The sequence below is a fragment of the Pseudomonas sp. RIT623 genome (assembly GCF_004519305.1).
GTDB lineage: Bacteria > Pseudomonadota > Gammaproteobacteria > Pseudomonadales > Pseudomonadaceae > Aquipseudomonas.
Genome location: NZ_SOZA01000035.1, coordinates 1 through 53,413 on the forward strand (window position 1 = coordinate 1; position 53,413 = coordinate 53,413).

Sequence of the window (53,413 nt, forward strand, 5' to 3'; positions counted from 1 at the left end):
CTGCGGTCCCTGTAGGAGCGGCCTTGTGCCGCGATCGGGCGCGCAGCGGCCGCAAAACCTGCAGCCTCGGTCCTTCAGGAAATTCGCGTCGCCTGGATTACGGCCGCTGCGCGCCCGATCGCGACACGAGGCCGCTCCTACAGGGTCCGGGCCAGGCAAACTGCGGCGCCTGGCTCGCTAGCCCGAAACCGTGTCGTTGCTCAATAGTCCTCTCCCACAATTCGACCCGGAACACTAGAATAGAGCCGACGCATCCATTCAGAACTTCCCTATGCCCAACCCTGTTGACCCCCAAGCGCTCGCGCAGTTGCCGCTGGAAGACCTCGTGGCCTGCCACGAGTGCGACCTGCTACTGCGCAAGCCGCTGCTGCAGCACGATGAGAAGGCTCAGTGCCCGCGGTGCGGCTACGAGCTCTATGCCCATCGACACAACCTGGTCAATCGCAGCCTGGCCCTGGTGCTCACGGCCCTGTTGCTCTACGTGCCGGCCAACTTCCTGCCGATCATGCAGCTGCACCTGCTCGGCCAGACTTCCGACGACACGGTCTGGAGCGGTGTGCTCGGGCTATACAACTCCGAAATGCGCGGCATCGCCGTGGTGGTGTTCCTGTGCAGCATGGCCATCCCTTTGCTCAAGCTGCTGTGCCAACTGGCGGTGCTGCTGAGCATCCGCCTGGACATCGGCCGCAGCTATGGCTTGCTGATCTATCGTATTTACCACCACCTGCGCGAGTGGGGCATGCTCGAGGTCTACTTCATGGGCGTGCTGGTGGCCATCGTCAAGCTGGTCGACCTGGCCGAGTTGAGCATCGGCCTGGGGCTGTTCTGCTTCATTAGTCTGTTGCTGGTGCAGGTATGGCTCGAGGTGGTGATGTCGCCACACCAGATCTGGGTGGCACTGTCGGGGGAGGATGTCCATGCGGGCGATTGATGCAGGCATCCTGGTTTGCAATGAATGCCATGAACTGAACCGCCAGGTGGCCGACAGCACGTCGCAGACCTGTACTCGCTGTGGCGCAACCGTGCATGCGCGGCGGCCGAACAGCATCGTGCGCACCTGGGCGTTGCTGATCACGGCAATGATCCTCTATATCCCGGCCAACGTGCTGCCGATCATGACCGTCAGCGCCCTCGGCCAGGGTAGCCCCGACACCATCATGTCCGGGGTGATCACCTTGATGAAGCACGGCATGCTGCCCATCGCCGCGGTGGTGTTCATCGCCAGTATCCTGGTACCGACTTTCAAGCTGGTGGGCATCGCCCTGCTGCTGTATTCAGTGCAGCGGCACCAGCCGCTTTCGGCCCGCCAGCGCATCCTGATGTACCGCTTCATCGAGTTCATCGGGCGCTGGTCGATGTTGGACATCTTCGTCATTGCCATTTTGGTGGCGGTAGTGAATTTCGGCCGCATCGCCAGTGTCGAAGCCAACCTGGGCGCCGTCGCCTTCGCCACCGTGGTGATCCTGACGATGCTTGCCGCTTTAACTTTCGATCCCCGACTGATCTGGGATAACACGGAGTCGGATGACGACCATGAGTGACTTGCCTACGGCTAAAACCCGCCCCGCTTCAAATTGGTCGGCCATCTGGATCCTGCCGCTGATTGCCCTGGCGATCGGTGGCTGGCTGGCCTGGCAGGCCTACCGCGACGCCGGTATCGAGATCCAGGTACGCTTCGAAAGTGGCGAGGGTATCGTCGCCAACAAGACCGAGGTCATCTACAAAGGCATGTCGGTGGGCAAGGTCGTTGCCCTGGTGCTGGATGACAAGGGGGACAACCGCGGCGTTATCGCCACCGTCGAAATGAAGAAGGAAGCAGGCCCCCATCTCACCAAAGGCACACGGTTCTGGCTGGTGAAGCCAAGCGTCAGCCTGGCGGGGATCACCGGCCTGGAGACACTGGTATCCGGTAACTATATTGCCGTGGATCCAGGGGAGGGCGAACCGACCAAGCGATTCACTGCGTTGAAGGAGGCGCCGCCGCTGTCCGACAGCGAGCCCGGCCTGCACCTGACCCTCAAGGCTGAGCGCCTGGGCTCGCTCAACCGTGACAGCCCGGTGTTCTACAAGCAGATCCAGGTCGGTCGGGTGAAGAGCTACAAGCTGTCCGAAGACCAGGGCACGGTCGAGATCAAGGTGTTCATCGCCCCGCCGTACGCGGCCCTGGTGCGCAAGCACACGCGCTTCTGGAACGCCAGCGGGGTCAGCATCGATGCCGATTTCTCGGGGGTCAAGGTGCGCACCGAATCGCTGTCGAGCATCGTCGCCGGCGGTATCGCCTTCGCCACTCCAGAAAACCGCAAGGACAGCCCGCCCACCGACCCTAGCCTGCCGTTCCGCTTGTACGAGGACTTCGACGCGGCCCAGGCCGGTATCCGGGTCAAGGTCAAGCTCAGCGACTTCGAAGGCCTGCAGAAGGGCCGCACGCCTGTGTTGTACAAGGGTATCCAGGTGGGCTCGCTCAAGGACCTCAAGGTCGAAAGCGACCTGGCCAGCGCCACGGCCGAGCTGACCCTGGATCCGCTGGCCGAGGACTACCTGGTCGAGGGCACGCAGTTCTGGGTGGTAAAGCCATCGATCTCGCTGGCTGGCATCACCGGCCTGGAGGCATTGGTCAAGGGTAACTACATTGCCGTTCGCCCGGGTGAGCCGGGGGCCAAGCCGCAGCGCGAGTTCGAGGCGCGACCCAAGGCGCCGCCGCTGGACCTGAAGGCGCCGGGGCTGCACATGGTGCTGTTCGCCGATACCCTGGGTTCGCTGGAGGTGGGCAGCCCGGTCATGTACCGCCAGGTACGCGTGGGCAGTGTGCAGAGCTACCAGTTCGCCCGTAACAGCAAGCGTATTCTCATCGGCGTGCACATCGAGAAGGAATACGCCAACCTGGTCAACGGCTCGACGCGCTTCTGGAATGCCAGCGGCATCACCCTGACGGGCGGTCTGTCGGGTATCCAGGTCAAGAGCGAGTCGCTGCAGACCTTGATGGCCGGTGGTATTTCCTTCGACACGCCCAAGCCGGATGTGCCGCTCAAGCGGCGTATTCCACGCTTCCGTCTGCACGAGAGCCAGGATGCGGCCAACCGTGCCGGTACCTTGATCACCATTCGCGTGGACCGCGCCGATGGCCTCAAGCCGGGTACACCGATTCGCTTCCGCGGTCTGGATGTGGGCAGCGTCGAAAGCGTCGACCTGACGGCCGATCTGCAAGCGGTGTTGCTGCGTGCGCGAATTACCCAAGCCTCCGAGCGTATCGCCCGTACCGGCACGCAGTTCTGGGTGGTTAAGCCGGCGTTTGGCCTGGTGCGCACCGAGAACCTCGACACCCTGGTGGGTGGCCAGTATCTGGAGGTGCTGCCGGCGCTCAAGGACAAAGGCCCGCAGCGTGACTTCATCGCCTTGAGCGATGTGCCTGAAGTCAAGGGCGAGGAGGTCGGTTTGCCGCTGACGCTGAGCGCGCCGCGGCGCGGCTCGATCAAGCCTGGGGTGCCGGTCACCTACCGGGAGGTCACGGTGGGCAAAGTCACCGGCTTCGAGCTGGGCCAGAGCGCCGACCGCGTGCTGATCCACATTCTGATCGAGCCGCGCTATGCCGGTCTGGTGCGCGGCGGTAGCCGTTTCTGGAACAGCAGCGGCTTCGGTTTCGACTGGGGCTTGTTCAAGGGCGCCACGGTGCGCACCGAGTCGTTGGAAACCCTGATCGATGGCGGCATCGCCTTCGCCACCCCGGATGGCGAGCAGATGGGCAACCCGGCGCGGCCGCAGCAGACCTTTGCGCTGTTCGACAAGCCGGAGGATGCCTGGCTGCAGTGGGCGCCGAAGATCCAGATCGGCAAGTGATGAAGGGCGGGGCCGTCATGCGGCCCTGCCCCTGTAGGAGCGGCCTTGTGTCGCGAAAGGGCCGCAAAGCGGCCCCAGCGTTACCACATGGATTGCTGGGGCTGCTGCGCAGCCCTTTCGCGACACAAGGCCGCTCCTACAAAGACAATTGTTCCCGCAGGATAAGTGATCTGCCAGTGTGGCCCGGCAAATCACAGGCATAAAAAAACCGACCCTAGGGTCGGTTTTTTCGACAAGAACGTCGCTTAGGCAGCTGCAGCTTCTTTCAGTGCCTTGATGTGGCCATTCAGACGGCCTTTGTGGCGAGCAGCTTTGTTCTTGTGGATGATACCTTTGTCGGCCATACGGTCGATTACAGGTACAGCCAGAACGTAAGCGGCTTGCGCTTTTTCGGCGTCTTTTGCGTCGATGGCTTTGACTACATTCTTGATGTAGGTGCGGACCATGGAACGCAGGCTGGCGTTGTGGCTGCGACGCTTCTCAGCCTGTTTTGCACGTTTCTTGGCGGAAGGTGTGTTGGCCACCGTCGAGCTCCTCGAAAGACTTTAGGTAAATAGCAAACAAAATAGGCCGCGAATCATGCCGACGAGTCGAACGGATGTCAAGGCCACCTGCAGGGTTCCGCCGAGCGGTGGGTCGATGAGCGGGAAATATTCCCTTCTGCCGCACGACCTGTAAACTCGGGAATTTTGGCTCCCCCTGCGAAGGCGCGGGAGTATCGCACATTCGAACGCTCTCTGCAGCGTCCTCTGCCCCTGGCGTGAAAATTTTCGATGAATCTGCTCAAATCCCTGGCCGCAGTCAGCTCCATCACCATGATTTCCCGGGTGCTCGGTTTCGTTCGCGACACCATCCTGGCGCGGGTCTTTGGCGCCGGCATCGCCACCGACGCCTTCTTCATCGCCTTCAAACTGCCCAACCTGCTGCGCCGGATTTTCGCCGAAGGGGCATTCTCCCAGGCCTTCGTGCCGATCCTGGCCGAGTACAAGAGCCAGCAGGGCGAGGAAGCCACCCGCACCTTCATCGCCTATATCAGTGGCCTGCTGACCCTGGTCCTGGCGCTGGTCACCGTGGTTGGCATCCTCGCCGCGCCTTGGGTGGTGTGGGCCACCGCGCCAGGTTTTGTCGACAGCGCCGAAAAGTACCAACTGACCACCAGCCTGCTGCGGGTGACCTTTCCTTATATATTGTTGATCTCGCTGTCGTCGTTGGTGGGGGCCATCCTCAACACCTGGAACCGCTTCAGTGTGCCGGCCTTCACCCCGACCTTGCTCAACGTGGCGATGATCGCATTCGCGGTGCTGCTGACCCCATACTTCGACCCACCGATCATGGCCCTGGGCTGGGGCGTGCTGGCCGGCGGCCTGGCGCAGCTGCTGTACCAGCTGCCGGCGCTGAAGAAGATCGGCATGCTCGTGCTGCCGCGCCTTAACCTGCGCGACACCGGGGTATGGCGCGTGCTCAAGCAGATGCTGCCGGCGATCCTCGGGGTATCGGTAAGCCAGATCTCGCTGATCATCAACACCATCTTCGCCTCGTTCCTGGTGGCCGGGTCGGTGTCGTGGATGTATTACGCCGATCGCCTGATGGAACTGCCGTCGGGCGTGCTCGGCGTGGCCCTGGGCACCATCCTGCTGCCGACCCTGGCCAAGACCTATGCCAACAAGGACCGCGAGGAATATTCGCGAATCCTCGATTGGGGCTTGCGCCTGTGCTTCCTGCTGGTGCTGCCGTGCACCCTGGCCCTGGCGATTCTCGCCGAGCCGCTGACCGTGGCGCTGTTCCAGTACGGCAAGTTCACCGCCTTCGACGCGGCCATGACCCAGCGCGCCCTGATCGCCTATTCGGTGGGCCTGCTGGCGATCATCCTGGTCAAGGTACTGGCACCTGGCTTCTATGCGCAGCAGAATATCCGCACGCCGGTGAAGATCGCGATCTTCACCCTGCTCTGCACGCAACTGCTCAACCTGGCCCTGATCGGCCCGCTGGCCCACGCCGGGCTGGCCCTTGCCATCAGCCTGGGAGCCTGCCTCAACGCCGGCCTGTTGTACTGGAAGCTGCGCAGCCAGCAACTGTTCCAGCCCCAGCCGGGGTGGACGATGTTCCTGCTGAAACTGGTACTGGCGGTGACCTTGATGTCGGCGGTGTTACTGCTGGGCATGCACTACCTGCCGGCCTGGGAGCAGGGCGACATGCTCGCGCGTTTCGTGCGCCTGGGCGGTCTGATCGCGGCGGGCGTGGTGACCTATTTCGGTTGCTTGTTCCTGTGCGGTTTCCGCCCGCGGCATTTCGCCCGCAAGGCGTTGCATTGAGGCGCCAGCAGGGTCAGGCGTCGGTTTTTCGCATTCCATGCCCACCGGTGGCGCTGCTGCCTGTCGCCAGCGCCCGGGTGTGGTTATAATCGGCCACTTTATGAGCAAGAAGCGCGTTATGCAGCTGGTTCGAGGTCTTCACAACCTGCGCCCCGAGCACCGGGGCTGTGTCGCCACCATTGGCAACTTCGACGGGGTCCACCGCGGCCACCAGGCGATTCTCGCGCGCCTGCGCGAACGTGGCCAGGCACTCGGCCTGCCGACCTGCGTGGTGATCTTCGAGCCACAGCCCCGCGAATACTTCGCCCCGGACAGCGCGCCGGCCCGCCTGGCGCGCTTGCGCGACAAGGTCGAGCTGCTGGCCGCCGAAGGCATCGACCGGGTGCTGTGCCTGTCGTTCAACCAGCGCCTGAGCCAGCTCAGCGCCGAGCAGTTCGTCAAGGCCGTGCTGGTCGAGGGCCTGGGCGTGCGCCACCTCGAAGTGGGCGATGACTTCCGCTTCGGTTGCGACCGCGCCGGCGACTTCGCTTTCCTGGTCGAGGCTGGCAAGCAGCATGGTTTCTCGCTCGAGGCGGCCAACACCGTGCTGCAGGACGGCCTGCGGGTCAGCAGCACCGAAGTGCGCAAGGCCTTGGCCGATGGCAACTTCGAGCTCGCCGAGCACCTGCTGGGCCGGCCATACCGCATCACCGGCCGCGTGCTGCATGGCCAGAAGCTGGCCCGCCAGCTCGGCACACCTACCGCCAACATCCAGCTCAAGCGCCGTCGCGTGCCGCTGTCCGGGGTCTACCTGGCCAGCATCGAGATCGACGGCAAGCACTGGCCGGGTGTTGGCAACATCGGGGTACGACCCACCGTCAGCGGTGATGGCCGTCCCCACCTGGAGATTCATCTCCTGGATTACGCCGGCGACCTCTATGGCCGGCGCCTGACGGTGGAATTCCACCACAAGCTGCGTGAAGAGCAGCGTTTCGCCTCCCTGGAGGCGCTGAAGTCGGCGATCGACGCGGACATCGCCGCCGCACGTGCCCACTGGCACGCTCAACCGCTAACGAAGAGCCTGAAATGACCGACTACAAAGCCACGCTTAACCTTCCGGACACCGCCTTCCCCATGAAGGCCGGCCTGCCTCAGCGCGAACCGCAGATCCTGCAGCGCTGGGACAGCATTGGCCTGTACCAGAAGCTGCGCGAGATTGGCAAGGATCGTCCGAAGTTCGTCCTGCACGACGGCCCGCCCTATGCCAACGGCAAGATTCATATCGGTCATGCGCTGAACAAGATTCTCAAGGACATGATTGTCCGCTCGAAAACCCTGTCGGGCTTCGACGCCCCGTACGTACCGGGCTGGGACTGCCACGGCCTGCCGATCGAGCACAAGGTCGAGGTCACCCACGGCAAGCACCTGACCGCCGACCGCACCCGCGAGCTGTGCCGCGAGTACGCCGCCGAGCAGATCGAAGGGCAGAAGACCGAGTTCATCCGCCTGGGCGTGCTGGGTGACTGGGACAACCCGTACAAGACCATGAACTTCGCCAACGAGGCCGGCGAGATCCGCGCCCTGGCCGAGATGGTCAAGCAAGGCTTCGTGTTCAAGGGCCTGAAGCCGGTGAACTGGTGCTTCGATTGCGGTTCGGCCCTGGCCGAAGCCGAGGTCGAGTACGCCGACAAGAAATCCCAGACCATCGACGTGGCCTTCCCGGTCGCCGACGAGGCCAAGCTGGCCGCTGCCTTCGGCCTGGCCGCGCTGGCCAAGCCCGCCGCCATAGTGATCTGGACCACCACCCCGTGGACCATCCCGGCCAACCAGGCGCTGAACATCCACCCGGACTTCACCTACGCCCTGGTCGACACCGGCGAGCGCCTGCTGGTGCTGGCCGAGGAGCTGGTCGAGGCGTGCCTGAAGCGCTATGCCCTGGAAGGTTCGGTCATCGCCACCGCCCCGGGTTCGGCGCTGGAACTGATCAACTTCCGTCACCCGTTCTACGATCGCCTGTCGCCGATCTACCTGGCCGAATACGTCGAGCTGGGCGCCGGTACCGGCGTGGTGCACTCCTCGCCAGCCTACGGCGAAGACGACTTCGTCACCTGCAAGCGCTACGGCATGGTCAACGACGACATCCTCACCCCGGTGCAGAGCAACGGCGTGTATGTCGAGTCGCTGCCGTTCTTCGGCGGCCAGTTCATCTGGAAGGCCAACCCGGCCATCGTCGACAAGCTCAGCGAAGTCGGCGCGCTGATGCACACCGAGACCATCAGCCACAGCTACATGCACTGCTGGCGCCACAAGACCCCGCTGATCTACCGCGCCACCGCGCAGTGGTTCGTCGGCATGGACAAGCAGCCCACCAGCGGCGACAACCTGCGCGAGCGCTCGCTCAAGGCCATCGAAGAGACCAAGTTCGTTCCGGCCTGGGGCCAGGCGCGGCTGCACTCGATGATCGCCAACCGTCCAGACTGGTGCATCTCGCGTCAGCGCAACTGGGGCGTGCCGATCCCGTTCTTCCTCGACAAGCAGACCGGTGAGCTGCACCCGCGCACCGTCGAGCTGATGGAGGAAGTGGCCAAGCGCGTCGAACAGCAAGGCATCGAGGCCTGGTTCAAGCTGGATGCCGCCGAACTGCTAGGCGATGAAGCCGGGCAGTACGACAAGATTTCCGACACCCTCGACGTCTGGTTCGACTCCGGCACCACCCACTGGCACGTGCTGCGTGGCTCCCACGATATCGGCCACGCCACCGGCCCGCGCGCCGACCTGTACCTGGAAGGCTCCGACCAGCACCGCGGCTGGTTCCACTCTTCCTTGCTGACTGGCTGCGCCATCGACGGTCACGCGCCGTACCGCGAGCTGCTGACCCACGGCTTCACCGTGGACGAGAACGGCCGCAAGATGTCCAAGTCGCTGGGCAACACCATCGAGCCGGAAAAGGTCAACAACACCCTGGGTGCCGACATCCTGCGCCTGTGGGTGTCCGCCACCGACTACTCCGGTGAGATGGCCGTTTCCGAGCAGATCCTGCAGCGTAGCGCCGACGCCTACCGCCGCATCCGCAACACCGCGCGCTTCCTGCTCTCCAACCTGTCCGGCTTCGACCCGGCCCGCGACCTGCTGCCGGCCGAGGACATGCTGGCCCTGGACCGTTGGGCGGTCGACCGTACCCTGCTGCTGCAGCGCGAGCTGGAAGAGCACTACGGCGAGTACCGGTTCTGGAACGTCTACTCGAAGATCCACAACTTCTGCGTGCAGGAGCTGGGCGGCTTCTACCTCGACATCATCAAGGACCGCCAGTACACCACCGGCGCCAACAGTGTCGCCCGCCGCTCCTGCCAGACCGCGCTGTACCACATCAGCGAGGCGCTGGTGCGCTGGATCGCGCCGATCCTGGCGTTCACCGCCGACGAGATCTGGCAGTACCTGCCGGGCGAGCGTAACGAGTCGGTGATGCTCAACACCTGGTACCAGGGCCTGACGGAACTGCCGGCCGACGCCGAGCTGGACCGTGCCTACTGGGACCGCGTGATGGCGGTCAAGGCCGCGGTCAACAAGGAGCTGGAGAACCAGCGTACCGCCAAGGTCATCGGTGGCAACCTGCAGGCCGAGGTCACCCTGTTCGCCGAAGAGGGCCTGACCGCCGACCTGAACAAGCTCGGCGACGAGCTGCGCTTCGTGCTGATCACCTCGGCGGCCAGCGTGGTGCCGTTCGTCCAGGCACCGGTCGATGCGGTGACAACCGAGGTCGAAGGCCTCAAGCTGAAGGTGGTCAAGTCTGGCCATGCCAAGTGCGGCCGTTGCTGGCACTTCCGCGCCGACGTCGGCAGCCACCCGGAGCACCCGGAGATCTGTGGCCGTTGCGTCGACAACCTGAGCGGCTCCGGTGAGGTGCGCCACTATGCCTAATGCGTCCGCAGGGCGCTTCGGGCGCCTTGCCTGGCTCTGGCTGAGCCTGGTGGTGCTGGTCCTCGACCAGGCCACCAAGGTCTACTTCGAGGGCGCGCTGAGCCTGTACCAGCAGATCGTGGTCATTCCCGACTACTTCAGCTGGACCCTGGCCTACAACACCGGCGCGGCGTTCAGCTTCCTGGCCGACAGTTCCGGCTGGCAGCGTTGGCTGTTCGCCGTGATCGCCGTGGTGGTCAGCGCCGTGCTGGTGGTCTGGCTCAAGCGCCTGGGGCGCAACGAGACCTGGCTGGCCGTGGCCCTGGCCCTGGTGCTGGGCGGTGCATTGGGTAACCTGTACGACCGCGTGGTGTTGGGCCATGTGGTCGACTTCATCCTGGTGCACTGGCAGAACCGCCACTACTTCCCGGCCTTCAACCTGGCCGACAGCGCCATCACCGTTGGCGCGGTGATGCTGGCGCTGGATATGTTCAAGAGCAAGAAGTCCGAGGAAGCCGTCCATGACTGAGACCCGTATCGGCCAGAACACCGAAGTCACCCTGCACTTCGCGCTGCACCTGGAAAACGGCGACACCGTCGACAGCACCTTCGACAAGGCCCCGGCCGTGTTCAAGGTCGGCGACGGCAACCTGCTGCCGGGCTTCGAGAACGCCCTGTTCGGCTTCAAGGCCGGTGACCAGCGCAAGCTGAGCATCGCCCCGGAGAACGCCTTCGGCCAGCACAACCCGCAGAACGTGCAGGTGATGCCACGTTCGCAGTTCGACGGCATGGAGCTGTCCGAAGGGTTGCTGGTGATCTTCAACGACGCCGCCAACACCGAACTGCCCGGTGTGGTGAAAGCGTTCGACGACCACCAGGTGACCATCGACTTCAACCATCCACTGGCAGGCAAGACGTTGAACTTCGAGGTGCAGATCCTCGACGTCAAGGCCTTGTGAGCCGGGAGCCGAGCATGCAAATCAAACTCGCCAACCCGCGCGGTTTCTGCGCGGGGGTCGACCGGGCGATCGAGATCGTCAACCGCGCCCTGGAGGTCTTCGGCCCGCCGATCTATGTGCGCCATGAAGTGGTGCACAACAAGTTCGTGGTCGAGGACCTGCGCAACCGTGGCGCGGTGTTCGTCGAAGAGCTGGACCAGGTGCCGGACGACGTCATCGTCATCTTCAGCGCCCATGGTGTGTCCCAGGCCGTGCGCCAGGAAGCCGCCGGGCGCGGCCTGAAGGTATTCGACGCGACCTGCCCGCTGGTCACCAAGGTGCATATCGAAGTGGCCAAGTACAGCCGCGACGGCCGCGAGACCATTCTCATCGGCCACGAAGGGCACCCGGAAGTCGAAGGCACCATGGGCCAATACGACGCCAGCAACGGCGGCGCCATCTACCTGGTCGAGGACGAGGACGATGTTGCCAAGTTGCAGGTGAACGACCCCGACCACCTGGCCTTCGTCACCCAGACCACGTTGTCGATGGACGATACCAGCCGGGTGATCGACGCCCTGCGCGCGCGCTTCCCGAACATCGGCGGCCCGCGCAAGGACGACATCTGCTACGCCACGCAAAACCGCCAGGACGCCGTCAAGCAACTGGCCGACGAGTGTGACGTGGTGCTGGTGGTGGGCAGCCCCAACAGCTCCAACTCCAACCGCCTGCGCGAGCTGGCCGAGCGCATGAGCACGCCGGCCTACCTGATCGACGGTGCCGAGGACCTGCAACGCAGCTGGTTCGACGGCGTGCAGCGGATCGGCATCACCGCCGGTGCCTCGGCCCCCGAGGTGCTGGTGCGTGGCGTGATCGATCAACTCAAGGCCTGGGGTGCCAGCGGCGCCGAAGAGCTCGACGGCCGCGAGGAGAACATCACCTTCTCCATGCCCAAGGAACTGCGGGTACGCTCGCTGATCTGACTCAGTCTCCTGCACAGCGGCGGCCCTCGTCGCTGCGCAGGCTGACCCGGCCACTGGGGCTCAGCACCACCTGGTGCTGGCTCCCCGGCCCGCTGCGCTGGCAGATGTCCAGCGTGATGCCGACGAAGCCGACGCCCACGGGCGCCCCCCGCCGACTGAAACGCACCTCGCGGGTAGAGCTCGCCAGCACTTTCGCCGGCTTGCCCAGGCGATGCTCGCGCACCAATTGGCCGTCGCGCTCTTGCGCTACCCGCCAGCCTTTGCCCCAGTCACCCTCCAGTGGATGCACCGTCAGCGCCTGTTGCTGCAGCGCGACCTGGTTGCGCGCGGCGCGCAGCGTTTGCGCCAGGTCCCGGGCCACGGCGGCTAGTTGCAGGGTTTCGCCGAGCCGGTTGTAGGCTGTGATACCCAGCTGTGTCAGCAGGCTGCCAATGGCCAGCGCGCACATCATTTGTAGCAGTGTTACGCCTTGTTGCTTCACCGTGCATTCCTCCCTGGAAGTGCTTCGCTATAGCTTCCGGCTTGGCCGCGCAGGGCGCCAGTCAGCCGCTTCGGGCAGGGCGCGAGGAAAGGTCCCAGGAGGGTGAGGATGCGGGCGAAGGAAGGCGGGATGACATTGCTGGAGGTGCTGCTGGCCATGACCGTGCTGGCGCTGGGTGTATTCGCCGCGGCGGCCTTGCAGGTACGCGGCATGCAGGCTGCCGACAGCGCCAGGCGCGATGGCCTGGCCTTGCAACTGGCCCAGGGCATGCTCGAGCGGGTGAGGGCACGCGGCGCGCTCGATGCAGGCGAGGAAGGCGCATGGCGGGCACGGGTCACGCAGGCCTTGGGCGCTTCGGCGCAGGGGCGGGTGCGGCGCGCGCCCGGCATGCTGGCGCTAGAGGTGCACTGGCCAAGCATGGCGGATCGGCGGCCAGCGTTGCAGCTACAGGGCCGGGTGTTGCCATGAAGCGTGGGCAAAGCGCCTTCGGCCTGATCGAGGTGTTGTTGGCCGTGGCGCTTGGCGCTTTGCTGCTGGCGGCGGCGGGCCAGGTGTTCGTCCAGGCCTACCAGGCTTGGCGCCTGCAAGGCGCGGCGGCACGTTTGCAGGACGACGCGCGCCTGGCCCTGCAACGCATGGCCGAGGATATCCGCATGGCCGGGATGTTCGGCTGCCTGCGGCTGGCGCCGGCGGACTTCGACGACCCCGCAGCCGTACAGGCGTTCGCCAGGCCCATCGAGGTCACTGGCGACAGCCTGACGCTGGTGGGCGCCGAGCTGCCTGGCCTGCTCGGCGCGCCGGACTGGACCGTGCTCAGCGACTGTCGCAGTTGGGCGCGGGTCCAGCGGGGCCAGCATGTACCGGGCGACAGCATGCTGGCCTTGCCGGTGCGCCGGGTGACCTATCGCGTGCGCAACGGCAGCCTGCTGTTCACCAGTAACGCCCAGCATGCCGCCCTGATCGACAATGTGCGGGCCATGCAGGTGCGGCGGGTCGAGGACCGTGTGGATATCGAACTGCTCATGCACGACCGTGATCATCAACTGCAACAGCGTCACGCGCTGAGCGTGGCCCTGCGCAACCCCGGTGATGGCGCGTGAACCGCCAGGGTGGCGTGGTGCTGCTGCTGGCGTTGAACCTCAGCCTGCTGCTCGGTCTGTTGGCGGCGCTGGGCATGCGCGATGCGTTGCAGCAGGCGCGGCAGGTGGGCGAGCAAGTGCGGCGTGCCCAGGCATTCGAGCTGGCCGAAGCGAGCCTGGTGGAGGGCGCGGCATTGCTCGATGCCGGGCTTGCGAGCGAGTGCGGGCCTTGCCTGCCGCCGGATCTGCCCATTGCCAGGCCTGGTGCGCCTTGGCAAGCCACCGAGAGCGGCTTCGTGCTGTTGCAGGCACTGGGGACCACCAGCCGCGCCGCCGGCCTGCCCATTGGCGAGCAGGTGAGCCTGGTGCGGGTAACGGCGCTCGGCCGCGAGGCACGCGGCCGGCAGTACCTGGAGGCGGTGTATGCGGTGGACGAGCAGGCGCGGGTGCGACGGGTCAGCTGGCGGCAACGCCTGGAGGAGGGCTGACATGCAACGAGGCCTTGGTCTGATCGAATTATTGATTGTCGTGGCGCTGATCGGCATGCTGGCAGCCATTGCCTACCCCAGTTACAGCGACCAGCTGCGGCGTGCCGCGCGCAGCGAGGTGGTCGGCCTGCTGCACGACGCCGCGTTGCGCCTGGAACAGCACCGCGCGCGCAGCGGTGGCTATGCCGACAGCGAGCAGTTGCAGACGGTGCTGCCGTCGGGCAGCCGTTACTACCGTTTGCTAGCCCAACGTGACGCAGAGGCTTTCACGCTGCTTGCCCGGCGTGTGGCGGGTGCGTTCATGGCGCACGACCCCTGTGGCGATTTTCGCCTCGATCAGGCCGGCGTGCGTGACAATCCAGGCGGCAGCGAGGGTGCTGAAACCTGCTGGGGAAGCTGAAGCGCATTGGGTGCCTGGGCACCGTGGAATTTCTTCAGGTGTTGGATCGAACCATGAGCAAGCAAGTAGTGATTGTCGGTGGCGGGGTGATTGGCCTGCTGACAGCGTTCAACCTGGCGGCAGAAGTCGACCGGGTGGTGGTGTGCGACCAGGGGGAGGTTGGCCGTGAGTCGTCCTGGGCCGGAGGCGGCATCGTCTCGCCGCTGTACCCGTGGCGCTACAGCCCAGCGGTGACCGCGCTGGCGCACTGGTCGCAGGATTTTTATCCACAGCTGGGCGAGCGCCTGTTCGCCAGCACCGGCGTCGACCCCGAGGTCCATACCACCGGGCTCTACTGGCTCGACCTGGACGATGAGGCCGAGGCATTGGCCTGGGCTGTGCGGGAACAGCGGCCGTTGAGTGCGGTGGATATTTCGGCGGCCTACGATGCGGTACCAGTGCTTGGGCCGGGCTACCGGCACGCGATCTACATGGCGGGGGTGGCCAATGTGCGTAACCCGCGCTTGGTCAAGTCGCTCAAGGCCGCGCTGCAGGCGCTACCCAACGTCACCCTGCGCGAGCACTGCCAGATCACCGGCTTCGAACAGGAGGGCGGTCGTGTCACGGGCGTGCGGGCCGACGATGGCGTGCTGGCCGCCGATGACGTAGTGCTCAGTGCCGGAGCCTGGAGCGGCGATCTGCTGAAGACGCTGGGGTTGGACCTGCCGGTGGAGCCGGTGAAGGGCCAGATGATCCTGTTCAAGTGCGCCGAGGACTTCCTCCCCAGCATGGTCCTGGCCAAGGGGCGCTATGCAATCCCTCGCCGTGACGGGCATATCCTGGTGGGCAGCACCCTGGAGCATGCTGGCTACGACAAGACCCCGACCGAGGATGCGCTGGAGAGCCTGAAGGCGTCGGCCATCGAGCTGTTGCCGGCATTGGCCGATGCCGAAGTCGTTGGGCACTGGGCGGGTTTGCGTCCGGGGTCGCCAGAAGGTATTCCGTACATTGGCGCGGTGCCGGGGCATGAAGGGCTGTGGTTGAACTGTGGCCATTACCGCAATGGCCTGGTGCTGGCGCCGGCGTCGTGCCAGTTGTTCAGTGACCTGTTGCTGGGGCGTGAGCCGATCATCGACCCGGCACCCTATGCGCCAGAGGGGCGGTTGCTTTGAGCGGGTGAAGCGCTGATTGTTGTAGGAGCCGGCTTGCCGGTGAACCTGGCAACGCGGTGTATGGCACCGGCCTTGCCGGTGTTCGCCAGCAAGGCTGGCTCCTACAGGTTGCGGTAAGGCTAACCTTGGCGCCCTTTGGTCGGACTGTTTAGCGCTGCTGGCCTGGCCCTTGCTGCAAATGCTGCTGGCTGCAATACCACTCCTTGCCCTGCTGCAACGCCCGGTCGTTGGGCAGGTGCACGCCACAATGGGCGCAGCGCACCATCTTCAGCGGGTCTTGCAGCCGGGGCTCGGCAGGCGACTGCTGACTGCTCTTGAACTTGCGCCACAGCCAGAACGCGGCAGCGATCAGGGCGATCCAGAAAAGTAGGCGAACCATGGTGTCCAGCTTGTCGAATGAAGAAGCCGACAGTCTAGGGCGCGGCCAATAAAAAAGGGAGGCCTCGGGCCTCCCTTTCTTTCGCTTGCGCGTGGCTCAGTCGAACAGACCGAAGGTCATGTAGCTGAACCAGCTGCGGTCCTTCTCGGCTTCCTTAGGACCTTCCGGCAGGATCACGTCGCCGTTCTCGTCCTTGGGCAGCAGCTCTTGCGGGATCTCCGAACGGGCATCCTGGAACTGCTTGACTACGTCCTGGTTGGCGCGGGTCTCGCCTGGCGGCAGCGGAGTCTTGGTTTCGATCAGGCCCAGGGTGGCCTTGGACAGCCACGAACGGTTGCCGTTTTCGTCCACCTTGGTGACGAACTGGCCGTCGACCAGGCTCGGATGGTCCGGGTAGTTGAGTTGCAGGGTCTCGAGGCTGGTGGCGGCCAGTTCGTCCAGGTGCATGCGCTGGTACGACTCGACCATCACCGCCAGGCCGTCACCCACAGATGGGGTTTCCTGGAAGTTCTCCACCACGTAGCGGCCACGGTTGGCGGCGGCGACATAGGCTTCGCGGCTCAGGTAGTAGTTGGCCACGTGGATCTCGTAGGCGGCCAGCAGGTTGCGCAGGTAGATCATGCGCTGCTTGGCGTCCGGCGAGTAACGGCTGTTGGGGAAGCGGCTGGTCAGCTGGGCGAACTCGTTGTACGAGTCGCGGGCGGCACCCGGGTCACGCTTGGTCATGTCCAGCGGCAGGAAGCGCGCCAGCAGGCCACGGTCCTGGTCGAACGAGGTCAGGCCCTTGAGGTAATAGGCGTAGTCGACGTTCGGGTGCTGCGGGTGCAGGCGGATGAAGCGCTCGGCAGCCGACTTGGCGGCCTCGGGCTCGGAGTTCTTGTAGTTGGCGTAGATCAGCTCGAGCTGCGCCTGGTCGGCGTAGCGGCCGAATGGGTAGCGCGACTCCAGGGCCTTGAGCTTGTTCACGGCGCTGGTGTAGCTGGAGTTGTCCAGGTCGGCCTGAGCTTGCTGATACAGCTCGGCTTCGCTGAGGTTCTCGTCAATGACTTCCTTGTTGGAGGAACAGGCCGCGGTGAGCCCGAGGATGGCGATCAGCAGCAGGTGTTTCACTTGCATGGCGGCTTGCGTCCCTTTGACGGCCGCTGTCTTGGGCGGTGCCGTCCTGTTATGATGAGCACCCCCGGGCAACCCCGGGGCAAAAGAAGCCGTATTTAACCACAAGCGCGCAGCCGAAACCAAAGGCTGAACGCCCGTCGATTCGAGCATGTCCGAGATCATTCAACTTAGCGCAGAGGTCCCGTCCGAACTGGGCGGCCAACGCCTCGACCAGGTCGCCGCCCAATTGTTCGCCGAGTACTCGCGTTCGCGCCTGTCCTCGTGGATCAAAGATGGCCGCCTGACCGTCGATGGCGCGGTGCTGCGACCGCGCGACACCGTCCACACCGGCTCCATCCTGGCCCTCGAGGCCGAGCAGGAGGCCCAGGGCGAATGGGTGGCTCAGGACATCGAGCTGGACATCGTCTATGAAGACGACCAGATCCTGGTGATCAACAAGCCGGCCGGCCTGGTGGTCCACCCGGCGGCTGGCCACCCCGATGGCACCCTGCTCAATGCCCTGCTGCACCATGTGCCGGACATCGTCAACGTACCGCGCGCCGGTATCGTGCACCGCCTGGACAAGGACACCACGGGCCTGATGGTGGTGGCCAAGACCCTGCAAGCGCAGACCAACCTGGTCGACCAGTTGCAGAAGCGCTCGGTCAGCCGCATCTACGAGTGCATCGTGGTCGGCGTGGTGATCGCCGGTGGCAAGATCGACGCCCCGATCGGCCGCCACGGCGGCGAGCGCCAGCGCATGGCGGTGACCGACGGCGGCAAGCCGGCGGTCAGCCACTATCGCGTGCTCAAGCGCTTCCGCTCGCACACCCATGTGCGGGTCAAGCTGGAAACTGGCCGTACCCACCAGATCCGCGTGCACATGGCGCATGTCGGTTATCCGCTGGTCGGCGACCAGACCTACGGCGTGCGTTTCCGCATTCCGCCGGCGGCCAGCGTGGCCATGGTCGAGGCGGTGAAGAACTTCCCGCGTCAGGCCCTGCATGCCCGCTTCCTGGCGCTGGACCACCCCACCACCGGCGAGCGCATGGAGTGGAAGTCGGAGCTGCCGGACGACTTCCGGTGGCTGCTGTCGCTGCTCGACCAGGACCGCGAGAGCTTTATCGGATGAACGGTCTGACCCAGGCGCTGCTCTTTCCCGACTGGCCAGCCCCGGCCTCGGTACGCGCCTGTGTCACCACCCGCCAGGGCGGCGTCAGCCTGCCGCCCTATGAAGCCTTCAATCTTGGCGACCATGTGGGCGACGACCCCACCGCGGTCGCCGAGAACCGTCGTCGCCTCAGCGCTGAATTCGCCATCCAGCCCGCCTGGCTCAAGCAGGTGCACGGGCTGGTGGTGGCCGATGCCGATCCCGCCGTGGTCGCCGAAGCCGATGCCAGCTGGACCGACCAGCCCGGTATAGCCTGCACCGTCATGACCGCCGATTGCCTGCCTGCCTTGTTCTGCGATCGCGCCGGTACTCGCGTGGCCGCCGCCCATGCTGGCTGGCGCGGGCTGGCCGGTGGCGTGCTGGAAGCCACCCTCGATCGCCTGGCCCTGCCACCTGAAGAAGTGCTGGTATGGCTGGGCCCGGCCATCGGGCCGCAGGCGTTCGAGGTGGGCACGGAAGTGCGCGATGCCTTTACCGCCGTGCATCCTGAGGCCGCCACTGCCTTTGTCGATGGCGCGCGCCCTGGCAAACTGATGGCCGATATCTACCAGCTGGCGCGGATTCGCCTGGCGGCGCGGGGTGTTACGGCTGTCTATGGCGGTGGCTTGTGCACGGTCAGCGATCCACGCTTCTTCTCTTATCGCCGTACCCCGCAGGGTGGGCGCTTTGCTTCGTTGGTGTGGTTGCAGCCATAAGGACGCCGGGGGCTGCTTTGCAGCCCTTTCGCGACACAAGGCCGCTCCTACAGGGGGAGTGCAATCCTCTGTAGGAGCAGCCTTGTGCCGCGAAAGGGGCGCAAAGCGCCCCCAGCCATCCCCCCGCGTGCTGACCCCGGTCAATCCCGCTACGCTTGAATCTTCCAGAATCACCCTTATCTATTGGTCATCTCAGGCAGGTTCATCATTACAGGTGCTGTCCATCGCTCCGCCTGCCCTTTAAAGGAAGGTATCCCCCATGCGAATAGACCGACTGACCAGCAAGCTGCAACTCGCGTTATCCGATTCCCAATCCCTGGCCGTGGGCATGGACCACCCGGCCATCGAGCCCCTGCACCTGCTGCAGGCGCTGATCGACCAGCAGGGCGGCTCGATCAAGCCGCTGCTGATGCAGGTCGGCTTCGACGTCAACAGCCTGCGCAAGGCGCTGACCAAAGAGCTCGACCAGTTGCCGAAAATCCAGAACCCCACGGGCGATGTGAACATGTCCCAGGACCTGGCGCGCCTGCTCAACCAGGCCGACCGCCTGGCCCAGCAGAAGGGCGACCAGTTCATTTCCAGCGAACTGGTGCTGCTCGCTGCCATGGACGAGAACAGCAAGGTCGGCAAGTTGCTGCTCGGCCAGGGCGTGAGCAAGAAGGCCCTGGAAAACGCCATCAACAACCTGCGCGGCGGCGCGGCGGTGAACGACGCCAACGCCGAGGAATCGCGCCAGGCCCTGGACAAGTACACCGTCGACCTCACCAAGCGCGCCGAGGAAGGCAAGCTCGACCCAGTGATCGGCCGTGACGACGAGATCCGCCGCACCATCCAGGTGCTGCAACGCCGTACCAAGAACAACCCGGTATTGATCGGCGAGCCCGGCGTCGGCAAGACCGCCATCGCCGAGGGCCTGGCCCAGCGCATCATCAACGGCGAAGTGCCCGACGGCCTCAAGGGCAAGCGCCTGCTGGCGCTGGACATGGGCGCGCTGATCGCTGGCGCCAAGTACCGCGGCGAGTTCGAAGAGCGCCTCAAAGGCCTGCTCAACGAACTGAGCAAGCAGGAAGGCCAGATCATCCTGTTCATCGACGAGCTGCACACCATGGTCGGCGCCGGTAAAGGCGAGGGCGCCATGGACGCCGGCAACATGCTCAAGCCGGCCCTGGCCCGTGGCGAGCTGCACTGCGTCGGCGCCACCACGCTCAACGAGTACCGCCAGTTCATCGAGAAGGACGCAGCCCTCGAGCGCCGCTTCCAGAAGGTGCTGGTCGAGGAGCCGAGCGAGGAAGACACCATCGCCATCCTGCGCGGCCTGAAAGAACGCTACGAAGTGCACCACAAGGTGGCTATCACCGACGGCGCGATCATTGCCGCGGCCAAGCTCAGCCACCGCTATATCACCGACCGCCAGCTGCCGGACAAGGCCATCGACCTGATCGACGAAGCCGCCAGCCGCATCCGCATGGAGATCGACTCCAAGCCGGAGGTGCTCGACCGTCTCGACCGTCGCCTGATCCAGCTGAAGGTGGAATCCCAGGCGCTGAAGAAGGAAGAAGACGAAGCGGCGAAGAAACGCCTGGAAAAACTGACCGAGGAAATCGAGCGCCTGGAGCGCGAGTACTCCGACCTCGAAGAAATCTGGGCCTCGGAAAAGGCCGAGGTACAAGGTTCGGCGCAGATCCAGCAAAAGATCGAGCAGGCCCGCCAGGAGCTGGAAGCCGCCCGCCGCAAGGGCGACCTCAGCCGCATGGCCGAGCTGCAGTACGGGGTGATCCCGGACCTGGAGCGCAGCCTGCAGATGGTCGACCAGCACGGCAAGACCGACAACCAGCTGTTGCGCAACAAGGTCACCGAGGAAGAGATTGCCGAAGTGGTGTCCAAGTGGACCGGTATTCCGGTGGCGAAGATGCTCGAAGGCGAGCGTGAGAAGCTGCTGAAGATGGAAAGCCTGCTGCACGAACGGGTGATCGGCCAGGACGAGGCGGTGACCGCCGTGGCCAACGCCGTACGCCGGTCCCGCGCCGGGCTGTCCGACCCGAACCGCCCGAGTGGTTCGTTCCTGTTCCTTGGGCCCACCGGGGTGGGCAAGACCGAGCTGTGCAAGGCGCTGGCCGAGTTCCTTTTCGACACCGAAGAGGCCATGGTGCGCATCGACATGTCCGAGTTCATGGAGAAACACTCCGTGGCGCGTCTGATCGGTGCCCCGCCAGGGTATGTGGGCTATGAGGAGGGCGGCTACCTGACCGAGGCCGTGCGCCGCAAGCCGTACTCGGTGGTACTGCTCGACGAGGTGGAGAAAGCCCACCCGGATGTGTTCAACGTGCTGCTGCAGGTACTGGAAGATGGCCGCCTGACCGACAGCCACGGCCGTACCGTGGACTTCCGCAACACCGTGATCGTGATGACCTCCAACCTGGGCTCGGCGCAGATCCAGGAATTGGCCGGTGACCGCGAGGCACAGCGTGCGGCGGTGATGGACGCGGTGGGCGCGCACTTCCGTCCGGAGTTCATCAACCGCATCGACGAAGTGGTGGTGTTCGAACCGCTGGGCCGCGAGCAGATCGCCGGTATCACCGAGATCCAGCTTGGCCGCCTGCGTGGTCGCCTGGCCGAGCGCGAGCTGTCGCTAAGCCTGAGCCCGGAGGCGTTGGACAAGCTGATCGCCGTCGGTTACGACCCGGTGTATGGCGCACGGCCATTGAAGCGGGCGATCCAGCGCTGGATCGAGAACCCGCTGGCGCAATTGATCCTCGGCGGGCAGTTCGTGCCTGGCGCGGCGATTACCGCACAAGTGGAAGGGGACGAGATCGTCTTTGCCTGAAAAAGCATCGCCGGCAAGCCGGCTCCCACAGGTGTTATGCCTTCCCTGTAGGAGCCGGCTTGCCGGCGATAGGGCCCTCAAACCCCTGATTTTCCAGCTTCAGCCATAACTCGCTGAAAATTTTGAAAAAAGTGCTTGCACAAAAATCAGAGTGCCCCTAATATTCGCCCCGCTGTCAGGCACTGAGCAGATCGCCAGCAACACCGACGATCTGAAAATAACTTACAAATCAGTAAGTTGAACGAAAAAAAGTGGTTGACAAGCAAAACGAAGAATGTAGAATAGCCGGCCTCAGCAGCGACAACGCGAAAGCGGATAGCCAAAGAGATCGAAGCTAACACAGGCTTCGAAGCAGTAAAGATGTACCGAAGTTCAGTTCCGCGATAGCTCAGTCGGTAGAGCAAATGACTGTTAATCATTGGGTCCCTGGTTCGAGTCCAGGTCGCGGAGCCAATCTCGGGGTGTAGCGCAGTCCGGTAGCGCGCCTGCTTTGGGAGCAGGATGTCAGGAGTTCGAATCCCCTCACCCCGACCATTTTCCGGGTCGTTAGCTCAGTTGGTAGAGCAGTTGGCTTTTAACCAATTGGTCGTAGGTTCGAATCCTACACGACCCACCATGTAAAAAGGGCATCTCGACTGAGATGCCCTTTTTCTTTTGCCCGCGATTTATATCCCCGCCCTTTGCTACCCTGTGGCCTTTGCCCGCAGGAGCGCCCGCGCATGCCACTCAAAGCCAGTGTTTTCATCGCCACCAGCCTGGATGGCTACATCGCCCGTGAAGATGGCGGCCTCGATTGGTTGATGGGCGCCACCCAGTCCGCTGACGACCATGGTTATGCCGGGTTCATGGCGGGCGTCGATACGTTGGTGATGGGGCGCGGTACCTTCGACAAGGTCATGACCTTTGGCGAGTGGCCATACCCTGATACGCGAGTGGTGGTGCTCAGCAGTACCCTCGAGGCGCTGCCCAGGGGCGTGTCAGAGCGCGTCGAGCTGCACCCGGGGCCGATCCCGGCGTTGCTCGAGCACCTGCAGGCCACGGGCGCGAAGAGCCTGTACCTGGATGGCGGCAAGCTGATTCAGGGGTTCTTGCGCGAGGGGCTGGTGGATGAACTGACCATCACCCGCATCCCCGTGCTGCTGGGGCAGGGGATACCGTTGTTCGGCGGGTTGGCGAAGGATGTGCTGTTGCAGCACATGAGGACGACCAGTTACGAGAGCGGGTTTGTGCAGAGCACGTATCGCATCGTTCGTTAAAGCATTGCAGCCAATCTGTAGGAGCCAGCCCTGCTGGTGAACCAGGCACCGCGGAGTTCGCCGGCAAGCTGGCTCCTACAGAAGTGTCGCCCGTAGGAGCCGGCTTGCCGGCGAACCGCGTCAGGTCAGTGCAGCTTCAGGCGCGGCTCGGTCCCCCGGCCAATCTTGCTACCCAGCATCATCATCGCCGTGCGGAAGAACCCATACAGCGCCATCTGGTGCATGCGGTACAGCGACACATAGAACATCCGCGCCAGCCAGCCCTCCAGCTTGACGCTGCCCATCAGGTTACCCATCAGGTTGCCGACCGCCGAGAAGCGCGACAGCGACACCAGCGAGCCATAGTCCTTGTATTCGTAGGTCGGCAGCGCCTTGTTCTCCAGGCGCGCCTTCAGGCTCTTGGCCAGCAGCGAGGCCTGCTGGTGCGCGGCCTGGGCCCGTGGCGGCACATTGCGGTCGGTGCCCGGTTGCGGGCAGGCGGCGCAGTCGCCGAAGGCGAAGATGTTGTCGTCCAGGGTGGTCTGCAGGGTCGGGCGCACCACCAGTTGGTTGATGCGGTTGGTCTCCAGGCCGTCGATGTCCTTGAGGAAGCCCGGCGCGCGAATGCCCGCCGCCCAGACCTTCAAGCTGGCCTGGATAACCTCGCCCGAAGCGGTCTTCAGGCCATCCTCGGTCACTTCACTGACCGCGGCGTTGGTCAGCACCGTCACCCCGAGTTTTTCCAGGGTCTTGTGCACCGGCACGCTGATGCGCTCCGGCAGCGCTGGCAACACCCGTGGGCCGGCCTCGATGATGGTGATGTGCATGTCTTTCGGCTGGATCTTGTCCAGGCCATAGGCTGCCAGCTCATGGGCCGCGTTGTGCAGCTCGGCCGCCAGCTCCACGCCGGTGGCGCCGGCACCGACGATGGCCACGCTGATCTGCTCGCTGGCCACGTCGCCCGCATGGGCGCGCAGGTAGTGGTTGAGCAGTTGCTGGTGGAAGCGCTCGGCCTGCTTGCGGCTGTCGAGGAACAGGCAATGTTGCGCCGCGCCCAGGGTGCCGAAGTCGTTGGTGTTGCTGCCCACGGCGATCACCAGGGTGTCGTAGCCGATGGTGCGCGCAGGCAACAGCTCACGGCCCTCGTCGTCGAGGGTCGCGGCCAGCTGGATCAGTTTGCTTTCGCGGTCCAGGCCGCTCATGCGCCCCATCTGGAAGTTGAAGTGGTTCCACTTGGCCTGCGCCACGTAGTTCAGTTCGTCTTCCGAGGAGTTCAGCGAGCCGGCCGCCACTTCGTGCAGCAGTGGCTTCCAGATGTGCGTCAGGTTGGCATCAACCAGGGTGATCTCGGCCTGTTTGCGCTTGCCCAGGCTTTTACCCAGGCGGGTCGCCAGTTCCAGGCCGCCGGCGCCGCCGCCGACAATCACGATGCGATGAGTCATGGGGATATCTCACAAGTTTTACGGAATTCGTGGACACAAGGTCCGGCCGCATTCGGCATGAGGGGCGGGCGAGCGCAAGGCAGCTCATAGCACCAGTCCACTCAGCAGGCGGCTCAACAGGCCCAGACCGATGGTCACGGCCACCACCAGCAACAGGAGCAGCCATGGCCGGAAGGGCCGGCGCTCGACTTGATGCTGGGGGGCGCTCAGATACTCATCGACGCGACGCTGATCTTCAGGATTCAGGCGGCTGGTCATGCTGGGCCTCGTCAGATAGACGTTCGTGACTGCGTGTACGCCACAGCGTTCACGCAAACGCATGGGTCGAATGATAATGCTTTCTATCCCCGGCGCCGAGTGTACGTGATCGCAAAGACACCCGGCACTGGATCAAAGACTGATACCTACGTCGAACACGATGCTGCGCCCCAGGTTGCCGCGCAAAAAATCCGGCGCGTCCGGGTGGGCGAACAGCACCCGGGCGAAGGTCGGCCCCACCAGCGACAACGACCGCCAGCCCTGGCGCAGGTATTCGGTGGGCGGCGGGAAATGGCTGTTGAGGTCGAGCACCTCGCGCTTGAGGCTGGCGAAGGCGATGATGTCCAGCTCGCCCAGGTCCAGCCCGCGCTCGCGGTAGTTGTGCGACTTCTTGCGCAGGGTCGGCGCCAGGCGCGCCAGCAGCTCCTGGGCGCTGATGCGCCGGGGCCGCTGCTCGCGGCGCACCAGCTGGGCCAGGGAGAAGGCGCTGCGCCGCCGTTGCAGCTCCTCGCGCCATTCGTCGTTGAGCCGGCGGCCCTCGTCGAGCACGAAGAACACCTCGAACGCCGCGTCGCGGAACAGCACGTCCGGCGGCTCTTGGCCGGCCGGAGTGAAGTCCTCGCTGCGATAGGGGATGTTCAGCCCTTGCAGCAGGCGCTGGCAGACCCAACGCTCGCGCTCCCATTTGCGGGCATTGGACAGGAACGCATTGGCTTGCTCGGCCTGGATGGTAAGCAGGCGCAGGTAGTCTGAGTCATCCATGGGGACAAGCTTAGCGTGCTCCGGCGAACAAGGGGTTACAGTTGTTCAGTGTGCGGGAGCGGAGAGGCCGCCAGATCCGCCTGGCGCACCGAGGCCGCTATCTTTCAGAGGGCTTTTGACACTGTCCCCTCTGAACTTCTCAAGGCTGGCATCCGCAGGACGCTTGAATGTCTCAAATTTACTTCCAGTCGGACTAGAGGCTGCCTTTTTAAGGTCTGTTGTAGTCTGGATATTGCTGTAGTCAGAGAGTTGGTTGTTTTTCTTGCGCTGGACAAGAACTTCCAGATTTGTTCGGACAGAATCAGGTAGGTTCTTAATTGTGCTGAGGTTTTTTCCGTCGCTTTCGATGGATTTTTTCACACACTGCTTAAAGCAAGGAGGATTTGGGTCGAAAGGGTATGACATGCAGGTGCATTCGCTGGCGTTGACAGGCATATTGACTGCAGTGAGTGCTGGGAGTAACCACCAAAATGCGTTCATTTTAGTCAGGTTCCTTTAGTTGTTTCGTGAAAATCCACGCTAGCGTGTAGCAGGTGAGCCATATACCGAAGAATGCTAGTGCTATCAGTAGGGAGAGACGCTGGGAGGCGTAAAGGTTATTGATGTTGTCAGCGATGTCCAGAACCGAGTTTGGCGTGAACCGAGAGGCGAGATAACTACCGACTAATTTATTTCCTAAATAAATTGAGTAGGCTATTGAGGCCCATCCGGGCAAAAATAGAAGATACGTTAGCCTTAAGTGCAGGCTTTCGGGTCGATTATGTGAAGTGCCGATAATTATGGCGACAGTCCCTGCGCCAATAGCAACCGCCCAGCCCGTAAGCACCGTAGAGCTTTCCAGTACATCCTTGAGTATAAGGGCCAGATCAACCATCACTCTTGCTCCAATGAGAAGTAGATGCCTAACCCCATTCTTTGATGGCCAGCACACTTTGCCGCTAGAGTAAGGCTCCAAGGATTTACAGTCATACGGCTTCCCTTTGATCTGAGCGTAGCTTGGGAAACCAGGTGCGTGAGGTTTAGCAGCAGGTCATAGGGCTGGTCGGCACCCATTTTGGAAGGACGTCGAATGATCAGCGCACAGGTCTTGTCCAGCACCAGCCTTACTCTTGGCTGGTTCGGTTACGTGCCCCTGCTGGCCTGGGCCGCCAGCCGAACCCGCTGGGTCGAGCTGTTCACCGACACCCGCCGCCAGCACCTGCTGTTCGGCACGGTGCTCTGCCTGTTCATACTCTGGCTGGTGCGCCGCGACTTCGATACCGGGGTGTCGTACCACTTCATCGGCATGACCGCCGTCACCTTGCTGCTGGACTGGCCATTGGCCGTGCTCGGCGGCTTTCTCGCCCAGCTCGGCCTATTGCTGATGGGCCGGCAGGACCTCGCCGCCATCGGCGTCAACGGCCTGCTGATCGTCGGCCTGCCGGTGCTGGTCACCGAGGTGTGCGCGATCCTGGTCGAGCGCGCCCAGCCGCGTAACCTGTTCGTTTATATCTTCTGTTGCGGGTTCTTCCCGGCGGCGTTGACGGTGTTGCTGTGCCTGATGGCAGGGCTGGGGTTGCTGTGGATGGATGAGCGTTTCGCCATGCCGGAATGGCTTAGCGACTTCGTTGGCTATCTATGGCTGATGATGTTCCCCGAGGCATTTATCAACGGCACGGTGATCAGTGCGCTGGTGGTGTTCTGCCCGGAGTGGCTGGAAACCTTCAATCGCTCCCGTTATCTGCAGGCGCCCTGGAAGGACGAGGAACGCTGATGTTCGCCGGCAAGCCGGCTCCTACAGGGCAGGCGCCAAACCTGTAGGAGCCGGCTTGCCGGCGAAGAGGCCATCACAGCCAACCCAGAAACCAGGTCAATGCCGAGGCTCCAGATCCCCCGAATACAGCTCGTCCTCGGACTCCTCCGCCCCGGCGATCTTGTGCTCCTCGGCCGCCCAGGCGCCCAGGTCGATCAATTTGCAGCGGTCCGAGCAGAACGGCCGGAACGGGCTCTGCTCGCCCCATTCCACGGGCGCCCCGCAGGTCGGGCAATCAACGGTCATCGGCTGGCTCATGGCTGGCCTCCTCGTAAAGTCAGGTAAAAGTGGTGCAGGCGGTCGATCTCGTCGTGCAGCGATTGCAGGTCACGATCGTTGACCACCACGTCATCGGCATGGCGCAGGCGCTCTTCCCGGGCCAGCTGGGCCTTGAGAATCGCCTGCACCTGTTCCGCGCTGGTGTTGTCGCGGGCCAAGGTGCGTTGCACCTGCAGCTCGGCAGGGGCGTCGATCACCAGGATGCGCTGGGTCTTCTGGTGCTGCCCCGACTCGATCAACAGCGGCGAAACGTACACCGCATAGGGCGTCTCGGCCTTGGCCAGGTAGCTGAAGATCTCCTGGCCGATCAGCGGGTGCAGCAATTGTTCCAGCCATTGCCGTTGGCTCGGGTCGGCGAAGATCAGCTGGCGCAGGGCGCCGCGGTCGAGCTGGCCGTCCGCCTGCAGCACGCCTGCGCCAAAGCGCTCGACGATGCTGGCCAGGGCAGGGCGCCCCGGCTCGACGACCCAGCGCGCCGCCTGGTCGGCATCGACCAGGTGCACGCCCAGTTCGACGAAACGCTCGGCGGCGGCGCTCTTGCCGCTGCCGATGCCGCCAGTGAGGCCAAGAATCCAGGGTGTGAAGGGCGCTGTGCTCATCAGGTTCCAAGCAGTTGCAGGTATGAGGCGACTATTTCATCACCCCAGAGCAATGCGATCCACCCCGCAATGGCCAGATAAGGCCCGAAAGGCAATGCCGCGCCCATTTGCGTGCGCTTGAAACGCACCAGCGTCAGCCCGACCAGCGCCCCCACCAAGGACGCCAGCATCAAGGTCAGCGGCAGGATCTGCCAGCCGCCCCAGGCACCGAGCATGGCCAGCAGCTTGAAGTCGCCGAAGCCCATGCCCTCCTTGCCGGTGATCAGCTTGAACACCCAGTACACCGACCACAAACTCAGGTAACCCGCCACCGCGCCCCACAGCGCATCGCTCAGCGGCACCAGCAGCCCGAAGGCGTTGACGATCAACCCCAGCCACAACAGCGGCAGCACCAGCACATCCGGCAGCAACTGGTGCTCGGCATCGATCAGGCTCAAGGCGATCAGCCCCCAGGTCAGCAGCATTACCCCCAGCGCCTCGACACCCGGTCCGAAATGCCAGGCCACCAACAGCGAGAGCAGGGCGCTGCCCAGCTCCACCAGGGGATAACGCAGGCTGATCCGCGCCTTGCACCCCGCGCAACGCCCGCGCAGGGCCAGGTAACTCAGCACTGGAATGTTTTCCCAGGCGCGGATCTGGCGCTGACAGTGCGGGCAACGTGAAGCCGGCAGGCACAGGTCGAAGCGCTCGTGCTCGGCCTGCGGCAGCCCCAGCACCTCCTGCGCCTCCCGCTGCCACTGGCGCTCGAGCATGATCGGCAGGCGGTACGCCAGCACATTGAGAAAACTGCCCACCAGCAACCCCAGCACCGCGGCCAAGGTATGGAAGAACGGCGGATGTTCGACGATTACGGTCCAGGCATTCATGTTCAGATCAGGCTACCCAACTGGAAGATCGGCAAATACATCGCCACGACGAGGCCCCCCACCAGCAGCCCGAGGATCAGCACGATGGCCGGCTCCAGCAGCGTGGTCAACTGCTCCAGCGCCTGGCTCACCTGTTCTTCGTAATGCAGCGCGGCCTTGTCCAGCATCCGGTCGAGGGTGCCGCTGGCTTCGCCCACCGCCACCAGCTGGCGCAACAGCGGCGGGAACAGCGCATCCGCCTCCATCGCCTGCTGCAGCCCCATGCCGCCGGCCACGTCCTGGCGCAACTTGAGGATCGCCCGCTCGTGCAGGCTGTTACCACTCACCGGCGCCACCGTGGCCAGTGCATCCAGCAACGCCACGCCGGCGGCGTAGGAGGTCGCCAGGCTGCGGGCAAAGCGCGCCAACGCCGCCTGCCCGAGCAAGGTGCCCACCACCGGCACCCGCAACACCCCGTGCAATATCCACAGGCGCGCCGGCAGATGCCGCCGGTACAACGCCCGCACGCCAAACCCCAGTGCAGTTATCAACAGCACCAACCACCCGACGTGATTGCCCAGCCCTGTGGATAAATCGATCACCCACTGGGTGAACGCTGGCAGCGCCTTGTCGAAACTGGCGAACAACCCCTGGAACCGCGGCACCACCTCCAGCAGCAACAACGCCGCCACCCCCAACCCCGTGAGCAGCAACAGCGCCGGATACAGCATCGCCTTGCGCACCTTCTGCCGCAGCGCCTGGCGTTTCTCCAGCATGGTCGCCATCTGTTCCAGCTGCCGGTCCAGCGTGCCCGACTGCTCGCCCACCCGCACCAGGTTGCAGTACAGCGCATCGAACCACCCCGGATGGCGCTGCAAGGCATCCGCCAAGCCCAACCCCGCCGCCACATCCTGTTGCAACCGCGCCAGCAACGCCGCCATGGCGCTGTTCACCGTGCTGCGCGCCATCACCTCGAACGCCTGCAACAGCGGCACCCCCGCCGTGAGCAAGGTCGCCAGCTGGCGGCTGAACCCCGGCGCATCCACCTTACCCGCGCGCTGCGGCCAGCGCCAACGCAGCCCACCCGCCAGCCGCACCCGTGTCGCGCGAATTCCCTGCTGGCGCAACCAGGCCTGCACGAACGCCGGGCTGCGCCCAGTGTGCTGGCCCTGTTGCGGCGCGCCGCTGGCATCGACGCCTTCCCAGGCGTACAGACGGGTGGAAGCAGGCATGGCGAGAGTCCTTTTGCGCGGGGGCGAAAAGCCCGGTAACAGCTTGCCCGGCCTGCTGCCGGGCGCGTTTCCCTGTGGCTCACTAGAGTAGTCCAGCGAAGATGACGCCCCGCCGCGCAGGGGTGACAAAAGGTGTCGGTTCAGGCCTACTGCGCGCCTGCCGGCCGGGGCGCGCCACGAAGCAAAGCGCCCGCCGCGCCTCCACGTATCACGAAGGAAGACCGTTCATGAAAGGGCAACGAGGTATCACCCTGATCGAACTGATGATCGTCGTCGCGATCATCGGCATCCTGGCGACCATCGCCATCCCCATGTACACCAACCACCAGGCCCGCGCCAAGGCTACCGCCGCGCTGCTGGAGATCTCCGCGCTGAAGACACCGATGGACGTGCGCCTGAACGACGGCAAGGACGTGCCCGACGTCGCCAGCCTCGGCGGCCAGCCCGCCACCGCCCACTGCGCGATCACCGCCAGTGGCAAGGCCGCCGACGGCACCGCCAACATCGCCTGCACCCTGGCCGACGCACCGGCCAATGTGCTGGGCAAGACCGTGACCCTGGCGCGTACCCAGGCAGGCTGGAGCTGCGTGACCACGGTGGAGGAAGACCTCGCGCCCAATGGCTGCACTGTGCAATGAAAGTGAGGTGAAACAGGGGTTTGCGTAACCGACACGGCAGTGGTACGTTGCGCAACACGCCGGTGTAGCTCAGTCGGTAGAGCAGCGCACTCGTAACGCGAAGGTCGCAGGTTCGATTCCTGTCTCCGGCACCACATCCAGCTCCACAGTATTCCGCTGAATGCTTTGGAAGCCCTCTAAACCGGCCTTCTGGCCGGTTTTTCGTTTCCGCGACCCTCCGTCGGGAACCAATAAAATCCCCAATAAACGGGGGTATTTTTGGGGTACAGCGTCTTTCCTGCATGGAGAACGTACCCCTATGCCACGGCTAGCCATTCCGCTCAGCGACCTCAAATGCCGCACGGCTAAACCGCGTGATCGGGCCTACAAACTGTTCGATGGCGGGGGCATGTACCTGTACGTCGCACCCAGTGGTTCGAAGACTTGGCGGCTGCGGTATTTCAAACCAAGCGGCAAGGAAGGCACTCTGATCATCGGTAAGTACCCCATCGTTTCATTGGCCGTCGCAAGGAGCAAGCGCGATGAGGCCAAGGCCTTGTTGCTCGACAACCTTGATCCGATGGAAGAGAAGCAGAAGGCCAAGATCGCTGCTCAGCGGGCGAGTCTTCTCTTTGAAACCGTCGCTTTGGAGTGGCACGTCGAAATGTCCCGACGGTGGACTGAGGGCCACGCCAAGACGGTGCTGAGCAGGTTGCGTACCCATGTGTTTCCACTGATTGGCCAGCGGCCTATCGCTGAACTCGACACCCATGATCTGCTTGAGGTCACCCAGCGAGTCAAGGATCGCGGCACCATGGATGTAGCGTTGCGTGTGCAGAACTATCTATCCACGATCATGCGGGGTGCGAAGCGGGCGCGGCAGATTACTCAGAATCCGGCGCTCGATCTGGCCGGCTCGATTCAAGCGCCGCGCACCGTGCACCGTCCTGCACTCTCGCTGAACCGCCTTCCTGAATTGCTGAGCCGAATCGACAACTACACCGGTCGTGAACTGACCCGGCTTGCAGTGCTACTGACACTGCATGTGTTCGTGCGGTCCAGTGAACTGCGCTTTGCGCGGTGGGATGAATTCGACTTGCAACGTGCGATTTGGGAGATCCCCGATACCCGCAAGCCGATTGAAGGCGTTCGTTACTCCACGCGCGGGACCAAGATGAGTGGGGACATTCAGATAGTGCCGCTGTCGCCTCAAGTCATCGAGATCCTTGAACGGCTGCGCAGCTTGAATCGCTTCTCTGAACTGGTGTTGCCCGGTGACCACAGGTACTGGAAACCCTTGTCGGAGAATACGGTTAACCAGGTGCTGCGCAATATGGGCTACGACACGACCAAGGACGTGTGCGGGCATGGTTTCCGGGCCATGGCTTGTAGTGCCTTGCTCGAATCAGGGCTATGGACGGATGCGGCGATTGAGCGGCAGATGAGCCATCAGGAGCGTAACCGCGTGCGCGCTGCTTACATCCACAAGGCCCAATTTCTGGAGCAACGTCGGTTGATCATGGCGTGGTGGAGTAACTACATCGATGCCAACAGGTCGGGCCATGTCACTCCGCATGAGTTTGCCCACCCGGTAGGCGACAACGTCACCGCCTTGCCAAATGGCCATGGCGCATTCAATCGCGGGTGAGTCTGCAAGATCGACGCTGGCTGCTCTTTCACGCGGGTCCATCCAAACAGGGCTGCAAAGCCGCCCTGTTTGGATGCACCTCACTTTGAAGAGCTAAAAGCCACGACGTTGTCCGGGATGTACCACGGAATTCCACCGATGCATAACCGCTTTTCACGTCCCCAAGAGCGCTGAATCTCAGCCCTTGACCGGCTTTATCCACAGGCGTAGAACTGGCCGTGCAAGCGCTGTCGATGACAGCACCCCAGGTGACCCGAACCTTCAAGGTCACGCCGCTCCCGCGGTGGTTCTCCCCAAGGGCGATTCGCATCCGGCAGCTCGCCCGGTCACCTTCCCGGTGATGGATGCTATCTAATCTCATGGCCCTCGTGCGCCAGCTACACCGTACTGAGCTGCCCTGCAGCAACCTATCCACTTGGTCGACTATTGCGCCAACCTGTGCCCGTCTCTTTCTCCGGAAAGAGACGGGCGCTTCTAACACTGCTGCAGCCCTGATCGCACATGGCTTTGCGGCATTCCCCCTCGTGACAATCGGCGTGACAAACGCCGATGTCACCAGCAACAGCGCTGTAGATGATGGTGCCGCAGACCAAGGAATGGACTGCACCTAACTGACAGTCAGGCTTGCCCCGGTCATCGCATTGCTGTGTTCACCCGGCTCAGGATCTTCAGGCGCTGGTTTAGTCAGCCAGTACTGCCTCCACCCGCCCACCGGCAACGGTGTTGAGGAGGCCAGATCATGAGATGCCCTTGCTCCTGGACGTAAGGAGCCGCCAGTCCCGCGTAGTGGACATTCCCCACAGGTCGCAGGGGCCTTGATCCCTGATAACACTCAACATTCTTGGCGGGATGACGTGGGGCGAGGATCGGAGAGCAGAAAATGAGGTGACTGACATGGCATTGGTGGGTAGACGCGATGGCCGCAATTTCGGCTACGGCAGACAATTGAGCTACGCAGGACCGCAGGCACTGAAAGACATGTTCGGCGGCGGTCATTACGGCACAGTCAAGGCGTACTGTGATCGGTGGCAGGCATTCGTAATGTGGTGCCGCTCCGATCAGGGGCCCGGTATCAATGATGCGCGGATGATTGATCGGAAGGTGTTGGCCGACTATGCGGTGTATCTGCGCGACGTGGTTGGGCGCGGTGATCTCGCCGTCAGCACCGCACAAAACCGGCTATCCAGCGTTAACAGAACCATGGCGGCGCTTCGCGGTGATCAGTACGTGAAGTTGCCCAGTCCGAGCAAGGCGTTGGGTATGCAGCGCACCGGGATTCGCCACTCAGTGCCGCAGGGCCAAGACCGCGATCAGGTTAATGAGATCGTCAATGCGCTTTGCCGCAATCATCAGCAACGCGCCGCTGCAATCGTTCTGTTGGCGCGAGCCACCGGCATGCGCTTGCGTGAGGTGATCCTAGCCGACTTGCCACGGCTGAGCCGTGAGGCTAACGACCTAGGCAGGATCAACATTCAGGACGGCACCAAAGGCGGCCGAGCTGGCGCCCCGGCGCCCCGTTGGATTGCGGTGCACGACCATATTCAAGGTGCACTTGGGTTTGCACGGCAGGTGTCGCCTGCGGGTAGCCGCAACCTCATTGCGCCGCACGAAAGCTACCTTGACGCTCTACAGGACATCGTCCGCCCGGCGCGGGACATCCTGCATGCACACAGCCTCAAAGGCTTTCATGAGCTGCGAGCGGGGTACGCATGTGAGCGCTACGAGCAAATCACCCAACACCGCGCACCTATAAACGGGGGTCAATGCTGCCAGTTAGATCAGCACCTTGACCGCGAGGCTCGGAGGCAAATCAGCTATGAGCTGGGGCACGGTCGGGTCGACGTCGTCACTGCGTACATTGGAGGGCGTACATGAGCAAGCCATTCGATATGGAGCTGTTCTTAACCAGCGTCCTGACCGGGTCCTACGCGACGCGGCAACGCCATTTGCGGCAGGCAAAGGTTATCCAAACTGCAATCGCTGAGCGATGGCAACGAGAAACGCCTTGGGTTTGGCAAAGAAAGCATGTCGCTTGGTTCCTGGATCATCGCCTACGTGAACGCAGTGACGCAACGCGTTATTACTATCGACTGACCGTGGAGCTGCTAGTTCGTCGTTTAGAAAAAACATGGTTCTTCAAGTGCCAAGCGAAGATCTGATTGATAGTAGCGACCGACCTCTTTCGAGCCAAAGCAGCCCTTTGTGAAGGGCTGTTCTTGGAAGGAGCAGACTGCCCCCTAAAAAATAAATACGTCTTATTTCTATTTAGGTGAGTGAAGTGGTTTTCGATATGGCAGATTTTGACCTCCAGGATGGATGCAGATTGCCATTACTAGCAGGTGTCGCTACGCTCAACATTTTTACGGATTCACAATCGACATAGACAACAGCTGATAACCTCTTCAAAAAACACGTATGGAGCACGCATATGTCAGAACTCTCCGGGAACTCATCATCTAGAGCTATTGGAAGCGTTTATAAAGAGAATAAAAGATTTGTTGTAATTGGTTTGACTGGAAGAACAGGTTCAGGTTGCTCTACATCAGCAGAAATTCTTTGTAGTACCGCCATTGAGCTTCCAGAGAACGCATATGTCGGAATATCTAATAATGAGCTAAGAAAACACCGAATAATTAAAAAATTCATTGAGCATCGATGGCAGCCATTTAAGTGTCTTCAAGTTAGAACGGTTATAACTAGATTCATCCTTGCATTAAATTTTTCGGAATTTTGTCGCTTTGTTTCAGATGTTATGGCTAGAGATATACATAATGCCTCAGAGGCCATGAGGGAGATAAAAGAAGAGTATGATAATCTACATGTCGAGATATCGGAATATCTTAGGAGTCCGGAAAGCACGCTAGATGAAATAGAAGATAAGCAAGAATTTGCTTTTGATCTATACTTCAATAGGTTGCCGGTCTTCTCGGATAAAATACGAGAAGGTCTAAAAAAAATTTCGCTTGATGCATACACAAAAATATACCAGGCCGCAGGCGATAACATACGAGCGTCAGGTCAAGCAAATAGTTCTAGGTTTGATGATTCAAAAGTTTTTCATTTCCCTAGGACTATAAATAAAATAATAAAGTCTGCGCACCATTTGGCTCGAAAGAATAATGAGTCCTGTTTCATTGTGATTGATGCTATTAGGAATCCATACGAAGCAATATTTTTCAAAGAGCGTTACGCTGGTTTTTATCTGGTATCAATAAACACAGAAAATGAAAATAGGCTGGCCCACCTCCGCAGTACACACAAATTCTCTGAGTCTCAAATAAAAGACCTTGATGAAAAAGAGTACCCAAGAAAGCTTTCTGGGTATAGTAAGTTCATATCGCAAAACATTCAGAAATGCATTGAGATATCCGATATACACATACACAATCCTAGAAAAGAGCAGTTCAATAATGTTGAGCTTAAGTGTCAGCTTGCTTGGTATGTTTCTCTAGTGCAACATCCAGGCTTGGTGATGCCAACATCTTTGGAGAACTGCATGCAAATTGCTTATACGGTCAAGCAAAGTTCAGGATGTATATCAAGACAAGTGGGAGCGGTTGTAACGGATGAGGAGTTCTCAGTAAAATCAGTTGGGTGGAACAACACGCCACAGGGACAGGTGCCATGCCTTCTCAGAAATGCCGAAGATTTACTGCTTGGTCAAGACACTCCTGCATATAGTGAGTATGAAAGAAATGATATTAAATTCAGGGAGGTTTTGCATGAGAAATTTGATGGGCTTAGAAAATCAACCTTGTTGGAAGGTCGTAATTTGTCCTTCTGCTTTAAAGACATGCAAAATGAAATAGACGGTGAAAAAAACCAAGTTCACACTCGTTCGCTGCACGCCGAAGAGAATGCTTTCCTTCAGATTTCAAAGCATGGTGGAATGAAGCTTAGGAATGGAGTACTATTTACTACAGCCAGTCCATGCGAACTTTGCTCCAAGAAAGCTTACCAGCTTGGAATAAGTAAAATTGTATACATTGATCCATACCCTGGAATTGCCACTAGGCATACTCTATTGGTCGGAAGCAGCAGGCCAGAGTTACAGCTTTACAGGGGCGCAGTTGGTAGGGCATATCACCAGCTTTATCAGCCAATAATGCCATACAAGGATGAGCTTGAAACGCTGCTATCTATACCCGGTAGCGCAAACAAAAAAGCTATTCGGGCAAAAATGCTAGAAAAAGAAAATCTAGAACTAAGAGAAGAACTTGCTCGGCTGAAAAAACAGCTAGATGATCTTAATAATCATAAAGGATAAGCCGCCTATTTGTATGGGGGTATCAATGTCCTGGGTAGAACGAGAAGAGTCGGCTTTGAACCTGACAACTTCTTATGACTGACCACACGCTTATCATTTTCAGATACTCCAGGATGAGTGCTGTTTGTCGGAGAATCTTTGGGGAAACGACCGTAATGGGTCGATGGCCGCCAGTTACGGCTGAACGCTATCGATCCATAGCTGCCTCTCGCGAAGGGCAGCAATCGGCCAGAATCGGACATTAATAGACTGAAGCGCTCAGCCCATGATTGAGCGCAGACACACTGCTGATGACTTTGTATTCTCGGAAAAATTTCTCGTAATTCCTTTTGCCCTTCTAGCGTGACTAGTGCTTGGAGTAACTGGCTAAAGGGGTAAGGCATAGGCAAAAAGCGTCATGCGGCACAAGTATCCGAAAGAATCGGGCCATTTCCATCTCCCAACTGTTAAGTTAGGTTTTTCGAGCGACTAAAATGCAATATGGAAGGCATGTATGAAGCACTGGACTGAACCAAATGGAATGTTTTTGATTCAAATTCCAATCGATTGGCAGTACCTTAATTCAGGCCTTAGCGACTATGAGGAGAAGTCGCCTTACGGGTTTCAACCTTATGAAGACCCCCTAGGTTGCTTTCAGATAAGTTGTTATCCGCTGAGCGAGCTTGCTCCTAGCATCGCCATAGCCAATCCAAACGGAGTCAGAAATTTAAGCTGGAAGGCGTCCAGGGAAGATAATTCCGAATTTTGCACACATCTGTTCTTCGGCGCTTATTATGATCAAGCATTGATAGGTAAATATATCTACGATGCGGGTCTTGAAGGCGACAAGAGGATTGCCAAACAGCTTGGGATCGCGATTGAAATCCTAAACTCGGTTGTGATAGTCCCAGAGAGTGATCGTAAACTGGCTGCTGATCTCGATAAGTTTGATCGATTCACAGGGGCTCTTGCGGCGTCACATGATCTCCTATATGCAGCAATTGATGCAGGGGCATGTATTGAGATAATTGCAATTGCAGCAAATCAAATAGATGCATATTTAAGATTGAGTCTGGTAATTGCAACGCAGCTAGAGAAAAAGACGAACGATATCGAAACTAGATACTTGTTCCAAGCAGATGGAGAGAAGGGGATAATGGAAAGGAAGGTTTTCGAAGATGCTTTAAAATTAAAAGTAATTGATCTGGAGGCTTTTAATGGCTTGAATGAGCTCTACAACTTGAGAAATCGCGTTATTCACCGATACATAATCTCAGATATCAAATCACGTGATCTCGTCGAGATTGCTGGGAAATATTTGAGCGCTTTGGAACGAACACGTCTAACTCTTCGCGACTTCGAGCAGAAACAAGCAGTCGTGCCTTATGGGGTGTACGGAACGAAGTTTGGTAAAACCCTTGTTACGGACGACGCTATAAGGCGGTTACATGCAAGCGCAAATGACAAACATCTTCTTGAAAAATATAAGAGAAGCGTTAGTGACAGAAGAAGCTAGGCTCTGTACGAAATCCCGAGAAACCTAATCGCCGCCCCTCAGCTGCGGAGATTTTGTAGAGCCCCCACCATCAACGAAAAGGAATTCTGTGATGGAAATGCGTTACGAACCTTGAGGCCTGCTCGTCAACCAATATATTCCAGTAGCGCTGGTCCAATCCATCATTTTTTCATTCCAGCAACCGCCAAGCCCTTGTGCAAGCACTTGGGCCACGTCCTCGAACATCTTCCAGCCAGCGTCCTCTGATATCTCGATCGTCGCCATACGTCACTTCACCCAGCAGACACAGATTTTTGTGGCTCCCGCGAACGACTGCAATGGATCGTTTTCTGTAGTTCCCCAATCTAGCATTTGAGGCAGCTGGGCGTAGCTCTCACTTGGCCTTCCGCAATTCCCGATTCGATTCCACTGAAAGCCATAACTAGCTGATTTGTCTATAGATACAGATATCCATAAAGGCATCGGTCAGCGATCTTTGTAGAGCTGATAGGCAGTGAAATTATCAAGAGATATACGCCTCCCACTGCACGCCACGCATTACTAAGCGACCAGTTACTTTTGAGAGTAACGCAAGCAAGCGAGCCAAACCCACCCCAGCTTCGTTGAAGAGAATGTATGCAGCAGTACCGTCATGACCAAATAGAACTCCGTCGTTCTTGATCAGAATCCCTTTTGTTAAATCTAAATAGACATCTGGCTGACCTGTTGCGGGCAGCTCTGTTAGTTTGCGCTCAATGACATCCAAAGCAGAGCCTCCATATGTTACAACAACATTCAATATCCTTGCATATGGCCAGTCTAGGTCGCCTAATTCAACTCCCTCTAATGTGCTTGGTACTAGCTTGTTCACGCTTTCAATATTGATCGCAATAGCGTCGAGAGTAGATGGGGAGATTTGGGTCTTAATTTCGAAAGTCGCTACAGTTCCCTCCTGAAATATAAGATCATGGCCGCTAGCAAAAGGTAGTCTTGGCATAGACCGCAACATCAGAACAATGTCTTGTTGTTTTGAACGCCCCCCGTTCGAGTCAATAATCATCCCACTCACAACGCTGGTCATTTCTGGGAGATGCGCAATGAGAAAATCTTGGATAAGGCGTTCGCGCGCCGACCCAGCGGTGGCAGAGTGACCTAGCACGTTGCTCATTTCATATTGAGCATTCAATGCTTTAACAGCTCCTTGGCAGTATTGGACTAGCGGTTTCATTCGGCAGCTCTTTTTTGGATTTGCGTGAGCCACGATTCTGTAGAAGTCTCGGAGGGACTGCAAATGGCTGTCAGTTGTTCTCTGCCAAGTGCAGCTATGGGTCGTTTTCTGTCGTCCCTCTCATAGCTTTCGGGGCGGGTGTGCGTAGCTCGCACTGGATCCTCCGCAAGTCCCGATTCGATTCCACTAAAAGCCATAACTAGCTGATTTGTTTATAGATACCCTATGAGGTACGTCAAGAAATCCACTAAATTCCAACCCCGCGAAAACCGGGCCCTCCCGACCAACAACCGTCCGTCTGTCTCCGTACTGTTCTTCGTAAACCTCAATCAAGCTTCGTTCAGCGGCGCCGAACCGGCCCTTTGGGTGGCGTTTACGTGTCCTTGAGTTTGTAGGCGGTTTCCCGCAGCATCCATCGCCTTTTTCCAGCCTTCCTAAGCTTGCATTAGCAGCCTCCAAGGCATAAATTCCCTCCGTCGCCGAAGCATCGGCGACGCGACCTTGGCCGGTCGGAATCGAAAGGCGCAACAGCGCCCAGTCTTCATCGCAGGCGCTTTTTTTGTGCCCGCGATGTCGCGTCATGGCGGTGGTGCGCGGGACACCTTCGGGTGTGCCGGGCCCCTTTCGTCCCGGTCGGCCAACCCGCGTACTGCTGCCACCTAAACTTGCTTGGCCGCGAGCGGTGGCAGTTCCACAACGAAAGGAACTCATGCATGACCACCAAGATACTGAGGATCCTCGCATCCGCTCTCCGCCGCCCAACCCGTGCGGCCACCCCATCCCCAACCTTCTACCCGATCGACAGCCAGTCCCTCGCCGAGCGCGCCAACCGCGAGGTGCGCCATGACTGACCATGAACGCATGTCTACCCTGCAAAGCTACGTCTGGACCCTCGAACTGCTAGGCGAGGCGCTGGTCCAGCATGACGAGGTGCTCGAGTGCGAGCACAACCCGCAACTGAGCTTCCGCAACACTGCGGGCATTCACCAGGCGATCCGGATCATCAGCCGGTTGGCCAGCGAGCAGTTCGGCAAGCTGGAGGCGATGAAGGAGGAGAGTGTTTCTGGGGATTGATGCTGCGGAGTATTGGGGCCGCTTTGCGGCCCTTTCGCGGCACAAGGCCGCTCCTACAGGTACGGCGTTAGCTTGAGATTCTGCGGAGTCCTGTGCCGATGCTACTTGCCCGCGAAGGGCTGCACAGCAACCTCGCTAGTGGCGATGAAGCGCTAACTGAGCAGGTCAGCATTTTCAACGCCCCCCCACATCAGGCCCTACCAGAACCACCCACCCCGAGCCAGCTCCTGCTCACAACTCCGATACTGCGCCCCAAACACCGAAGCCCGCGCCTGCACCTTCTGCGACACGTTCTTCAGCCACGGCTTGGCGTCGTAACTACGGTTGCGGTAGCCGCCCCAGCCTTCGTGGTAATTCAGGTACTGGCCATAGGCGTCCCACTTGGACGTGCCATTCACCCGCTGGCTCTTCTGCATGTACCAGCCCATGAAGTCGAGGGCGTCGGCGAAGTCGTCGCGGGCGGCGCCCCAGCCGCCGGCTTCGCGCTTGTAGTCGGCCCAGGTCTCGTCCTTGGCCTGGGCGTAGCCGTAGGCGGTGCTGACCCGGCCCCAGGGGATGAAGCCGAGGAAGTAATAGCGCGGCGGCAGGGCGTCGTGCTTGAACGAGGACTCCTGGTACATCATCGCCATCGGCACCTGCACCGGGGCGCCCCAGCGCGCCTGCATCTTCAACGCCGCCTCGTGCCACTTCGGCTTCTCGCGGAAGATTTCGCAGAGGTTCTCGGGGTTGGCGGGGGGCTTGGTGGCGCAGCCGGCAAGGGCCAGGAGCAGGGCTGGCAGCAAGGGCCGAAGCATGACGGGAGTTCCTTTTGCGAACGTCGGGGGTGCTGGCGCTTTATACCGTCTTTTCAGGCGCAGATGAATCAGCGGCTGCGGCGCAGTGTGATTGTGGGCAGGTGATTTTCTGAGCTGTGGGCTTGGGTGATTACGGGTCACGAAGCGGGTTCACAACCTCGGGCCCCCGGGGCCGCTTCGCGGCCCTTTCGCGACACAAGGCCGCTTCTACAGGGGGCGATGCAACGCGGTCAGCGGGTGCTCGCCTGCTCGATCAGCAATTGCCAGTTGCGGGCTTCCTGCCAGTCGCCGGCGAAGGGCAGTTGCAGCCAGTACGGGTGCTGGCCGGCGCTTTGCAACTGAACGTGCAGGGTAAAGCTGCGCACGGTGTCGTGGGTGGTGGTCGAGGTGGAGCGGGACTTGCCGCCGCCGATCATGCCGAAATGGTTGTTGAACGCATAGACGTTGCGCCAGCCGTGCTTGGTGGTGGTCTTGGTGGTGCTGCGGGTGACGGCCTGCTCGTCCACGCGCACCTGCTTGAGCACTTGTGGCGCGTCCATCAGGGCGTGGCGCTCGCCGGTTTCCGGGGCCAGCACATACAGCACGCGGCTGTCGGGGAACACCGCCAGCATGCGCCCGCCGCGGCAAACCCAGCGATACGGCCCCAGGGCCTGGTTGGCCAGAAACGCCTTGCCTTGCTCCATGCGCGTCGCATCGAGGGCGTGGCAGGCCTTGTCCAGCGCGCGTTGGCGCGGGTACCACAGCACCGACACCGGGTAATACAGCAGCCACAGCAGGCACCACAGCAACAGCGCATAGATCGGCCCGCCGATGTAATGGCCCTGCCACATCCACTTGAGCATCAGGTAGCCGCAGTAGGCCGTCTGCAGGCCCATGAAGGCCAGGGTGACCTGGCGCCTGCGCTGGCGCAGGCGGGCTTCGGCTTGCTGCACCTGGTCAAGGGCTTGGCTGAGCGGGGCTGGGGTGGCGGTGAGGTTGGTATCGGGGCTGGCAACGGCTTGTCGAAGGGGCATGGGGCATCCTGCACGTAGAGACAACGCGCCACTCTGGGCGCGGCGGGGCGGCAGTATACCTTGGCTAAAACCCTGGTTTATCCCTGCGAATGGAATCGCCGGCGCCTCACGAACAAGCCCACGCCCAGCGCCGTGGCAAAGACCGACAGCAGGCCCAGGTCCAGCACGAACCACCGGGTTTGGCTGAGCACCAGGCAGCCGACCGCACCGGCTACCATCAGCGCCACGCCAAGCCACTTGCGCAGTGGGTAGGGCTTGAGCAAGCGATCCAGCAGGCCATACAGCACCAAGGCCAGCAGCGCATAAATCAATTCGGTCACAGGCAGCGTCCTCAGGGCTTGATGATCAGGGTCGAGGTGGTGTGCTGCGGGCCAATGCCGCCGTTGACCTGCGCCTCGATACTGACCAGCACGTCGCCGGCATGGTAGGTGGGCAGGATGTCATTGGCATAGGCCCGCACCCCTGCGCCCACCGGCACCCCCACATTAGGAGGTGGCCACGGCACTGGTGGCGGCGGCGAACGCCGAGGCGGCCAGGTTGGCGACCTTGGTGCGCTGGGCATTGAGGGTGTCGCCCTGCTGGCGGGTCAGCGGCTTGGAGATGCCGACCTTCATCACGCACGGCAAGCCTTTGGCCAACATCTTGTCGTACACCTCGACGACCTTGCTGTTGACCTCGTAGTGGGCGTTTCTCGCTTCGCCGAAATGCAGCTCGCGCAGGCGCCCGCGCTCGCTGTCGGTCAGGGTGATCTGCGAGACGTTGAAGACGATCCCGTGATTGCCCATGTATTGGAAAGTCCCTTCGAACTTCATCTGCACGCATCCTTACGAGGCAAATGGCGATTTTCCATGACGCACGGTAGGCCGGCAAATGGTGGCATCTGGCTATTCCGTTGTCTGGCCGATTTATCTTCTGGGGGCTGCGCATACCGACGGGCGCGCCTTCCCCCGAAGCGATTTTTTTGCCGCGCAATCGCGAAAAAATATAGCTATCCCTTTCGCCTGACGCCGAAGTACCCTGCGCAGTGGCGGGCGACCGCCCCTTGCTCGATGGCCGGCGAATGCGTGGCCGGGCAAGGCCGTGACAACAGGTCGAACAGGAACGCTCGGCCCAACAACAAAAACAAGAGATGTCATCGACATGGATGTGAGATGTAATCAGCTCAAGACGCTGACGGCCACCCTGTGCCTGGCGTTCGCCCCCGCATTGCCGCTGACGGCTGCGGCGGCCTATCAAGAAGCCGGCCGTGCCGGCGACCCTGCCAGCTGGCGCTCGGCCGAATACCAGCAGGACTGGGGCCTGGAACGCATGCAGGCCAACCAGGCCTATGCCGCCGGCATCACTGGCGCCGGGGTTCGCATCGGCGCCCTGGACTCGGGGTTCGATGCCGCCCATCCCGAAGCCAGCCCCGGGCGTTTTCATCCCGTCACCGCCACCGGCCAGTACCTGGACGGCACGCCGTTCACGGTGTCCGGGGTGCTCAATGGCGCCAATGACAGCCATGGCACCCATGTCACCGGCACCATGGGCGCGGCGCGCGATGGCGTGGGCATGCATGGCGTGGCCTTCGATGCCCAGGTGTATGTGGGCAACACCAACAAGAACGACAAGTTCCTGTTCGGCACCGACCCGGATCCGCGCTACTTCAAGGCGGCCTATGACGCCCTGGTGGATGCCGGCGCGCGGGCCATCAACAACAGCTGGGGCAGCCAGCCCAAGGATGTCAGCTACCAGACCCTCGAGGGCCTGCGCGCGGCCTACGCCCAGCATTACCAGCAAAACACCTGGCTTGACGCTGCGGGCGACGTGGCGCGGCGGGGTGTGATCAATGTGTTCAGTGCCGGCAACAGCGGCTATGCCAATGCCAGCGTGCGCTCGGCGCTGCCGTACTTCCAGCCGGAGCTGGAAGGCCACTGGCTGGCGGTGTCGGGCCTGGACAAGAACAACCAGCAAAAATACAACCAGTGCGGCATCGCCAAGTACTGGTGCCTGGCTACCCCTGGCGCGGCGATCACCAGTACCGTGCCCGGTGGCGGCTACGCCACCTACAACGGTACCTCGATGGCCTCGCCCCATGCCACCGGGGCACTGGCCCTGGTCATGCAGCGTTACCCCTACCTGAACAACCAGCAGGCCCTGGAGGTGCTGCTGACCACCGCGCGCCAGCTCGATGGCTCGCCCACCCAGGGGCCCAGCGAGCGAGTGGGCTGGGGTGTTCCGGACCTTGGCCGGGCGTTGCACGGCCCGGGGCAACTGCTGGGCGAGTTCAACGTCAACCTGGGGCGTGGGCAGGGCGATAGCTGGAGCAACGGCATCTCCGACCAGGCCCTGGCGCAGCGCCAGGCCGAGGACGCCGCCGAGCGCCAGGCCTGGCAGCAGACCCTCAAGGATCGTGGCTGGGAGCAGGGCCTGGGCGTGGGGGCCAGCCAGCAGGATCGCAGCGACTATGCGTTGGGCATGGCCCGCGACGCGGCGGCCGCGCAGCGGGTCTACCAGGGCAGCCTGGTCAAGGCCGGGGCTGGCTGGCTGGAGCTGTCCGGCGACAGCAGCTACCGCGGGCCGACCCGGGTCGACGGCGGCTTGCTGGTGGTCAATGGCAGCCTGCAATCGGCGGTGACGGTCAACGCCGCGGGCACCCTGGGCGGCAGCGGGCGGGTCGCGGCCCTGACCGCCAGCGCCGGCGGCGTGGTGGCCCCGGGCAATTCCATCGGCACCCTGAATGTCGCCGGCAACCTGGACTTGCAGCCGGGCTCGACCTATCGGGTGGAACTCTCGCCCACGGCCAGCGATCGCCTGCTGGTGGGTGGCCAGGCCCGTGTCGCTGGCGCCAACCTGAGCCTGGCCCCCGAGGCGCGGCCGAACCTGCTGGCTGGTGGCCCGGTCGCCAGCCTGGTGGGGCAGCAGTTCGACATCCTGCAGGCGGCGGGTGGCGTCGATGGGCGCTTCGCCCAGGTGCAGCCCGACTACCTGTTCCTGGGGGCCGTGCTCGACTATTCGGCCAATGGCGTGCAACTGGATGTGACCCGCAGCGCGGCGACCTTCGACAGTGTCGGTGCCACGGCCAACCAGCGCGCCAGCGGTGGTGCCGTGGAGCGCTTGGGGCCGGGCAACCCGGTGTACGAAAGCCTGCTGCTGTCGACCTCGGTGGCCCAGGCCCAGGACGGCCTGCGCCAGTTGGCCGGGGAGATCTACCCGGCACTGGACTCGATGCTGCTCAGCCAGGGCGCGGTGCTGCGTGATGCCTTGGGCGAGCGTGTGCAAGCGGATGCCTTGCAAGCCAACACTGCCTCGAGCGAGGCGGGGGCGTCGCAGCTGTGGCTCAAGGGCCTGGGCAGTTGGGGGCGCATCGAGGGCGTGCAGGGCACCGAGTCCTACACCAGCTCCCTCGGCGGCCTGCTGCTGGGCCTGGACCGTGACTTCGACGCGCAGACTCGCGCCGGCCTGGCCGCCGGCTACAGCGACAGCTCCCTGGGCATGGGTGGCAGCCACTCGCGGGCCACGGTCGACAGCTACCACCTGGGCGGCTATGTGCGTCACGACATCGACCAACTGCGCCTGAGCCTGGGCGGCAGCTACAGCTGGCACCGTGCCGACGTGCGCCGCGACCTGGCCTATGCCGAGGTCTCCGGCCGCCAGCGCGCGCGGCTCGATGCGCGCAGCCAGCAGCTGTTCGCCGAGGCGGCCTATCGTCTGGGGTCGTCGGCGCTGCAACTGGAGCCCTTCGCCAACCTGACCTACCAGCACCTGCAGCGCGACAGCTTCGATGAAAAGGGCGACGCCGCGGCGCTGCATGCCGGCGATGAACAGCGCGATGCCTGGCTCAGCACCTTGGGCCTGCGTGGCCGTCAGCAATGGCAGCTGGGCCCGCAACAAGACCTGCAACTGGCGGCCAGCCTGGGCTGGCAGCACCGCCTGAGTGGTACCCAGGACAGCGAGCACCTGGCCTTCGCCGGCAGCGACCAGGCATTTCCGGTGCACACCGCGCCGGCCTTGCGCGACGCCGCGCTGGTGGGCTTGCAGGCACGCCTGGGCTTGGCCCGCGACCTGGACCTGAGCCTGGACTATCAGGGGCGCCTGGCCAGCCGTGAACAACAGCATGGCGCAGGGCTGAGCCTGCAATGGCGCTTCTGAGGCGTCGCGCGCCTGGCAAGACGGAGTTCGACCAACGCAGTTTTCCATCCATGCAGCTAAGGAAGGTTGTAGTGAAGCAAATCAGAAAGGATGACGGTGCACGTGGGCAGGGCGGGGCGCTGGTCCCACTGGGGTGGGCGTTGCTGGGTTCGGCGGCGTTGCTGGGCACGGCCCAGGCGGCGCCCTATGTCGAGAGCGGGCGCCTGGGGGATGCCAGCAGCTGGCGCAGCAGCGAGTTCAAGGCCGACTGGGGGCTGGGGGCGATCAACGCCGACAGCGCCTATGCCGCCGGCTACAGCGGCAAGGGCGTGAAGCTTGGGATCTTCGACCAGCCGGTCTACGCCCCGCACCCCGAGTTCGCCGGCAAGGACAAGATCGTCACCTTGGTCACCAGCGGCACTCGCCAGTACACCGACCCCTACATCAAGGTAAACGCCGGCGATGCCTTTCGCTATGACGGCAGCCCGTCGGTGGGCTCCGATGGCAAGCTCGGCTCCCATGGCACCCACGTCGGCGGCATCGCCGCCGGCAACCGTGATGGCGTCGAGATGCATGGCGTGGCCTTCGCCGCGCAGATCATCAGCGCCGACAACGGCGACCCCGGCCCCGAGGACGGCATCGTCCTGGGCAACGATGGCGCGGTGTACAAGGCCGGCTGGGACAGCCTGGTGAACAGCGGCGCGCGGATCATCAACAACAGCTGGGGCATCGGCATCACCGATCGCTTCGCCAAGGGCGGGCGCAATCCGGACTTCCCGCATTTCACCCTGGACGATGCCCGGGCGCAGTTCGCGCAGATCCAGCCGCTACTGGGCACCATGCCCGGCGGCGCCTATGACGGCGCCATCGCCGCTGCCCGCAGCGGCGTGCTGACCATCTTCGCCGCCGGCAACGACTACAACCTGAACAACCCCGATGCGATTGCCGGGCTGGGCTATTTCGTCCCGGAGATCGCCCCCAACTGGATGACCGTGGCGGCGTTGCAGCAAAACCCCGACACCAGCAGCGCCAACCCTTACGTCATCAGCACCTTCTCGTCTCGTTGCGGCTATACCGCAAGCTTCTGCGTCTCGGCCCCCGGCACGCGCATCTACAGCGCGGTGATTGGCGGCACCAGCCTGGCCGACCTGACCCAGGGCTACGCCAACAAGAACGGCACCTCCATGGCCGCGCCCCATGCCGCGGGCGCGGCGGCGGTGCTGATGGAGCGCTTCCCGTACATGAGCGGCGCGCAGATCGCCAGCGTGCTGCGCACCACCGCCACCGACATGGGCGCGCCGGGCATCGATGCCTTGTACGGCTGGGGCATGATCAACCTCGACAAAGGTATCCGTGGCCCGGCGATGCTGGTCACCGAGCAGGACATCCCCGAGGAATTGCGCATCGCCGGTGGCTACGGCCCGAGCCAGTTCGTGGCTGATTTGCCGGGTATCGGCGCGCTGGTGGACGCCGGCAGGCCCACTGAGCGGCGTTGCAACGGCCTGAGCTGCGGGCTCGACCTGTGGAGCAACGACATTTCCGGCCATGGCGGCTTGACCAAGCAGGGCATCGGCACCCTGGTGCTCAGCGGCAACAACACCTACTCCGGCCCGACCCTGGTCAACCAGGGGCGGCTGGCGGTCAATGGTTCGCTGCAATCGACGGTGACGGTCAACGACGGCGGCGTGCTCGGCGGCAATGGCCGGATCGGCGCGCTGGTGGTCAGCCGTGGCGGCGTGGTGGCGCCAGGCAATTCCATCGGCACCTTGCGCGTCAGTAACGACGTGACCTTCCAGCCGGGCTCGACCTATGCGGTGGAGGTGGACAGCACCGGCAGCGACCGCCTGGTCAGCGACGGCACGCTGGCCGTGGGCGGCGCCAACCTGGCCCTGGACCTGCAGAACCCCGGGGTTTCGCTGCAATCGCAGCAGGCCACCAGTCTGGTGGGGCGGCAGTTCGACATCCTCAGTGCCGCGGGCGGCGTGCAGGGCAGTTTCGCCGCCGTGCAAGCCAACGCCTTGTTCCTTGGCGGTGGCTTGGCCTACAGCGCCAATGGGGTGCAACTGGCGGTGCAGCGTAACGCCACGTCCTTCGCCAGTGTCGGCTTGACCGCCAACCAGCGTTCGCTGGCCGCGGCGGCCGATCGCCTTGGCGCGGGCAACCCGGTCTACGAGAGCCTGCTGCTGTCGGCCGATGCTGCCAGCGCCCAGCAGGCGTTCGATCAGTTGTCCGGGGAAATCCACCCAGCGGTGGGCAACCTGCTGCTCAACGACAGCCGCCAGGTGCGTGATGCCGTGGTCGAGCGCACCCGCCAGCAGCGCCTGGACGGCCAGGACAACGGCCTGTGGATCAAGGCCCTGGGCGCCTGGGGCAAGGCCGAGGGTGATTCCGGCCGGGCCCGCTACAGCAGTTCCATCGGTGGCATGCTGCTGGGTATCGACGGGCAGATCAGCGAGGACACCCGCATCGGCGTCTTCACCGGCTACAGCGACAGTTCGCTGAGCATGGGCGATGATCGTCACTCCTCGGCCAGCGTCGACAGCTACCACCTGGGCGCCTATGCCGGCAAGGAGCTGGAGCAAATGCGCTTGAGCGCGGGCGTCAACCACAGCTGGCACCGCATCGAGACCAAGCGCGAGTTGCACTACAACGAGGTCAGCGATCGCCAGAAGAGCAAGCGCGATGCGCAGAGCACCCAGGTGTTCGGCGAGGCGGCCTGGAAGCTCGACCTGCCCAGCGTGGCGCTGGAGCCGTTCGCCAACCTGGCCTATGTGCACATCGCCAGCGATAGCTTCACCGAGCACGGCGGCGCCGCCGCGCTCAAGGGCGGCGAGGACAACCGCGATGCCTGGCTCTCGACCCTGGGCATGCGCGCCGGCAAGCAGTTGCAATTGTCCAGCGGCCAGGCGGTTGAGCTGTCCGCCACCCTGGGCTGGCAGCACAACCTGAGCTCGACCGGGGCCGACCAGCACCTGGCCTTTGCCGGGCAGGGCGACACCTACAAGGTCCAGGCGCTGTCGCTGGACCGCGACGCGGCGGTGGTTGGCGCCCGGGCGGGCATCGCCCTGAGCCGCGAGGCCCGGGTCAACCTGGACTACAACGGTCTGCTGGGCAGCCGCGACAAGAGCCACGGGGTCGGCCTGACCCTGGATTGGGCGTTCTAAGCCCCGGCTGCGCAAGACCTTGCAGCGGCCCCGGTGATCGATCGAATGCCACCGATCACTGGGGCTGCGTTGCAGCCCTTTCGCGACACAAGGCCGCTCCACGCACGCCAAGGACGTGTGACGCCTTTGTACGCAAAATCCGCGCTCTTCCGGCCCATATCGCGTATGGTGTCAGCCAGATCTCCTTGGAAACACCCGGCCTGCCCCTCACGTCGAGCGCGGGCGCGCCTCGACCATTCTCACCCGCAGCATGGACCGCTCGGCACTGCTCAGCACAACGTTGCACGACATCGGGATAGGTAATGACCCTGCAAAAGCGTAACAACGTGCACATCGCTGGGAGCGGCAGTACCACCTTGATCCTGTCGCACGGCTTCGGCTGTGATCAGTCGATGTGGCGTTGCCTGCTGCCTCATCTGGTCACGCGCTTTCGCGTGGTCACCTACGACCTGGTCGGTGCCGGCCAGTCCGACCTTGCGGCCTACGCGGCGGAAAAATATGCGTCGCTCTGGGGCTATGCCACGGACCTCAACGAGCTGATCGAGGCATACGCCGTGGGGCCGGTGATCGTGGTCGGGCACTCGGTAAGCGCGATGATCGGCGTGCTGGCCGAGCGTCAGCGGCCCGGGCGGCTTGCCGGCCTGGTGATGATCGGCGGCTCGCCCTGCTACATCGATTCGCCGGGGTACACCGGTGGCTTTGCGCCAGATGAAATCCAGGCGCTGCTCACCACCCTCGATGACAACTACCTCGGCTGGTCCAGTTCCATGGCCCCGACGCTGATGGGCACGCCGGGGCAACCATTACTGCAGGCGGAGCTGACCAGCAGTTTCTGCCGTACCGACGCGCAGATCGCCCGGCACTTTGCCCGGGTCATCTTCCTTTGCGACCACCGCCAGGAGGTCAGCGGCCTGCCGGTGCCGACGCTGATCGTGCAATGCACGGGCGACCCGGTGGTGCCGCTGGCCGTGGGCGAGTACCTGCACCGTGTGCTCCCAGACAGCCAGCTGAGCCTTATCGACAACATGGGCCATTACCCGCAGCTGAGCGCCCCGGGAGCCTGCGCCGCGGCGATGGATGCGTTCTTTGCTGGCCATGGATTCGGCCATGGATGATGCCGCCTTGTTGTTCGATGAGTCGTTGTTCGAGCACGCGCCGTGCGGGCTGGTGGTCATGGCCGCAGATGGCACCGTGCTGCGCTGCAACCAGACGTTCAGCCAGTGGCTGGGGCATGATCCGGCGGCGTTGCAGGCGAGCAGTTTCGATCAGTTGCTGACGCCTGCGGGGCGGGCGTTCCAGCTCACGCACTGGGGGCCGTTGATGAACCTGCAGGGCTCGGTATCGGAGGTGAAGCTCGAGCTGCGTCACCGCGATGGGCACCTGCTGGCCATGCTGCTCAACGGCGTGCGGCGTGAAACCGCCGAGGGGGTGCGCTACCACCTGGCGCTGCTCGGCACCGGCGAGCGCGACCGCAACGAACGGGCGGCGCTGGTGGCCATGCAGCGCGCCGAAGAGCTGCTGGCGCAGAAAGTCAGCGCCGAGGCCGCCCTGCAACGGGCCCAGGCCGAACTTGCCGCGGCTTATGAAAACGCCGAGCGCCGCGCCATCCTCGCCGAGCAGATGGTCGCGGTCGCCAGCCATGACCTGAAGAACCCGATGACGGCCATCAAGATGGCGACCCAACTGCTCGAACGTGATGCCGACAGCGACCGGGCCCGGCGCTTGCTGGGCAGCATCGGCAGTGCCGCCGACCGGGCGCAGCGGATGATCGTCGACCTGCTGGACTTCGCCTCGGTCAGGCTAGGGCAGGGCATCCGCGTGACGCGCCAGCAGGTCGATCTGCGCCAGGCGGTGGACCAGTGCGTGAGCGAGCTCAGGGTGGCGTTCGCCCAGGCCGGTATTCGTCATTATTGGCGCGGGCATGGCACCTTCGAAGTGGATCAGGACCGCTTGCAGCAGATGCTCGGCAACCTGGTCGCCAACAGCGTGGCCTATGGCGACCTGGGCTTGCCAATCACCGTGACCACCGACCTGACCGACGAAGGCGCGACCTTGAGCGTTCACAATCACGGGCCGGCCATTGCTGATGCGTTGATCCCGACGCTGTTCGAGCCGATGACGCGAGGCAGCGAGCGCGAGGGGCCGCTGCGTTCGGTGGGCCTGGGCTTGTTCATCGTCAAGCAGATTGCCGAGGCGCATGGCGGCAGGATCGGCATGCGCTCGGATACGACCTATGGCACTACCTTCACCGTTTGGTTGCCGGCCAGGGGGGCTTTGCCCGGCACTGTTGCTGCCGGTGACGGGCGGGAACAGTAATCTGCCCCGTTCCTCCCATCCTCGCAGCGGGTGCGCCGGCTTCACCATTCCGACAACACAATTATCGACAGGCGTATTACTCGTTGAACTCTGGCGCAATGTCAGGTTGCCGGGAGGGCGCCTGAGAAGGAGATGCCTCGAACCACCCCGGCCACGAACTGCGCTGTCGGTTCTCCACCTGCACACAGGGAATCAGCCGCTCACGCAATACCTCGGTCCTGCCCACGCTCACCGCCAGCCGGTATTTGGCGCTGTGCACGCATTCTCGATCACCGAATTCGCAACGGTCCAGGCTGGTGCCGCCGCACGGCCCGTTTGCCAGCCCCTTGGGGCAGGTCTCGGGGCAGATGTACAGCGTGTCCTCCAGCCGGCAACTGCCACAGGTATCGCAGCCCACCATCGGCCGTTTGATGCGCCGTTCCAGCTGGTGCAGCCACTGCGCTGCCGTGGGGCTGGCCCATAGCGGTCGGGTCACGGCCCAGCCGAAGGCCTTGCTCAAGGCGGTGGTGCGGCTGAACAGCTGGTGGTGCATCGCCGACAGCAGGTGATAGCGAACCTTTTCCTTGTTGGATGCGGTGATCTGCCGCTGCCCGAGGCGCCAGGCGTGCCCAGGTGGATGGAAGGTGACCGGCGTCGGGCCAGGTGCATGCCAGGCCGCTTCCCAGGCCGGGGTCCAGTCCTGCAGTGAGCTGAACTGCGGCTGCAAGTGCTCGATGGCCTGCTCCAGCGCGTCGAACTGCGCCACCTCGTGAATGCCGGACAAGTGCACGCCGGCATAACCCATCAATTTCAGGCCGATCACCTGCAAGGCCAGGCGCTGGTTGGCGCGCTCCTTGGCGTAGGCCTTGGAAACCGCTGCCTCAGCGGCCAGCAGTGCGCGCATCGATGGCGTGACGGTCACCCCGGCGACATGCTCGAGCATCCCGGCACGGCCCTCGCTCAACGCCATGATACAGGCCATCAGCGGCTTGGGGTGGGGGTGGCGCTGCATCCAGTCGAAGGCTTCCTGATACTTATCGATATCGAAACCGAGCTGCAGGATGAACAGATCGGCGCCGGCGGCGAGTTTCTTTTCAGCCTTGCTGTACTGCGCGCCGCCTTCGGCCTCCTGGTACTTGAACGGGTTGAGCGCGGCGGCCAGCAGCCAGTGCGGGCGGGCCTGGCGGACGATCTGCAGGGCGGCGACCGATTCGAGGTAGCGCACCGGGCGTTGGCCGGGGACGTGGCCGGGCAGGCGGTCGCCGCTGAGCAGCAGCAGTTGGTCGAGGCCGGCGGCGTCCATGCGTTGCAACTGGGCGAGCAGGTCGCGGCGTTCGCGGTCCTTGCCGGAGAAGTGCAGCAGGGCTGGGGCGGGCTTGGCGAGGCTGGCGAAGGCGTCCAGCGGCGACATGTCCAGGGCGCTGCCGACGCGGTCGCCGATGGCCACGGTCAGCGGCCAGCCGCACAGCTGGGTGCGGGCCATGAGGGTGTCGAGGATGGCGAAACGCTCGGCGCTGGGCTTGGGCACGAATTCCAGGATGTGGCTCTTATACACAGCTGACGCTGCCGACGACCTACT

The 53,413-nt window shown here is 62.5% G+C and carries 48 protein-coding genes, 4 tRNA genes and 1 pseudogene; 35 read left to right on the forward strand and 18 right to left on the reverse strand.

Annotated elements, in window-relative coordinates:
* Window positions 1-271 precede the first annotated feature (271 nt).
* The 3 genes from E3U47_RS19815 to E3U47_RS19825 are packed head-to-tail and all read left to right on the forward strand — an operon-like array spanning window position 272 to window position 3,834.
* Window positions 272-931, forward strand: a complete 660-nt coding sequence (locus E3U47_RS19815) for a paraquat-inducible protein A (RefSeq protein ID WP_134693351.1) — start codon at window positions 272-274, stop codon at window positions 929-931.
* On the forward strand, window positions 918-1,541 hold the full coding sequence (locus E3U47_RS19820; protein ID WP_134693352.1) for a paraquat-inducible protein A: 624 nt from the start codon (window positions 918-920) through the stop codon (window positions 1,539-1,541). The genes E3U47_RS19815 and E3U47_RS19820 overlap by 14 nt, the downstream gene beginning before the upstream one ends.
* Window positions 1,534-3,834, forward strand: coding sequence for a PqiB family protein (locus E3U47_RS19825; protein WP_134693353.1), 2,301 nt, complete (start codon window positions 1,534-1,536; stop codon window positions 3,832-3,834). The genes E3U47_RS19820 and E3U47_RS19825 overlap by 8 nt, the downstream gene beginning before the upstream one ends.
* Window positions 3,835-4,079: 245 nt before the next feature.
* Here E3U47_RS19825 and rpsT read toward each other — a convergent pair whose 3' ends face one another.
* Complete coding sequence (gene rpsT, locus E3U47_RS19830) at window positions 4,080-4,358, reverse strand: 30S ribosomal protein S20 (protein ID WP_003247625.1); 279 nt, start codon at window positions 4,356-4,358, stop codon at window positions 4,080-4,082.
* A 249-nt stretch (window positions 4,359-4,607) separates the two neighbouring features.
* On the opposite strand from rpsT, the gene murJ reads away from it, so the two are divergent.
* The 6 genes from murJ to ispH all read left to right on the forward strand — a co-directional run bounded on the left by murJ (window position 4,608) and on the right by ispH (window position 11,943).
* Window positions 4,608-6,146: a murein biosynthesis integral membrane protein MurJ gene (murJ, locus tag E3U47_RS19835; RefSeq protein WP_134693354.1), complete on the forward strand. Its 1,539-nt coding sequence runs from the start codon at window positions 4,608-4,610 to the stop codon at window positions 6,144-6,146.
* A 118-nt stretch (window positions 6,147-6,264) separates the two neighbouring features.
* Window positions 6,265-7,215: a bifunctional riboflavin kinase/FAD synthetase gene (gene ribF / locus E3U47_RS19840; RefSeq protein WP_134693355.1), complete on the forward strand. Its 951-nt coding sequence runs from the start codon at window positions 6,265-6,267 to the stop codon at window positions 7,213-7,215.
* Entirely contained in the window at window positions 7,212-10,043 is a 2,832-nt protein-coding gene (gene ileS, locus E3U47_RS19845) for an isoleucine--tRNA ligase (RefSeq protein ID WP_134693356.1), read from the forward strand. Before ribF ends, ileS begins: the two co-directional genes overlap by 4 nt.
* Window positions 10,036-10,551 carry a signal peptidase II gene (gene lspA / locus E3U47_RS19850; protein ID WP_102682158.1) on the forward strand — a complete coding sequence of 172 codons (516 nt, stop codon included), beginning with the start codon at window positions 10,036-10,038 and terminating at the stop codon, window positions 10,549-10,551. The genes ileS and lspA overlap by 8 nt, the downstream gene beginning before the upstream one ends.
* On the forward strand, window positions 10,544-10,981 hold the full coding sequence (locus E3U47_RS19855) for a peptidylprolyl isomerase (protein WP_134693357.1): 438 nt from the start codon (window positions 10,544-10,546) through the stop codon (window positions 10,979-10,981). The genes lspA and E3U47_RS19855 overlap by 8 nt, the downstream gene beginning before the upstream one ends.
* Before the next feature lie 14 nt (window positions 10,982-10,995).
* Window positions 10,996-11,943 (forward strand): 4-hydroxy-3-methylbut-2-enyl diphosphate reductase, encoded by a 948-nt coding sequence (ispH, locus tag E3U47_RS19860; RefSeq protein WP_134693358.1) that lies wholly within the window; start codon window positions 10,996-10,998, stop codon window positions 11,941-11,943.
* A 1-nt stretch (window position 11,944) separates the two neighbouring features.
* On the opposite strand, the gene E3U47_RS19865 is transcribed toward ispH, so the two are convergent.
* Entirely contained in the window at window positions 11,945-12,424 is a 480-nt protein-coding gene (locus E3U47_RS19865) for a GspH/FimT family pseudopilin (protein WP_256660311.1), read from the reverse strand.
* Between the two features lie 108 nt (window positions 12,425-12,532).
* On the opposite strand from E3U47_RS19865, the gene pilV reads away from it, so the two are divergent.
* The 5 genes from pilV to thiO are packed head-to-tail and all read left to right on the forward strand — an operon-like array spanning window position 12,533 to window position 15,542.
* Complete coding sequence (gene pilV / locus E3U47_RS19870) at window positions 12,533-12,892, forward strand: type IV pilus modification protein PilV (RefSeq protein WP_134693359.1); 360 nt, start codon at window positions 12,533-12,535, stop codon at window positions 12,890-12,892.
* Window positions 12,889-13,524, forward strand: a complete 636-nt coding sequence (locus E3U47_RS19875) for a PilW family protein (protein ID WP_134693360.1) — start codon at window positions 12,889-12,891, stop codon at window positions 13,522-13,524. Before pilV ends, E3U47_RS19875 begins: the two co-directional genes overlap by 4 nt.
* The gene (locus E3U47_RS19880) at window positions 13,521-13,991 is read left to right on the forward strand and encodes a hypothetical protein (protein ID WP_134693361.1); all 471 of its coding nucleotides are present in this window, start codon (window positions 13,521-13,523) and stop codon (window positions 13,989-13,991) included. Before E3U47_RS19875 ends, E3U47_RS19880 begins: the two co-directional genes overlap by 4 nt.
* 1 nt (window position 13,992) lies before the next feature.
* Window positions 13,993-14,391: a type IV pilin protein gene (locus E3U47_RS19885; protein ID WP_134693362.1), complete on the forward strand. Its 399-nt coding sequence runs from the start codon at window positions 13,993-13,995 to the stop codon at window positions 14,389-14,391.
* Window positions 14,392-14,444: 53 nt separating this feature from the next.
* Window positions 14,445-15,542, forward strand: a complete 1,098-nt coding sequence (gene thiO / locus E3U47_RS19890; RefSeq protein WP_134693363.1) for a glycine oxidase ThiO — start codon at window positions 14,445-14,447, stop codon at window positions 15,540-15,542.
* A gap of 148 nt (window positions 15,543-15,690) precedes the next feature.
* Here the strand turns inward: thiO and E3U47_RS19895 are convergent, their stop codons facing one another.
* Entirely contained in the window at window positions 15,691-15,921 is a 231-nt protein-coding gene (locus E3U47_RS19895) for a PP0621 family protein (protein WP_134693364.1), read from the reverse strand.
* Window positions 15,922-16,017: 96 nt separating this feature from the next.
* Window positions 16,018-17,037: an outer membrane protein assembly factor BamD gene (locus tag E3U47_RS19900; RefSeq protein ID WP_134693365.1), complete on the reverse strand. Its 1,020-nt coding sequence runs from the start codon at window positions 17,035-17,037 to the stop codon at window positions 16,018-16,020.
* Between the two features lie 148 nt (window positions 17,038-17,185).
* Between E3U47_RS19900 and rluD the strand changes: the two genes are divergently transcribed.
* The 7 genes from rluD to E3U47_RS19935 all read left to right on the forward strand — a co-directional run bounded on the left by rluD (window position 17,186) and on the right by E3U47_RS19935 (window position 22,962).
* Window positions 17,186-18,148 (forward strand): 23S rRNA pseudouridine(1911/1915/1917) synthase RluD, encoded by a 963-nt coding sequence (gene rluD, locus E3U47_RS19905; protein ID WP_134693366.1) that lies wholly within the window; start codon window positions 17,186-17,188, stop codon window positions 18,146-18,148.
* On the forward strand, window positions 18,145-18,882 hold the full coding sequence (gene pgeF / locus E3U47_RS19910) for a peptidoglycan editing factor PgeF (RefSeq protein WP_134693367.1): 738 nt from the start codon (window positions 18,145-18,147) through the stop codon (window positions 18,880-18,882). Before rluD ends, pgeF begins: the two co-directional genes overlap by 4 nt.
* A gap of 259 nt (window positions 18,883-19,141) precedes the next feature.
* Complete coding sequence (gene clpB, locus E3U47_RS19915) at window positions 19,142-21,706, forward strand: ATP-dependent chaperone ClpB (RefSeq protein ID WP_134693368.1); 2,565 nt, start codon at window positions 19,142-19,144, stop codon at window positions 21,704-21,706.
* A gap of 377 nt (window positions 21,707-22,083) precedes the next feature.
* Window positions 22,084-22,159 (forward strand) — tRNA-Asn (locus E3U47_RS19920).
* Window positions 22,160-22,163: 4 nt separating this feature from the next.
* Window positions 22,164-22,240: transfer RNA gene (locus tag E3U47_RS19925), tRNA-Pro, on the forward strand.
* A gap of 6 nt (window positions 22,241-22,246) precedes the next feature.
* A tRNA-Lys gene (locus E3U47_RS19930) sits at window positions 22,247-22,322 on the forward strand.
* A gap of 103 nt (window positions 22,323-22,425) precedes the next feature.
* Window positions 22,426-22,962: a dihydrofolate reductase family protein gene (locus tag E3U47_RS19935; RefSeq protein ID WP_134693369.1), complete on the forward strand. Its 537-nt coding sequence runs from the start codon at window positions 22,426-22,428 to the stop codon at window positions 22,960-22,962.
* 125 nt (window positions 22,963-23,087) lie between these two features.
* Here the strand turns inward: E3U47_RS19935 and E3U47_RS19940 are convergent, their stop codons facing one another.
* The 4 genes from E3U47_RS19940 to E3U47_RS19955 all read right to left on the reverse strand — a co-directional run bounded on the left by E3U47_RS19940 (window position 23,088) and on the right by E3U47_RS19955 (window position 25,883).
* Entirely contained in the window at window positions 23,088-24,383 is a 1,296-nt protein-coding gene (locus tag E3U47_RS19940) for an NAD(P)/FAD-dependent oxidoreductase (protein WP_134693370.1), read from the reverse strand.
* 84 nt (window positions 24,384-24,467) lie between these two features.
* On the reverse strand, window positions 24,468-24,641 hold the full coding sequence (locus E3U47_RS19945; protein ID WP_023631877.1) for a DUF3094 family protein: 174 nt from the start codon (window positions 24,639-24,641) through the stop codon (window positions 24,468-24,470).
* 132 nt (window positions 24,642-24,773) lie between these two features.
* Window positions 24,774-25,403 carry a DUF1780 domain-containing protein gene (locus tag E3U47_RS19950; protein ID WP_028689889.1) on the reverse strand — a complete coding sequence of 210 codons (630 nt, stop codon included), beginning with the start codon at window positions 25,401-25,403 and terminating at the stop codon, window positions 24,774-24,776.
* Between the two features lie 45 nt (window positions 25,404-25,448).
* Window positions 25,449-25,883 carry a hypothetical protein gene (locus E3U47_RS19955; protein WP_134693371.1) on the reverse strand — a complete coding sequence of 145 codons (435 nt, stop codon included), beginning with the start codon at window positions 25,881-25,883 and terminating at the stop codon, window positions 25,449-25,451.
* A gap of 589 nt (window positions 25,884-26,472) precedes the next feature.
* Here E3U47_RS19955 and E3U47_RS19965 point away from each other — a divergent pair.
* Complete coding sequence (locus E3U47_RS19965) at window positions 26,473-27,156, forward strand: energy-coupling factor ABC transporter permease (RefSeq protein WP_134693372.1); 684 nt, start codon at window positions 26,473-26,475, stop codon at window positions 27,154-27,156.
* Between the two features lie 96 nt (window positions 27,157-27,252).
* Here the strand turns inward: E3U47_RS19965 and yacG are convergent, their stop codons facing one another.
* Genes yacG through E3U47_RS19985 form a run of 4 tightly spaced genes read right to left on the reverse strand, consistent with a single transcriptional unit; the run spans window position 27,253 to window position 30,150 of the window.
* Window positions 27,253-27,453 (reverse strand): DNA gyrase inhibitor YacG, encoded by a 201-nt coding sequence (gene yacG / locus E3U47_RS19970; protein WP_046854173.1) that lies wholly within the window; start codon window positions 27,451-27,453, stop codon window positions 27,253-27,255.
* Window positions 27,450-28,073 (reverse strand): dephospho-CoA kinase, encoded by a 624-nt coding sequence (coaE, locus tag E3U47_RS19975; protein ID WP_134693373.1) that lies wholly within the window; start codon window positions 28,071-28,073, stop codon window positions 27,450-27,452. Before coaE ends, yacG begins: the two co-directional genes overlap by 4 nt.
* Window positions 28,073-28,939 (reverse strand): A24 family peptidase, encoded by an 867-nt coding sequence (locus tag E3U47_RS19980; RefSeq protein ID WP_134693374.1) that lies wholly within the window; start codon window positions 28,937-28,939, stop codon window positions 28,073-28,075. Before E3U47_RS19980 ends, coaE begins: the two co-directional genes overlap by 1 nt.
* Before the next feature lie 2 nt (window positions 28,940-28,941).
* Window positions 28,942-30,150 carry a type II secretion system F family protein gene (locus E3U47_RS19985; RefSeq protein WP_134693375.1) on the reverse strand — a complete coding sequence of 403 codons (1,209 nt, stop codon included), beginning with the start codon at window positions 30,148-30,150 and terminating at the stop codon, window positions 28,942-28,944.
* 227 nt (window positions 30,151-30,377) lie between these two features.
* On the opposite strand from E3U47_RS19985, the gene E3U47_RS19990 reads away from it, so the two are divergent.
* The 7 genes from E3U47_RS19990 to E3U47_RS20025 all read left to right on the forward strand — a co-directional run bounded on the left by E3U47_RS19990 (window position 30,378) and on the right by E3U47_RS20025 (window position 38,177).
* Window positions 30,378-30,788, forward strand: coding sequence for a pilin (locus E3U47_RS19990; RefSeq protein WP_134693376.1), 411 nt, complete (start codon window positions 30,378-30,380; stop codon window positions 30,786-30,788).
* Window positions 30,789-30,846: 58 nt separating this feature from the next.
* Window positions 30,847-30,922: transfer RNA gene (locus tag E3U47_RS19995), tRNA-Thr, on the forward strand.
* A 164-nt stretch (window positions 30,923-31,086) separates the two neighbouring features.
* Window positions 31,087-32,415 carry an integrase arm-type DNA-binding domain-containing protein gene (locus tag E3U47_RS20000; protein ID WP_134693377.1) on the forward strand — a complete coding sequence of 443 codons (1,329 nt, stop codon included), beginning with the start codon at window positions 31,087-31,089 and terminating at the stop codon, window positions 32,413-32,415.
* A gap of 894 nt (window positions 32,416-33,309) precedes the next feature.
* The gene (locus E3U47_RS20010; protein ID WP_134693378.1) at window positions 33,310-34,290 is read left to right on the forward strand and encodes an integrase domain-containing protein; all 981 of its coding nucleotides are present in this window, start codon (window positions 33,310-33,312) and stop codon (window positions 34,288-34,290) included.
* On the forward strand, window positions 34,287-34,574 hold the full coding sequence (locus E3U47_RS20015; protein ID WP_134693379.1) for a hypothetical protein: 288 nt from the start codon (window positions 34,287-34,289) through the stop codon (window positions 34,572-34,574). Before E3U47_RS20010 ends, E3U47_RS20015 begins: the two co-directional genes overlap by 4 nt.
* A gap of 269 nt (window positions 34,575-34,843) precedes the next feature.
* A complete protein-coding gene (locus tag E3U47_RS20020; protein ID WP_134693380.1) occupies window positions 34,844-36,682 on the forward strand; it encodes a hypothetical protein in 1,839 nt (612 codons plus the stop codon).
* 493 nt (window positions 36,683-37,175) lie between these two features.
* Entirely contained in the window at window positions 37,176-38,177 is a 1,002-nt protein-coding gene (locus E3U47_RS20025; RefSeq protein WP_134693381.1) for a hypothetical protein, read from the forward strand.
* A 502-nt stretch (window positions 38,178-38,679) separates the two neighbouring features.
* On the opposite strand, the gene E3U47_RS20030 is transcribed toward E3U47_RS20025, so the two are convergent.
* On the reverse strand, window positions 38,680-39,384 hold the full coding sequence (locus E3U47_RS20030; RefSeq protein WP_124167914.1) for a DUF6602 domain-containing protein: 705 nt from the start codon (window positions 39,382-39,384) through the stop codon (window positions 38,680-38,682).
* Window positions 39,385-40,097: 713 nt separating this feature from the next.
* Here E3U47_RS20030 and E3U47_RS25030 point away from each other — a divergent pair.
* Both E3U47_RS25030 and E3U47_RS20035 read left to right on the forward strand, forming a co-directional pair.
* Window positions 40,098-40,235, forward strand: a complete 138-nt coding sequence (locus E3U47_RS25030; protein ID WP_167659510.1) for a hypothetical protein — start codon at window positions 40,098-40,100, stop codon at window positions 40,233-40,235.
* A complete protein-coding gene (locus E3U47_RS20035) occupies window positions 40,228-40,458 on the forward strand; it encodes a hypothetical protein (protein WP_134693382.1) in 231 nt (76 codons plus the stop codon). Before E3U47_RS25030 ends, E3U47_RS20035 begins: the two co-directional genes overlap by 8 nt.
* Window positions 40,459-40,655: 197 nt before the next feature.
* Here E3U47_RS20035 and E3U47_RS20040 read toward each other — a convergent pair whose 3' ends face one another.
* The 4 genes and pseudogenes from E3U47_RS20040 to E3U47_RS20055 form a co-directional block, all read right to left on the reverse strand.
* The gene (locus E3U47_RS20040; protein ID WP_134693383.1) at window positions 40,656-41,252 is read right to left on the reverse strand and encodes a hypothetical protein; all 597 of its coding nucleotides are present in this window, start codon (window positions 41,250-41,252) and stop codon (window positions 40,656-40,658) included.
* Between the two features lie 230 nt (window positions 41,253-41,482).
* Window positions 41,483-42,265 carry a hypothetical protein gene (locus tag E3U47_RS20045; RefSeq protein ID WP_134693384.1) on the reverse strand — a complete coding sequence of 261 codons (783 nt, stop codon included), beginning with the start codon at window positions 42,263-42,265 and terminating at the stop codon, window positions 41,483-41,485.
* Between the two features lie 77 nt (window positions 42,266-42,342).
* A complete protein-coding gene (locus E3U47_RS20050; RefSeq protein WP_134693385.1) occupies window positions 42,343-42,585 on the reverse strand; it encodes a hypothetical protein in 243 nt (80 codons plus the stop codon).
* A gap of 11 nt (window positions 42,586-42,596) precedes the next feature.
* Window positions 42,597-43,077, reverse strand: a pseudogene (locus E3U47_RS20055) (hypothetical protein).
* Window positions 43,078-43,405: 328 nt separating this feature from the next.
* Between E3U47_RS20055 and E3U47_RS20060 the strand changes: the two are divergent.
* From E3U47_RS20060 to E3U47_RS20075, 4 genes are all read left to right on the forward strand, one after another.
* On the forward strand, window positions 43,406-46,396 hold the full coding sequence (locus E3U47_RS20060) for an autotransporter serine protease (RefSeq protein WP_134693386.1): 2,991 nt from the start codon (window positions 43,406-43,408) through the stop codon (window positions 46,394-46,396).
* A 50-nt stretch (window positions 46,397-46,446) separates the two neighbouring features.
* Complete coding sequence (locus tag E3U47_RS20065) at window positions 46,447-49,539, forward strand: autotransporter domain-containing protein (RefSeq protein ID WP_372239533.1); 3,093 nt, start codon at window positions 46,447-46,449, stop codon at window positions 49,537-49,539.
* 302 nt (window positions 49,540-49,841) lie between these two features.
* Complete coding sequence (locus tag E3U47_RS20070; protein WP_134693387.1) at window positions 49,842-50,654, forward strand: alpha/beta fold hydrolase; 813 nt, start codon at window positions 49,842-49,844, stop codon at window positions 50,652-50,654.
* Window positions 50,647-51,855, forward strand: a complete 1,209-nt coding sequence (locus E3U47_RS20075; protein ID WP_167659511.1) for a PAS domain-containing sensor histidine kinase — start codon at window positions 50,647-50,649, stop codon at window positions 51,853-51,855. Before E3U47_RS20070 ends, E3U47_RS20075 begins: the two co-directional genes overlap by 8 nt.
* A gap of 76 nt (window positions 51,856-51,931) precedes the next feature.
* On the opposite strand, the gene E3U47_RS20080 is transcribed toward E3U47_RS20075, so the two are convergent.
* Window positions 51,932-53,389 carry a methylenetetrahydrofolate reductase C-terminal domain-containing protein gene (locus E3U47_RS20080; protein WP_134693388.1) on the reverse strand — a complete coding sequence of 486 codons (1,458 nt, stop codon included), beginning with the start codon at window positions 53,387-53,389 and terminating at the stop codon, window positions 51,932-51,934.
* Between the last annotated feature and the right edge of the window lie 24 nt (window positions 53,390-53,413).

Excerpts from the sequence above, each read along its gene's own strand:
- E3U47_RS19815 (WP_134693351.1), top strand. The coding sequence starts at position 272 with ATGCCCAACCCTGTTGACCCCCAAGCGCTCGCGCAGTTGCCGCTGGAA.
- E3U47_RS19820 (WP_134693352.1), top strand. The coding sequence starts at position 918 with ATGCGGGCGATTGATGCAGGCATCCTGGTTTGCAATGAATGCCATGAA.
- E3U47_RS19825 (WP_134693353.1), top strand. The coding sequence starts at position 1,534 with ATGAGTGACTTGCCTACGGCTAAAACCCGCCCCGCTTCAAATTGGTCG.
- murJ (WP_134693354.1), top strand. The coding sequence starts at position 4,608 with ATGAATCTGCTCAAATCCCTGGCCGCAGTCAGCTCCATCACCATGATT.
- ribF (WP_134693355.1), top strand. The coding sequence starts at position 6,265 with ATGCAGCTGGTTCGAGGTCTTCACAACCTGCGCCCCGAGCACCGGGGC.
- ileS (WP_134693356.1), top strand. The coding sequence starts at position 7,212 with ATGACCGACTACAAAGCCACGCTTAACCTTCCGGACACCGCCTTCCCC.
- lspA (WP_102682158.1), top strand. The coding sequence starts at position 10,036 with ATGCCTAATGCGTCCGCAGGGCGCTTCGGGCGCCTTGCCTGGCTCTGG.
- E3U47_RS19855 (WP_134693357.1), top strand. The coding sequence starts at position 10,544 with ATGACTGAGACCCGTATCGGCCAGAACACCGAAGTCACCCTGCACTTC.
- ispH (WP_134693358.1), top strand. The coding sequence starts at position 10,996 with ATGCAAATCAAACTCGCCAACCCGCGCGGTTTCTGCGCGGGGGTCGAC.
- pilV (WP_134693359.1), top strand. The coding sequence starts at position 12,533 with ATGCGGGCGAAGGAAGGCGGGATGACATTGCTGGAGGTGCTGCTGGCC.
- E3U47_RS19875 (WP_134693360.1), top strand. The coding sequence starts at position 12,889 with ATGAAGCGTGGGCAAAGCGCCTTCGGCCTGATCGAGGTGTTGTTGGCC.
- E3U47_RS19885 (WP_134693362.1), top strand. The coding sequence starts at position 13,993 with ATGCAACGAGGCCTTGGTCTGATCGAATTATTGATTGTCGTGGCGCTG.
- thiO (WP_134693363.1), top strand. The coding sequence starts at position 14,445 with ATGAGCAAGCAAGTAGTGATTGTCGGTGGCGGGGTGATTGGCCTGCTG.
- E3U47_RS19895 (WP_134693364.1), bottom strand. The coding sequence starts at position 15,921 with ATGGTTCGCCTACTTTTCTGGATCGCCCTGATCGCTGCCGCGTTCTGG.
- E3U47_RS19900 (WP_134693365.1), bottom strand. The coding sequence starts at position 17,037 with ATGCAAGTGAAACACCTGCTGCTGATCGCCATCCTCGGGCTCACCGCG.
- rluD (WP_134693366.1), top strand. The coding sequence starts at position 17,186 with ATGTCCGAGATCATTCAACTTAGCGCAGAGGTCCCGTCCGAACTGGGC.
- pgeF (WP_134693367.1), top strand. The coding sequence starts at position 18,145 with ATGAACGGTCTGACCCAGGCGCTGCTCTTTCCCGACTGGCCAGCCCCG.
- clpB (WP_134693368.1), top strand. The coding sequence starts at position 19,142 with ATGCGAATAGACCGACTGACCAGCAAGCTGCAACTCGCGTTATCCGAT.
- E3U47_RS19935 (WP_134693369.1), top strand. The coding sequence starts at position 22,426 with ATGCCACTCAAAGCCAGTGTTTTCATCGCCACCAGCCTGGATGGCTAC.
- E3U47_RS19940 (WP_134693370.1), bottom strand. The coding sequence starts at position 24,383 with ATGACTCATCGCATCGTGATTGTCGGCGGCGGCGCCGGCGGCCTGGAA.
- E3U47_RS19945 (WP_023631877.1), bottom strand. The coding sequence starts at position 24,641 with ATGACCAGCCGCCTGAATCCTGAAGATCAGCGTCGCGTCGATGAGTAT.
- E3U47_RS19950 (WP_028689889.1), bottom strand. The coding sequence starts at position 25,403 with ATGGATGACTCAGACTACCTGCGCCTGCTTACCATCCAGGCCGAGCAA.
- E3U47_RS19955 (WP_134693371.1), bottom strand. The coding sequence starts at position 25,883 with ATGAACGCATTTTGGTGGTTACTCCCAGCACTCACTGCAGTCAATATG.
- E3U47_RS19965 (WP_134693372.1), top strand. The coding sequence starts at position 26,473 with ATGATCAGCGCACAGGTCTTGTCCAGCACCAGCCTTACTCTTGGCTGG.
- yacG (WP_046854173.1), bottom strand. The coding sequence starts at position 27,453 with ATGAGCCAGCCGATGACCGTTGATTGCCCGACCTGCGGGGCGCCCGTG.
- coaE (WP_134693373.1), bottom strand. The coding sequence starts at position 28,073 with ATGAGCACAGCGCCCTTCACACCCTGGATTCTTGGCCTCACTGGCGGC.
- E3U47_RS19980 (WP_134693374.1), bottom strand. The coding sequence starts at position 28,939 with ATGAATGCCTGGACCGTAATCGTCGAACATCCGCCGTTCTTCCATACC.
- E3U47_RS19985 (WP_134693375.1), bottom strand. The coding sequence starts at position 30,150 with ATGCCTGCTTCCACCCGTCTGTACGCCTGGGAAGGCGTCGATGCCAGC.
- E3U47_RS19990 (WP_134693376.1), top strand. The coding sequence starts at position 30,378 with ATGAAAGGGCAACGAGGTATCACCCTGATCGAACTGATGATCGTCGTC.
- E3U47_RS20000 (WP_134693377.1), top strand. The coding sequence starts at position 31,087 with ATGCCACGGCTAGCCATTCCGCTCAGCGACCTCAAATGCCGCACGGCT.
- E3U47_RS20010 (WP_134693378.1), top strand. The coding sequence starts at position 33,310 with ATGGCATTGGTGGGTAGACGCGATGGCCGCAATTTCGGCTACGGCAGA.
- E3U47_RS20015 (WP_134693379.1), top strand. The coding sequence starts at position 34,287 with ATGAGCAAGCCATTCGATATGGAGCTGTTCTTAACCAGCGTCCTGACC.
- E3U47_RS20020 (WP_134693380.1), top strand. The coding sequence starts at position 34,844 with ATGTCAGAACTCTCCGGGAACTCATCATCTAGAGCTATTGGAAGCGTT.
- E3U47_RS20025 (WP_134693381.1), top strand. The coding sequence starts at position 37,176 with ATGAAGCACTGGACTGAACCAAATGGAATGTTTTTGATTCAAATTCCA.
- E3U47_RS20030 (WP_124167914.1), bottom strand. The coding sequence starts at position 39,384 with ATGAAACCGCTAGTCCAATACTGCCAAGGAGCTGTTAAAGCATTGAAT.
- E3U47_RS25030 (WP_167659510.1), top strand. The coding sequence starts at position 40,098 with ATGACCACCAAGATACTGAGGATCCTCGCATCCGCTCTCCGCCGCCCA.
- E3U47_RS20035 (WP_134693382.1), top strand. The coding sequence starts at position 40,228 with ATGACTGACCATGAACGCATGTCTACCCTGCAAAGCTACGTCTGGACC.
- E3U47_RS20040 (WP_134693383.1), bottom strand. The coding sequence starts at position 41,252 with ATGCTTCGGCCCTTGCTGCCAGCCCTGCTCCTGGCCCTTGCCGGCTGC.
- E3U47_RS20045 (WP_134693384.1), bottom strand. The coding sequence starts at position 42,265 with ATGCCCCTTCGACAAGCCGTTGCCAGCCCCGATACCAACCTCACCGCC.
- E3U47_RS20060 (WP_134693386.1), top strand. The coding sequence starts at position 43,406 with ATGGATGTGAGATGTAATCAGCTCAAGACGCTGACGGCCACCCTGTGC.
- E3U47_RS20065 (WP_372239533.1), top strand. The coding sequence starts at position 46,447 with ATGCAGCTAAGGAAGGTTGTAGTGAAGCAAATCAGAAAGGATGACGGT.
- E3U47_RS20070 (WP_134693387.1), top strand. The coding sequence starts at position 49,842 with ATGACCCTGCAAAAGCGTAACAACGTGCACATCGCTGGGAGCGGCAGT.
- E3U47_RS20075 (WP_167659511.1), top strand. The coding sequence starts at position 50,647 with ATGGATGATGCCGCCTTGTTGTTCGATGAGTCGTTGTTCGAGCACGCG.